Origin of the sequence: Pseudomonas pharyngis (assembly GCF_021602345.1) — a bacterium.
Lineage (GTDB): Bacteria > Pseudomonadota > Gammaproteobacteria > Pseudomonadales > Pseudomonadaceae > Aquipseudomonas > Aquipseudomonas pharyngis.
In genome coordinates this window covers 1-56452 of the sequence record NZ_BQID01000009.1, presented here as the reverse complement: position 1 = coordinate 56452, position 56452 = coordinate 1, and the positions used below count along the sequence as shown (strand labels likewise).

Below are 56452 nucleotides of genomic sequence, written 5' to 3'. Positions count from 1 at the left end.
TCCCTCAAGCACTTCCCGCGTCAGGCCCTGCACGCGCGGTTCCTCGAGCTGGATCATCCGACCACCGGTGAGCGCATGAGCTGGGAATCGCCGCTGCCGGAAGATCTGGTGTGGCTGCTGACCCTGCTCAAGCAGGATCGCGAGGCATTCGTCGGATGAACTGGCTGACGCCGGACTGGCCCGCGCCGGCCAGCGTCAAAGCCTGTGTCACCACCCGCGAGGGCGGCGTCAGCGAGGCGCCGTTCGACAGCCTCAATCTGGGCGATCATGTCGATGACCGCCCGGAGGCTGTTGCCGAAAACCGTCGGCGTCTGACCGAACACTTTTCTATAAAACCTGCCTGGCTGCAGCAAGTGCACGGGATTGCCGTGGCGCATGCGGATCCGTCCGTGGTGGCCACGGCGGATGCCAGCTGGACGGCAACGCCCGGTATCGCTTGTGCGGCGATGACTGCCGATTGCCTGCCGGCGCTGTTCTGCGACCGTGCCGGCACTCGCGTTGCTGCCGCTCACGCCGGTTGGCGTGGATTGGCGGCCGGCGTGCTGGAGGCTACCCTCGACAGTCTGGATGTGCCTGCCGAAGACATTCTGGTCTGGCTCGGCCCGGCCATCGGCCCGCAAGCCTTTGAAGTCGGCCCGGAAGTCCGGGAAGTCTTCATCAATCAATTGCCCGAAGCCGAGACAGCCTTTGTCCCGAGCCACAACGCCGGCAAGTTCATGGCTGACATCTATAAGCTGGCGCGGCTGCGTCTGGCGGTCCGCGGTGTCACCGCTGTTTATGGTGGTGGTTTCTGTACCGTGACCGATCCGCGCTTCTTTTCCTATCGCCGTGCGCCTCGCACTGGTCGCTTCGCCTCTTTAGTCTGGCTTACCCGCTAAACTCTCTGATCTGCATCAACTCCCTGACGCTTGAATCTTCCAGAATCGACCGCATCTATAGCGGTATCTGGCAGGTTTCTTTATTCAGGATGGTTTTTTAGGTCCGGCCTGCTCAAAAGGAAGGTGACCCATGCGTATAGACCGTTTAACCAGCAAATTGCAGTTGGCGTTGTCCGATGCCCAATCTTTGGCCGTCGGCCACGATCATCCAGCCATCGAGCCGGCGCATTTGATGCAAGCCATGCTTGAACAACAGGGTGGTTCGATCAAACCCCTGTTGATGCAGGTGGGCTTCGACGTCAACAGCTTGCGTAAAGAGCTGACCAAAGAGCTCGATCAATTACCGAAAATCCAGAACCCGACCGGCGACGTCAACATGTCGCAGGATCTGGCGCGTCTGCTCAACCAGGCCGACCGTCTGGCCCAGCAGAAGGGCGACCAGTTCATTTCCAGCGAGCTGGTGCTGCTCGCCGCGATGGACGAGAACAGCAAACTCGGCAAGTTGCTGCTCGGCCAGGGCGTGAGCAAAAAAGCGCTGGAAAATGCGATCAACAACCTGCGCGGTGGTGAGGCAGTCAACGACGCCAACCACGAAGAATCGCGTCAGGCGCTGGATAAATACACCGTCGACCTGACCAAGCGCGCCGAAGAAGGCAAGCTTGACCCGGTGATTGGCCGTGACGATGAAATCCGTCGCACCATTCAGGTCCTGCAACGCCGCACCAAGAACAACCCGGTACTGATCGGCGAACCTGGCGTGGGTAAAACCGCGATTGCCGAAGGGTTGGCCCAGCGCATCATCAACGGCGAAGTGCCGGACGGCCTGCGTGGCAAACGCCTGCTGTCCCTCGATATGGGTGCGCTGATTGCCGGCGCCAAGTATCGCGGTGAGTTCGAAGAGCGCCTGAAAGCGCTGCTCAACGAGCTGTCGAAGCAGGAAGGGCAGATCATTCTGTTCATCGACGAACTGCACACCATGGTCGGCGCCGGCAAGGGCGAAGGCTCGATGGACGCCGGCAACATGCTCAAACCGGCGCTAGCCCGTGGTGAACTGCATTGCGTCGGCGCGACCACGCTCAACGAGTACCGCCAATATATAGAGAAGGACGCGGCCCTCGAGCGGCGCTTCCAGAAAGTGCTGGTGGACGAACCGAGCGAAGAAGACACCATTGCGATCCTGCGTGGCCTCAAAGAGCGTTACGAGGTTCACCACAAGGTGGCGATCACCGACGGCGCGATCATCGCGGCAGCCAAGCTCAGCCATCGTTACATCACTGACCGACAGCTGCCGGACAAGGCGATCGACCTGATCGACGAAGCGGCCAGCCGCATCCGCATGGAGATCGACTCCAAGCCGGAAGTGTTGGATCGTCTTGAGCGGCGCCTGATTCAACTGAAGGTGGAATCCCAGGCACTGAAGAAAGAAAGCGACGACGCGGCGAAGAAACGTCTGGAGAAACTCCAGGAAGAAATCGATCGCCACGAGCGTGAGTACTCCGATCTGGAAGAAATCTGGAACTCGGAAAAAGCCGAGGTGCAGGGCTCTGCGCAGATTCAGCAGAAGATCGAACAGTCCCGTCAGGAGCTGGAAGCTGCGCGCCGTAAAGGCGACCTGAACCGCATGGCCGAGTTGCAGTACGGGGTGATCCCGGATCTGGAGCGCAGTCTGCAAATGGTCGACCAGCACGGCAAAAGCGAAAACCAGTTGCTGCGCAGCAAGGTGACCGAAGAGGAAATCGCCGAAGTCGTTTCGAAATGGACCGGCATTCCGGTGTCGAAAATGCTCGAAGGCGAGCGCGACAAGCTGATGAAGATGGAAAGCCTGTTGCATCAGCGCGTGATCGGTCAGGACGAAGCGGTGGTGGCGGTAGCCAATGCAGTGCGGCGTTCCCGGGCCGGGTTGTCCGACCCGAATCGTCCGAGCGGCTCGTTCATGTTCCTCGGCCCGACCGGTGTCGGTAAAACCGAGCTGTGCAAGGCGCTGGCCGAATTCCTCTTCGACACTGAAGAGGCGATGGTGCGGATCGACATGTCCGAGTTCATGGAGAAACATTCCGTGGCGCGGCTGATCGGTGCACCACCGGGCTACGTCGGCTATGAAGAGGGCGGTTACCTGACCGAAGCGGTACGGCGCAAGCCTTACTCGGTGATCCTGCTGGACGAAGTCGAGAAGGCGCACCCGGATGTGTTCAACATCTTGCTGCAAGTGCTGGAGGATGGCCGTCTGACCGACAGCCATGGCCGCACGGTGGACTTCCGCAATACCGTGATCGTCATGACCTCCAACCTCGGCTCGATGCAGATCCAGGAACTGGTCGGTGATCGTGAAGCGCAAAGGGCAGCGGTGATGGATGCGATTTCCACCCATTTCCGTCCGGAGTTCATCAACCGGGTCGACGAAGTGGTGATTTTCGAGCCATTGGCGCGGGATCAGATCGCGGGCATCACCGAGATCCAGCTGGGCCGTCTGCGCAGCCGTCTGGCCGAGCGCGAGCTGAAGCTGGAACTGAGCCCGGAAGCGATGGACAAGCTGATTGCCGTCGGCTACGACCCGGTCTATGGCGCACGGCCGCTGAAGCGGGCGATCCAGCGCTGGATCGAGAACCCGCTGGCACAGTTGATCCTGTCGGGGCGTTTCCTGCCAGGCGAGACCGCGACCGGCGTCGTGGAGAACGACGAGATCACGTTCAACTGACGCCCGACGGTGGTGTCGTCATCAAGGCCTCGCAATGCGAGGCCTTTTTTTTCGCCAGGCTGTTGAACTCAAAGGAAAAGGCTTGTAAAGTGCGCCCCGCAGTCAGTCACCAACAGGGTTTCAGCTCACTGGGCAGAAATCTGAAATAAGTTGCAAATCATTAACTTGAAAGCAATTTAGGGGGTTGACAGAGGTGTTCTAGGTTGTAGAATAGCGCGCCTCAGACACACGAACGCAGCGATGCGAAAACGATGTCGAGAAGCTGCAAGTTTCACCGTAGTAAATTGAAATATGTAGTTCCGTGATAGCTCAGTCGGTAGAGCAAATGACTGTTAATCATTGGGTCCCAGGTTCGAGTCCTGGTCACGGAGCCAATTTCAAACCGGGGTATAGCGCAGTCCGGTAGCGCGCCTGCTTTGGGAGCAGGATGTCAGGAGTTCGAATCCCCTTACCCCGACCATTTTTGGGTCGTTAGCTCAGTTGGTAGAGCAGTTGGCTTTTAACCAATTGGTCGTAGGTTCGAATCCCACACGACCCACCATTTTTGAAACCAGGTAACACTGGGATCGAATCTTAAGATCAGAGGCCAAAAGCGCTGATCGAAGAAGGCGATCTTTGAAAGATCGCCTTTTTTTTACCGGGGTATAGCGCAGTCCGGTAGCGCGCCTGCTTTGGGAGCAGGATGTCAGGAGTTCGAATCCCCTTACCCCGACCATATTAAAAATCCTCGTATCGAAAGATACGGGGATTTTTTTTGCCCTCCGGAAATGTTTCATTCAAGTCGTCATACAACTTGCCGATAGCCCGCTAACGAAAGGGGCCTGCCGAATCAAACGCCCCTGAATTCTGCCAATACAAGAAAAAGGGCGTTCGTCATGTTGCTTCGTCAGTTGAATATTGCTCCCCGCGCCGCTCTGGGCTTTGCCCTGATCGCGTTACTGGTGGCGTTGCTCGGGGTGTTCGCGCTGGGGCAGATGTCGAGCATCCGCGACAGTGAAGTGGCGGTGGAAACGCAGTGGTTGCCGAGCATTCGTGGCGGCGACGAAATTCGCGAGATCATGCTGCGCATCCGCACCATCTCCCTACGCATGGCTCTGGATCAGGATCCGGCCAACATCGCCACGTACCGCAGCCAGATGGACACCCGGGACAAAGAGTTGAGCGAAAAAATCGCCGCCTATGATCGACTGGTGACCACCCCGGAAGGTCAGCAGTTGTATGAACAGTTCAAGAAAACCTTTGCCGCCTACCGCACCGGGATCGCCCAGTCGTTCACCCTCGCCGAGCAGGGCAAGCGCGACGAGCTGACCAAACTGCTGCTGGTGGACATGAAAACCGTGGTCGACGGCTCCGGCAAACAACTCAACGACCTGGCGGATCTGTTCGCCCGCCAGGTCGCCGCCGAAAGCCAGAACTCTGCGGCCCACTACGAAACCTCGCGCACCATCGTGACCTTGTTCATCGCTCTGGCGGCGCTGGCGACGGTGGCCCTGGCCATGTTGCTCACCCGTAGCATCGTCCGCCCCCTGAGCGTCGCTGTCGATGCGGCCGAGCACGTCGCCAGAGGCGATCTGACCCGCCCGATCGAAACTCACGGCAACGATGAGGTCAGCCGGTTGCTCAAGGCGTTGGCAACCATGCAGCAGAATCTGCGCGAAACCCTGCAGGGCATCAGCGGCTCGGCCACGCAACTGGCGACCGCTTCCGACGAACTGAGCGCGGTCACCCACGACAGCACGCGAGGACTGCAACAGCAGAACAACGAAATCGAACAGGCCGCCACCGCCGTCAACGAGATGACTACGGCGGTTGAGGAAGTCGCCCGCAATGCGGTGTCGACGTCCGACGCCACCCGCCAGTCCAGCGAATCGGCGCAGTTGGGTCAGGAACGGGTCAGCGAAACTGCTGGGGCCATCAACGCCCTGGCCAGCGAAGTCGAGCACACCGGCGAACTGGTGCAATCGCTGGCCAACCAGTCGCAGGACATCGGCAAAGTGCTGGACGTGATTCGAGCGATCGCCGAGCAGACCAATCTGCTGGCGCTCAACGCCGCCATCGAAGCAGCGCGAGCCGGGGAGAGCGGGCGCGGGTTTGCGGTGGTTGCCGATGAGGTTCGCGCGCTGGCTTATCGCACGCAGCAATCGACCCAGGAAATCGAGCAAATGGTGCAGGGCATGCGCAACGGTTCGAGCCTGGCGCTGGAGTCGATGCAGGCCAGTGCCTCACGCGCCGCCACCACGTTGGTGCTGGCCGAGCGGGCCGGTGAAGCGTTGCAGACGATCACGGCGTCGGTACACGAAATCCACGAGCGCAATCTGGTGATCGCCAGCGCCGCCGAAGAGCAGGCGCAAGTGGCGCGGGAAGTGGATCGCAACCTGGTGAACATTCGCGACCTGTCGGTGCGCTCGGCGGCGGGTGCCGATCAAACCAATGCGTCGAGCCATGAACTGTCGCAACTGGCCAACGCCCTGCAAGGCATGGTGCGACGCTTCCAGCTGTAATCATGCAGGCGTGAAAAAGCCGCGCTTCTTGTCAGAAAAAGCGCGGCTTTGTTTTGTCGGGGAGGCTGAAAAAATCAGGCACCGTCCTGGTCTTTCAGGTGTTCGAACAGACCTTTCGGCATTTTCTTGCCGTTGGCTTCGAAATTGGCTTTGACGTTGTTGTACGCCTCTTGCTCGTCGATGAAGCCGTCGTGGTTGGTGTCGATCTTGTCGAAGTCGGACTTCGGTGCAACTTTCAGAAACTCGGCGCGGGAGACCTTGCCGTCGCCATCGGTGTCGGTCTTGGCCATCGACGCATCGCCGCATTTGCCTTCACCGCATTTGCCTTCCGGGGTTTTCACCGAGGTCTCGGCCGAAGCGACCATGTAGCCCTGGGCCAGCGGTTGCGCGGCAAACACCGAGCCGGACAGCATCATGCCGCCGGCCAGTACGGCACCGACCAGGCCAAGGGAGTTTTTGCCGATTTTCGAAGTACGGGACATTGCATTCTCCTTCGGTTGCACAGCGCAACCACACGTTAAGGGCGATCAAGCCGGAGCAGGTGTGCTCGGGTGTGGCCATTAAGCGGTGGCGGTGTATCGCGTCTGTGTCGAGGAGCGGGGCGTTTGTAAGCGAAGGTGGGGAAAGCGAGGGCAGATACAGTAGAAAACAAAACACCGTGAGGGCGAGCCCGCCCCCACGGTGTTTTTACATCAGTGCAGCTTCAGGCGTGGCTCGGTGCCGCGTCCGATCTTGCTGCCGAGCATCAGCATCGCCGTGCGGAACGGCCCATAAAGCGCCATCTGGTGCATGCGGTACAGCGACACGTAGAACATCCGCGCCAGCCAGCCCTCGAGCATCACGCTGCCGGTCAGGTTGCCCATCAGGTTACCCACCGCCGAGAAACGCGACAGCGAAATCAGCGAGCCGTAGTCGGTGTACTTGTACTCCGGCAGGGTTTTGCCTTCGATGCGCAGCTTCAGCGATTTGGCCAGCAGCGACGCCTGCTGGTGCGCAGCCTGGGCCCGTGGTGGAACGTTGCGATCCGAGCCCGGTTGCGGGCAGGCGGCGCAGTCACCGAAGGCGAAGATGTTCTCGTCGCGAGTGGTTTGCAGCGTCGGCAGCACTTGCAGCTGATTGATGCGGTTGGTTTCCAGGCCATCGATGTCCTTGAGGAAACCCGGTGCGCGGATCCCGGCGGCCCAGACTTTCAGACTGGCCTTGATCTCGTTGCCATCGGCGGTGATCAGGCTGTCAGCGGTGACCTGGCTGACCGAGGCGTTGGTCATCACGTTGACCCCGAGTTTCTCCAGGGTCTTGTGCACCGGCCCACTGATCCGCTCAGGCAGGGCTGGCAGCACCCGTGGCCCGGCTTCGATCAGGGTGATGTGCATGTTTTCCGGTTTGATCCGGTCCAGACCGTAAGCCGCCAGTTCATGGGCCGCGTTGTGCAGCTCGGCCGCCAGTTCGACGCCCGTGGCGCCCGCACCGACGATGGCCACGCTGATCTGCTGAACCACATCGGTCTGCCCGGCGTGGGCGCGCAGGTAGTGATTGAGCAGTTGCTGGTGGAAACGCTCGGCCTGCTTGCGGGTGTCGAGGAACAGGCAGTGCTGCGCGGCGCCCTGGGTGCCGAAATCGTTGGTGGTGCTGCCGACCGCGATCACCAGCGAGTCATAGGGCACTTCCCGCGCCGGGACCAGTTCAACGCCGTTTTCGTCGTAGGTGGCGGCCAGCTGGATCTTCTTCTGCTCACGATCGAGCCCGCTCATGCGTCCCAGCTGGAACTCGAAGTGGTTCCATTTGGCCTGGGCGACATAGTTGAGTTCGTCTTCGGAGGAGTTCAGCGATCCGGCGGCCACTTCGTGCAGCAGCGGTTTCCAGATGTGCGTGAGGTTCGCGTCGACCAGCATGATGCTGGCGGTGCCGCGTTTGCCCAGAGTCTTACCCAGACGGGTAGCCAACTCCAGACCGCCGGCGCCGCCGCCGACAATGACAATACGATGGGACATAGGGATAGCTCGCAAGGTTTTTAAAGGAAATCGGTACGGTTACCCAAGCGAGCGCGATGCAGCTCATAGCGTCAGGTAACTGATAAATCGGCTCAACAGGCCCAGACCAATGGTCACTGCCAGCACCAGCACCAGGAGCATCCACGGCCGGAAAGGCCGGCGCTCGACACGGTGTTGGGACAACTGCAGGTACTCTTCGACATGCTTCTGGTCTTCGGGTTTCAGGCGGCTGGTCATAAAGGCCTCGTCAGGTAGACGTTACTGAATGAGAACACGCTACAGCGGTTTTCAACCGGGATTGAAAGGAGCATAGCCACTGTCCGGGACCGGTTCGACCGACACGCCATCGTCGAGGCGAATGATCCCGCTTTGTAACACTCGCGCAGTGATTCCGCCATGCCCGCGCACAGCCTGGAACGTGCCCGGGCCAAGGTTGTTTTGCAGGCGCGCACACGGCTGGCACCAGCCCGTGGTTTCGAAAATCGCCTGACCAATGCGAAAGCGCCGCCCCTTGAGGCTGAACAGATTGATCCCGCTTATGACGAGATTGCGCCGCAGATCTTCAGGCCTGACCGGTTGCTCGTGGGGACGGCCCATCAATGCACTGATCACGGCCAGGTGTTCGAACTGAATCAGCGTGACCTGTCGGGCGTTACGTACTCCGGGGCGGGCATGATCCCCGGTCAGTCCCGCTTCAAGGCGTGCCTCTACGGCGTCGAGCTCGATCATCGGCCCACGAGATTCAGGACGCACGCCAATCCAGCGTACGCGGCCGCTCTGCGGGACCTCGGCGATCAATTGTTGAAGCGGCGTCACAGGCTGATCCCTACATCGAACACGATGCTGCGCCCCAGGTTGCCGCGCAGAAAATCCGGTGCATCGGGATGGGCGAACAGCACCCGGGCGAACGTAGGTCCGACCAGCGACAGCGAACGCCAGCCCTGACGCAGGTATTCGGTGGGCGGCGGAAAGTGGCTGTTGAGGTCGAGCACTTCGCGTTTGAGGCTGGCGAAGGCAATGATGTCCAGCTCACCCAGGTCCATGCCGCGTTCTTTGTAGTTGTGCGCTTTCTTGCGCAAGGTCGGCGCCAGTCTCAGCAGAAATTCATTGGCCGGAATTCGCCGCGGCTTGGCTTCACGCCGCACCAGTTGGCTGAGGGAAAACGCACTGCGCCGACGTTGCAGCTCATCACGCCATTCGTCGTTAAGCCGACGACCCTCGTCAAGGACGAAGAACACCTCGAAGTTGGCGTCGCGAAACAGCACGTCCGGCGGCTCACCGGCAGGGGCGAACTCGTCGGCGCGATAAGGAATATTCAGGCCTTGCAGCAGACGCTGGCAGACCCAACGCTCACGCTCCCATTTGCGGGCATTGGACAGAAAGGCGTTGGCTTGCTCGGCCGCGATGGTCAGCAGGCGTAAATAATCTGAGTCATCCATAGGCCCAAGCTTAGCGTTCAATTGCGACAAGCAGAAAGCTTTGCATCGGCAGATGTGCCGCCGTGCAGGTGTAGACTTCGCCGCAGGAGCGCCAATCAAAGGAGTCTGCGGTGCGAATGAAGGTGATGGGATCATGATCGGTGCAGAACTGCTGTCATCGAGCAGTCTGACCCTCGGCTGGCTGATTTACCTGCCGGCGCTGCTCTGGGCGATTGTCCGCGCACCGTGGGTCGAGCTGTTCAGCGACAACCGCCGTCAGCATTTGCTGTTCGGTACGGTGTTCGCGTTGTTTCTGCTGTGGCTGGTGCGCAGGGATTTCGACACCGGGGTGTCTTACCACTTCATCGGCATGACAGCGGTGACGCTGCTGCTGGACTGGCCACTGGCGATCGTCGGCGCACTGGTGGCCCAACTGGGGCTGGTGCTGCTGGGGCGACAGGATCTGGTGGCCGTCGGGGTCAATGGCACCTTGCTGATCCTGTTGCCAGTGCTGATCACCGAATGCGTGGCGATCCTGGTCGAGCGTGCCCAGCCGCGCAATCCGTTCGTGTACATCTTCTGTTCCGGTTTTTTCGCCGCGGCGCTGTCGGCGTTGTTCTGCCTGACGCTGAGCCTGACCTTGCTCTGGTACGACGGCCTCTTTGCCATGCCGGAATGGCTGGAGGATTTCATCGGTTACCTGTGGCTGCTGATATTTCCTGAAGCCTTCATCAACGGCATGGTGGTCAGCGCGTTGGTGGTGTTCTGCCCGGAATGGCTGGAGACCTTCAACCGCACCCGCTACCTTTCGGCGCCGTGGAAAGACGACGATCCCAAGTCTTGATCCACATCAAATCCACTCTGCGCGCGGCACTTCATGCTCGGCCAAATTCCTTCAGGAGCAGCGGCATGAGCGTGTACGAGTGGGCGAGGCAGGAAACCCGGCAGAGTCTGGAGATGGCGCAGGAGGTGGGGTTCGATCCGGGCCTGAGCCTGCGCGCCTTGCTCAGTGCGGTGGTGCAGCAGAGCAAGGCGGTGCGCAACGCCGAAGACCTGGCCGACGAGTTGCGCTTTCTGGCGGAAAACCTCGACGACGATCAGGACTACGGCTTCATGCGGCCCTGAACGGGATCAGTGACGCGGGTCGAAATCGCCGGAAAACAGTTCGTCCTCGGCATCCGGGGCCACCGGAATTTTGTGCTCTTCCGACGCCCAGGCGCCGAGGTCGATGAGTTTGCAGCGGTCCGAGCAGAACGGACGGTATTTGTTCTCCGTGGTGAATTCCACGGGCACGCCGCAAGTCGGGCAGTTGACGGTTGGGGTCTGGCTCATGATTGGCCTCCGGATAAAGTCAGGTAAAAGTGATGCAGGCGCTCGACCTCGCTGTGCAGCCAGGCGAGGTCGCGGTCGTTGACCACCACGTCGTCGGCACGGCTGACGCGGTCTTCGCGGCTGGACTGGGCCTTGAGGATCGCCTGGACCTGCTCTTCGCTGGTCTGGTCACGCTGCAAGGTGCGTTCGATCTGCAGTTGTTGCGGGGCGTCGATCACCAGGATTCGCTGGGTCATCGCGTATTGCCCGGATTCGATCAGCAGCGGCGAAACCAGAATCGCATAAGGCGATTTTGCCAGCGCCAGGTGATGGGCGATTTCTTCGGCGATCAGCGGATGCAGCAGCGCTTCGAGCCAGCGCCGTTGTTCCGGCACCTCAAAAATCAGTTTGCGCAGAGCCGCACGATCCAGCGTGCCGTCGGCCTGCAACACATCGGGGCCGAAGTGTTCAGCGATCTTCGCCAGCGCCGGGCGGCCCGGTTCGACCACCCAGCGCGCCGCGTGATCGGCGTCCACCACGTGGATACCAAGATCAATGAAGTGCTGGGCGGCGGCGCTTTTGCCGCTGCCGATGCCGCCGGTCAGGCCGAGAATCCAGGGTTTTTCCGCAGGGGTATTCATTTCAAACCGACAAACTGCCAATAGAAGCCGGTCATTTGACCACCCCAGAGCAAGGCAATCCAGCCGGCAATTGCCAGATAGGGGCCGAAGGGGATCGGCGTCGAGGTTTTCTGGTCGCGCAGCTTGAGCAAAATCACCCCGAGCACGGCGCCCACCAGCGAGGACAAGAGGATGGTCAGCGGCAGAATCTGCCAGCCGCCCCAGGCCCCGAGCAGCGCCAGCAGCTTGAAATCGCCGTGACCGATGCCGTCCTTGCCGGTGAGCAGTTTGAACAGCCAGAACACCGACCACAGGGCCATATAGCCCAGCACCGCGCCCCACAGGGCGTCGTGCAGCGGCACGAACAGCTCGAAGCTGTTGACGATCAGCCCCAGCCACAGCAGCGGCAGCACCAGCACGTCGGGCAGCAATTGATGTTCGGTGTCGATCAGGCTCATGGCCAACAGGCCCCAGGTCAGCACGATCAACAGGCACGCCGGCCAGCCGAAACCCAGGTGCCAGGCGATGAACGCCGAGAGCAGGCCGCAGGCCAGTTCGGTCAGCGGGTAACGCTTGCTGATCGGTGCGCTGCAACTTGAACAGCGCCCGCGCAGGCACACGTAACTCAACAGGGGAATGTTTTCCCACGCACGGATCCGGTGGCCACAGTGCGGGCATTGCGAGTGCGGCAGCATCAGGTTGTAGGTGGGCAATGGCGATTCACCGGGCAGGCCCAGTACATCGTGAGCCTGCTGGCGCCATTCGCGCTCGAGCATTTTCGGCAGGCGCCAGATCAACACGTTGAGGAAACTGCCCACCACCAGCCCAAGCAGCAGGGCGGCGACGACAAAGGCCAGCGGATACAGGCTGAGGAGTTCGTCGATAGGCATGTCAGATCGCTGAGCCGAGTTGGAAGATCGGCAGGTACATCGCCACCACCAGACCGCCCACGATCACCCCCAGCACCACCATGATGAACGGCTCCATCAGGCTGGTGAGGTTGTCGACCATGTTGTCCACTTCGTCCTCATAGAAACCTGCGACCTTGTCGAGCATCTCGTCCAGTGCGCCGGACTCTTCGCCGATGGCGGTCATCTGCACCGCCATGTTCGGAAAGATGCCGGTGGAACGCATCGAGAAATTCAGCTGCATGCCGGTAGAGACGTCCTGGCGGATGCGCAGCACGGCACGCTTGAACACCACGTTGCCGGTGGCACCGGCAACCGAGTCCAGCGCTTCCACCAGCGGCACACCGGCGGCGAAGGTAGTCGACAGGGTCCGGGCAAACCGCGCCACGGCGGACTTGTACATCAAAGTGCCCACCAGCGGCAGCTTGAGAAACCAGGCGTCGCGTCGATCGCGCAGGGCCTGGGATTTTTTCAGGGCATGGCGGGTGCCGAAAAACGCGGCCACCAGCGCACCGAGAATCGCCCACCACCATTGCTGCATGAATTCGGACAGGCTGATCACCATCAGCGTGAAGGCCGGCAGTTCGGCACCGAAGCCGGAGAACACCGACTGAAACTGCGGCACCACCTTGACCAGCAGAATCCCGGTGACCACCGCCGCCACCAGCACTACGGCCGACGGGTAGGTCATGGCCTTCTTGATCTTGGCCTTGAGGCTTTCGCTCTTTTCCTTGTAGGTCGCGACCCGTTCCAGCAGGGTGTCGAGGGCGCCGGACTGCTCGCCGGCATCCACCAGGTTGCAGTACAACTCGTCGAAATATTGCGGCTTCTTGCGCAGCGCGGCGGCGAAGCTGTTACCGGCGGCGACCTCCTGTTTCACCTCGTCCACCAGCTTGCGCATGGCCGGGTTTTCGAAGCCTTCGCCAATGATGTCGAACGACTGCAACAGCGGTACGCCGGCCTTCATCATGGTCGCCATCTGCCGGGTGAACAGGGCAATGTCCTGGGCCTTGATGCGCTTGCCGAAGCTCAGCAACGAGGCGGATTTCTTGCGCACCTTGCCGGGGTTGATGCCCTGCTTGCGCAACTGGGCCTTGACCAGCGCGGGGTTCTGGCCGCTCAGCTCGCCGGTTACCTTGCTGCCTTTACGGTCCGTGCCTTCCCAGGCGTAGACGCTGACTTTTGCTGCCTTGACCGCCATGTTCAGTCCTTGGTGACCCGGTTGATTTCTTCAAGGCTGGTAATGCCTTGCATGGCCTTGATCAGGCCCGAGGTACGCAGGTCATTGAAGCCGTCCCGGCGCATCTGGGTATCGATTTCCAGTGAGTTGCCCTCGGCCATGATCAGCCGTTGCAGATCGGGGGTGTTCTTTACCACTTCATAAATCCCCACGCGACCCTTGTACCCGCCGTTGCAGTGATCGCAACCGGCGGGCTCATAGATCGTGAAATGGCCGATGCGTTCCTCGGGGAAGCCTTCCTTGATCAGGGTCTCGCGTGGGATCTCGATGGGTTTCTTGCAGTGGCTGCAGAGTTTTCGCGCCAGACGCTGGGCAATGATCAGGCTCACCGAGGTCGCGATGTTGAAGCCGGGGATGCCCATGTTGTGCAGGCGGGTGAGGGTCTCTGCTGCGCTGTTGGTGTGCAGGGTGGACAGCACGAGGTGACCGGTCTGGGCGGCCTTGATCGCGATTTCGGCGGTTTCGAGGTCGCGGATTTCGCCGACCATGATCACGTCCGGGTCCTGACGCAGGAACGAGCGCAGGGCCTGGGCAAAGTCCAGCCCCTGACGGGGATTGACGTTGACCTGGTTGATGCCTTCCATGTTGATTTCCACCGGGTCTTCGGCCGTGGAGATATTGATGTCGACGGTATTGAGGATGTTCAGCCCGGTGTACAGCGACACGGTCTTGCCCGAGCCGGTTGGGCCGGTCACCAGAATCATGCCTTGCGGCTGTTTGAGGGCGGCCATGTACAGGTCTTTCTGCTCCGGCTCGTAGCCAAGGGCATCGATGCCGATCTGGGCGCTGGACGGGTCGAGGATCCGAATCACCACTTTCTCCCCCCAGAGGGTGGGCAGGGTGTTGACCCGGAAATCGATCGACTTGCTTTTCGACAGACGCATCTTGATCCGCCCGTCCTGGGGTTTGCGTCGCTCCGAAATGTCGAGGCTGGCCATCACCTTGAGGCGCGCGGCGATGCGCCCGGCCAGTTGAATCGGCGGCTTGGCTACCTCACGCAGAATGCCGTCGGTGCGCACCCGCACCCGGTAGTTCTTTTCGTAAGGCTCGAAGTGCAGGTCGGACGAGCCGCTCTTGATCGCGTCCAGGAGCATCTTGTGAACGAAGCGCACCACCGGGGCATCGTCGGCGTCGATTCCGCCGAGGGTGTCCTGCTTGCTGTCGTCGACCGATTCGATATCCAGACCGTCGAGGTCGACATCGGCCATCTCCTCCAGGCCGGTGGCGTGGGTGTCGAAGAATTTTTCGATCGCGTCGGTGAGCTTGTCGTCCTCGACCAGAATGGCTTCGGTGCTCAGCCCGGTGCTGAACTGAATGTCGTTGATCGCCTGATGATTGCTCGGGTCGGAAATCCCCACGAACAGTTTGTTGCCGCGTCGCCAGAGGGGCAGGGCGTGGTGCTGGCGCACCAGTTTTTCGCTGACCAGGCCTTTGGGCTGGGTTTCCTTGTCGAGGCAGTTGAGGTCGAGAAATGCCATGCCGAAATGCTCCGAGGCAATTTCCGCGACCTGCCAGCTCTTCACCAGTTTGTTCTGCACCAGGTAACTGACCAGCGACAGGCGATTGCGCTGCGCCTGTTGCCAGGCTTGCTGGGCACTCTTTTCCGTGAGCAATTCGGCCTGGACCAGTTGCTTGGCCAGACCGCTCAGAGCGATGTCATTCATGGGGTTTCCACGTGCTTGCCGTTCATGACTTATAGCCTAGTCAAGTGACAGCGCCATACACGTGGAGTGCGGGTGACAAAAAGTGTCAGATAGTGCGGTTACGGGTTGTAGGAATCGGCATGTCAGCCGGATGGCGCCCAGCGGGTATGGGTTGCCAGCGTTTGGCACGGGCTGTGCTGAGTCTTGAACAGATCATGAGATTTCGACTCATGCATGGAGCGTGTCTATGAATAAACAACAGGGTTTCACTCTGATCGAGCTGCTGATCGTTGTGGCGATCATCGGTATTCTCGCGACTGTGGCGCTGCCGCAGTACTCCAAATATCAGGCGCGGTCGAAGGTGACGGCGGGGTTGGCGGAGATCAGTGCGATGAAGGTGCCGTTCGAGGACACCATCAACCAAGGTACCGCTCCGGATATAACCAATGTGAATGGCGGTACAACCGCCACCTCCAACTGTACGTTGACGGTTACAGGCACCGCGGCGACTGGCGCTGGCACAATTACATGTACGCTGGTTAATGCACCAGGTCCGGTGCTGGGTAAAACCATTACGCTCACCCGCTCTGGCGCGGCAACGGGTGCCACGTCGGGTGTCTGGACATGTGCCTCGACGGTCAACAATGAATACGCGCCGAGAGGTTGCCCTGGCAGTGGCGCTTGATACATAAGCTGACAGCAGGAATGCCCCGCAATGCGGGGCATTTTTCATTGCGCGACACTTCACAAAAGCTTCAATAATTTCAGGCTGTTAGGAACTTTCCGGAAAGCCGCAACTTGCATGTAGATATTTCTCGACTCATGCAATTTGCATGATTCTGAAAAAATGCAACATTTATAAGTTATTGATTTATAAGGTTTTAATGCAATCTTGAAAGTTGGCACAGCGTTCGCAATATCTCCAGTAACCCTGCTGACAAGACAACCAGCAGACTTTCCAGAAAAACAGGAGTTACTCGTATGAAGAAGTTCGCTATCACTGCCGCTGCTGCTACCGCGCTGACCCTGACCATGGCTTCGGGTGCATTTGCTCAATCGACCCAGACCACTCAGGCTCCAATGACCCTGGCTGCCGGTGAAGTCACCAAGGCTAAAGAAGCTACTTCCGATACCTGGATCACCACCAAAGTCAAAAGCGACTTGGTAACCGAAAAAGGCATTCCTGGTACCGACATCAAAGTTGAAACCAACAAAGGCGTGGTTTCCCTGTCTTCTGACGTCGCAATCACCGAAGCTCAGAAAACCACCGCTGTGAACATCACCAAGAAAATCAAAGGCGTGCAAGCGGTCTCCGCTGACGGCCTGAAAGCCCAGTAAGGCAAGACTTCTCGCCTGGACCGGGAGAAGACGCGACAGGCGGGCCGAGCAATACGTCTGCCGCACTTTAGAGTTCATGCGACCGGCCACACGGAATGTGGCCATTACAGGCCCCGGCATTCATGTCGGGGCCTGTTCTATTCAGGGGCCGGAAAAGGCGGGGAAGGTCAATTGCCGCGTTTGCTGTTGATCTGCTTCAGGCGATTGCCTTCAAAGCGCAGGTATTGATACATGCCGTTGCTCGGGCCGTAGGTCCATTCCTCGACCTGAAACTCCTCGCGACGGTTGGCGCTGCGTTTGTAACCGAGCAGATCGCGACCGACCGGCTCGCCACATTTTTGCAGCACCTCGCTGGCGCGGTCGCCAAGGCTCACCAATTGGCTGCCGCAGCGCAGGGTATCGGACGCCGCAGCCTGACTGGCGAGAAACACCAACCCCAGTGCAGCCAGCCACTTGCGGTTCATCACTCGGCATCCAGATGCATTTGTGTCACTACCCGGCCGTCGCTTTCCGCTTCGCCGAGGTTGGCGTCGATGAAGTACACACGATCGTCGGCCAGTTGGCCCTTGTCTACCAGGTAATCCTTGATGCTGCTGGCACGGTCCTGACCGAGCTGGCGCAGCAGCACGTCGCTGGAGCTCCAGAACTTGATCACGTCGGCGCGCATTTTCGCGGTGCGTTCTTCCTTGCCCAAGTCCTTCCACTCGGCCGGTGGCTGGGTTTTCAGGCGGGTGCGATAGATGCCCTCGAGCAGTGGGCCTTTTTCGTTATCCGGGACCTGGATCAGCGAAGCCTGCGCCGGCACTTTGTCGCCACGGCGCTGGAGCATCTTGTAGTAGTTGTACTGGTATTCACGTTCCAGGCGCTGTTCGGCGAGCAATGGACCGTCGCTGCTTTTTGCCGCAGTGCCTTCGATTTCCAGGCGCAGGGCCGGACGTTCCTTCAGCGCTTGCGACAGCTTCACCAGCGCCGCTTCGGCGTCTTTGCTCAGGTCGCTGGAGCCCGGTGCAAAGGACACGGTGCCGAGGTCTTCCGACCCGCCACCGCTGACCAGACCGCCAATCAGCTTGAACGGTGCGGCGGCAGCCTTGACGATCAGGTTGCGCAGGGTCTGCCAGACAATCGGCATCACGCTGAATTGCGGGTTGTTCAGGTCGCCGGTGACCGGCAGTTCGATGGAAATCTTGCCGTCGACGTCCTTGAGCAGGGCGATCGCCAGTTTCAGCGGCAGGCTCACGGCATCCGGGCTGTCGACTTTCTCACCCAGTTGCAGTTGCTCGACCACCACTTTGTTCTCGGCCTTGAGCTGGCCTTTGGTGATCAGGTAATGCAGGTCGAGGTTGAGCCGGCCCTTGCGGATGCGGTAGCCGGCGAACTTGCCGGAGTAGGGCGTCAGGGTGGTCAATTCGACCCGTTTGAAACTGGTGGCGATGTCGAGGCTGGCCATCGGGTCGAACGGGTTGACCGCGCCTTTGATGGTCACCGGCGCATAGCGGTCGACCTTGCCCTTGATGTCGACGCTGGCCGGTTTCGCCTGACGGCTGTCGATGGTGCCGATCTGCCCGTTGAGCTGCTGCACGGCGGTGGCGAAGTTCGGGGTCAGGCTGAAGTCGGCGAAGTTGGCCGAGCCGTCGTTGATCGCGATGCCGCCGATGTGAATACCCAGCGGTTTGTCATTGCTCGCCGGTTTCGCCGCGGCGGTCTTCGCCCCGGAATCGGCCGGCTGCGGAATGAGCAGGTCGTCGATGTTGGTGGTGCGATCATCATTGATCATGAACCGCGCATACGGCTGGAACAGGTTGACCCTGTCGATCGACAGGCTGTCGCCGTGCTGATAGTTCAGGCCTTCGACCACCACTTGCTGCCACTTCAGGAAGTCGCGGGTTTTCAGGGTGTCGAGGGTGTGCAACTGATCGATCTGAGCACGACCGGTGACGCTGAGGGCCAGCGGGTCAGTGCTTTTCAGGTTCACTTTCAGGTCGCTGCCGAGCATGCCGCTGCGCAGTTCGAGGCGAATGAACGGGTTGATGTAGGACTGCGCGACCCGCAGGTCGATGTCCTGGGTTTTCACGTTGAGCTGTGCGGTGACCGGCGCCAAGTTGACCACGCCATCGGCGCTGATCTTGCCTTGCTTGCCCAGCCCGGTGTCGAGCCTGAGGTTGAAGGGCGAGCCGTTGAGGCTGTCGAAATTCTGCAGATCGACGTTCAGCGGCGTGACATCCAGCGTGACTTCCGGCTTCGCCGAACGGTCGGCCAGATGCACTTTGTAGTCACGCAGTTGCACGTCCTTGATCAACACTTGCCACGGTTTGCTCGGCGCAGTCGATTCGGGTTTCGGCGAGTCGGCTGCCGCCGGTGTGTTCGCAGGTTCGGCAACCGCTTTTGCGGCGGGTTTCGACGGCTGGCTGGCGAACAGTTTTTGCCAATCCAGTTGGCCGTCCGCTTCCAGGGCTGCCCAGGTTTCCAGTTTCTGACTGCGGATCTTGCCGACCACCACTTGCTGCTTGGCCAGGTCCACCGTGGTGTCGCTGACGTCGAGACGCTCGAGTTTCGCCAGCGGGCGTCCGTCCGGCGCCTTGATGGCGAACGGCGCGATATTGACCGCCACGTTGCTCAGCAGCAGTTCGGTTTCCTTGGACAGGTTGAGCTTGTAGTCGGTGCTCAGGCTGACGACCCCGTTTTCCAGCACCAGTGGCACGGCATCACGCACGTAGGGCCAGAAGGCTTTCATCTGGCCGTCGGTGATCTTGAGCGTGCCTTCGGAGGCGATCGGGATCAGGCTGAAGTTGCCTTTCCAGTCGATCTGCCCACCGGCCGGGCCGATCGCGACGAGGGTCATGTCGGCGTTGTCTTCGGGCAGGGTGCTGAGGTTTTTCAGCTCGAAGTCGAGCTTGTCGTACAGAAATTCGATCGGCTCGCTGGGCCGCGCATCCACGAAATGCAGATTGCCGCCGACGAGCTGGATCCGGTCGATGCGCAGCGGAAACGGTTTGGCGTCGGGATCGGCCGGGGTGGGCTCGCTGGCGGGTAGCTTGAACAGACCGAGGAGGTTGAGCTGACCGTCCTTGGCGAACAGGATCTCGGTCCTGGATTTTTCCAGTTCGATGTCGGACAGATGCAGGGCTTTGGTCCACAGGCTGTCGAGTTGCAGGTTGGCGTACAGACGTTCGAAGCCGACCTGTTCCTTGCCCGGCTCGCCGATCACCAGGCCCCACAGCGTGAGTTCAAGGCTGAACGGGTTGAGTTCGATACGTTGCAGATGCGCCGGCACCGTGGCGTAGTTGGCCAGTTGCTGATTCACCACCCTGAGCGCAATGCCCGGCAAAATCAGGAACCCCAGCAGGCTGTAGAGGGCCAGGGCAGTCAACAGGGCGCCAATCGCGCGAATCAATCCTTTGGGCATGTGCGGCTTCATCTGTCTGAATCGGAGTGCCTTGGAGTATGGCACGCGATTCCGGTTCCGAAGCAATTGCCCATGCTCAGGATTGTTCAGATATTTCCGTGGGAAATTTCCTTGGCAACGCTTAGAGCTGAAGGATCAGGGTCTTCAGCGGTGGCTGCTGATCCAGCGACGGGAAGTCGCGGCCCGGGGTCATCACGCTCCACTCACGCACCGGCCGCCCGGCTTTTTCCGCGCAGCGCAGCACCTGTTCGCGCCAATCGTCCATGCTGACTTTCGCCAGATTGTTGCAGCAGATCAGCACGCCATTTTCGGCGGTGGTCAGCAGGGCGGGTTTGAGCAGGCTTTGATAATCGCGCAGCAGGTCGACGGTGCCGAACGCGCTCTTGGCCCATGCGGGCGGGTCGAGCAGCACCAGATCGTACTGACGCTCCTCGAGGCGTTGATAGCTCGGCAGTTTCTGCCCGCGACGCTGGTTGATCGGCAGGCCGGCCAGTTGGCGGATGGCCGGGAAGTAGTCGGACTGGATGAATTCCATGGTCGGCAGGTGCGGGTTGAGCTGACCGTTCTCGCGGCCGACTGCCAGATTGCCCTCGGCGAAATCCAGGTTGCACACCTCGTGCGCACCGCCGGCCGCCGCGCTGAGACCGACCCCGCAGGTATAGGCGAACAGGTTGAGCACACTTTTGCCCTTGGCGTGATCCTTGACCCAGCCGCGGGTGTTGCGCAGGTCGAGGAACAGCAGCGGATCCTGCCCTGCGTGACGTCCGCGCACGCGATAGTTCAAGCCCCATTCGTGGCCGACCAGATCGGCCAGCGCGGCGTCGTCGGCGCGGTAGACGCTGTCTTCACGATCGATCCGTGAGTTGCCACGGGAGCGGTCGTTGTAGACCAGCAGGGTTTCCAGGCCAAGAGTCTGGTTGACCATGGCGTGCAGTTGCAGCAGGTCTTCACGCGCCAGGGTCTGGTGGAAGCTTTGCACCATCAGTTGCGGGCCGTAGCGGTCAATGGTCAGGCCGCCGGCGCCTTCTTGGCTTCCGTGGAACAGCCGATAGCAGTCGGTGCCCTGACTGTGCAGCTCGGCTAGCAGATCCTGGCGTTGATCGAGGGCGGCGCGCAGCGCCAGGTTCAAGGAAGACATGCGGGCGCCTTGCTGGAGGGAATCGGGGCGCGGGAGTTTAGCAGCAACTTGGCGGCAAGCGGCGAGCTTCAAACTTGAGGCTCGCCGCTTTCCGCTGCTCCTATTGGTTCAAGCGTTTATCGATCAAGCCCTGCACCACGCTCGGATCCGCCAGCGTCGAGGTGTCGCCGAGGCTGTCGAGCTCGTTGCAGGCGATCTTGCGCAGGATCCGCCGCATGATCTTGCCCGAGCGGGTCTTCGGCAGGGCCGGGGCCCACTGGATAAGGTCCGGTTTGGCGAAGCTGCCGATTTCCTTGCTGACGTGGGCCAGCAGTTCTTTCTTCAGTTCATCGCTGGGCTCGGTCCCGTTCATCGGAGTGACGAAGGCATAAATCCCCTGGCCTTTGACGTCGTGTGGATAGCCGACCACAGCGGCCTCGGCGATGCTGTCGTGCAGCACCAGCGCGCTCTCTACCTCGGCGGTGCCGATGCGATGGCCGGAGACATTGATCACGTCGTCGATGCGCCCGGTGATCCAGTAATCGCCGTCCTCGTCACGGCGGGCGCCGTCGCCGGTGAAGTAGTAACCGGGGTAGGGCTTGAAGTAGGTGTCGACCATGCGCTGCGGGTCGCCGTAAACGCTGCGGATCTGCGCCGGCCAGCTCGACTTGATCGCCAGCACGCCACTGCCGGCGCCCTGGATTTCCTTGCCGTGTTCATCGAGCAGCACCGGTTGTACGCCGAACATCGGTTGGGTGGCGCAGCCCGGTTTGATCCGCTGGGCGCTGACCAGCGGGCTGAGCATGATGCCGCCAGTTTCGGTCTGCCACCAGGTATCGACGATCGGGCAGCGCTGTTCGCCGACTACGTTGAAATACCATTCCCACGCTTCCGGGTTGATCGGCTCACCGACACTGCCGAGCAACCTGAGGCTTTGCCGCGACGTTTCCTGCAACGGCCCGGCGCCTTCACGCATCAACGCGCGCAGGGCAGTGGGGGCGGTGTAGAAGATGTTGACCTTGTGTTTGTCGATCACCTGCCAGAACCGCGAAGTGCTCGGGTAGCTCGGCACGCCTTCGAAGATCAGGGTGGTGGCGCCGTTGGCCAGCGGCCCGTACACGATATAGCTGTGGCCGGTGACCCAGCCGACGTCGGCGGTGCACCAGAACACTTCGCCGTCGCGGTAATCGAGCACGTACTTGAAGGTCATTGCCGCTTGCAGCAGGTACCCGCCGGTGGTGTGCAGCACGCCCTTGGGCTTGCCGGTGCTGCCGGAGGTGTAGAGGATGAACAGCGGATCCTCGGCGTCCATCGGTTCCGGCGGGCAATCGTCGCTGACGTCGCGCACGGCCTGGTGATACCAGAGGTCGCGGCCTTCGACCCAGTCGACGTTGTTCTGGGTGCGCTCGACCACCACGACGGTGCTGACATTCGGGCAACTCTGCAGGGCCTTGTCGACATTCTGTTTCAGTGGCACGAATTTGCCACCGCGCACGCCCTCGTCGGCGGTGATCACGGTGCGGCAGTCGGCGTCGAGAATGCGGTCACGCAATGAGTCCGGGGAGAAACCGCCAAACACCACCGAATGAATCGCACCGATCCGCGCGCAGGCAAGCATCGCGTAAGCGGCTTCGGGGATCATCGGCATGTAGATGCACACCCGGTCGCCTTTCTTCACGCCACGGCTTTTCAGCACGTTGGCCAGGCGGCAGACGTGGTGATGAAGTTTGCTGTAAGTGATTTGTGTCGATTCGGCAGGGTCGTCGCCTTCCCAGAGGATGGCGGTCTGATCGCCGCGCTTTTCCAGATGGCGGTCAATGCAGTTGTAGCTGACGTTCAGCTTGCCACCGGCAAACCAGGCGGCTTCGCCGGTCTTCAGGTCATAGCGCTGGACGGTTTGCCACGGCGTGCTCCAGTCGAGGAAGCGGGTGGCCTGTTCGGCCCAGAAGGTGCCGGGGTGTTCAATCGATTCGCGGTACAGGCGCTGGTAGTCGTCCTGACTCAACTGTGCAGCCCGGCGGACGGCATCGGCTTTGGGGAACGTGCTGATATCGAACATGACGGTTCCTTATTCTTGTTGTGCGACAAGGATAAAGATGCGCCGAGAGCGGGGAGGGTTCAATACCTGTAAACAAACACCCCCTCATGGCGAGGGGGTGTGTTCGGGGCTGGATCAGCCGCGGTGACGGCCGCGGAAGTAGTTGATCAGGCCTTGGGTGGACGCGTCTTCGGCGGCGGTTTCCTCGCTCCCGACCAGACGGTTATACACGCCCTTGCCCAGTTCCTTGCCCAGTTCCACGCCCCACTGGTCGAAGGCGTTGATGCCCCAGACCACGCTTTGCACGAAGACTTTGTGTTCGTACATCGCCACCAGTGCGCCGAGACGACGCGGGCTGATGCGCTCGACCACGATGGTGTTGCTCGGACGGTTGCCCGGGATCACCTTGTGCGGTGCGAGTTTCTGCACCTGGTCTTCGCTCATGCCCTTGTCGCGCAATTCCGCTTCGGCTTCCGGCAGGGTCTTGCCGAGCATCAGCGCCTGGCTCTGCGACAGGCAGTTGGCGTACAGCCACTGATGGTGGTCGGAGACCGGGTTGAAGCTGACGATCGGCACGATGAAGTCGGCCGGGATCAGTTGGGTGCCCTGGTGCAGCAGCTGGTGGTAGGCGTGCTGACCGTTGCAGCCGACGCCGCCCCAGATCACCGGGCCAGTGTCGGTCGACACCGCGGTGCCGTCCTGACGCACGCTCTTGCCGTTCGATTCCATGTCCAGCTGTTGCAAGTGCTTGGTGATGTTACGCAGGTAGTGGTCGTACGGCAGGATCGCGTGGCTTTGCGCGCCCCAGAAGTTGCCGTACCACACGCCGAGCAGGGCCAGCAGCACCGGCATGTTCTGTTCGAACGGCGCGCTCTGGAAATGCTGGTCCATGGTGTAGGCACCGGACAGCAGTTCCTTGAAGTTGGACATGCCGATGGCCAGCGCGATTGGCAGACCGATGGCCGACCACAGCGAGTAACGACCGCCGACCCAGTCCCACATCGGGAAGATGTTTTCTTCGCGGATACCGAAGGCCACGGCTGCCGCGTTGTTGCTCGATACGGCGATGAAGTGGCGATACAGCTCGGCTTCCGAACCACCCTGAGCCAGGTACCAGGCGCGTGCGGCCTGGGCGTTTTTCAGGGTTTCGAGGGTGTTGAACGATTTCGACGAAACGATGAACAGCGTGGTCTCGGCGCGCAGTTTTTGCGTCAGCTCGTGGAACTCGCTGCCGTCGATGTTCGCCAGGTAATGGCAACGCACGCCTTTCTGGGCGTAGGACAGCAGGGCTTCGGAAACCAGCTCGGGGCCGAGGAACGAGCCGCCGATGCCGATGTTCACCACGTCAGTGATCGGCTTCTCGGTGTAACCGCGCCACAGACCGTCGTGGATGCGGCCCACGAGATCGGTGATCTGGTTCAGCACCTTGTGTACTTCAGGCATCACGTTGACGCCGTTGACCGACAGCTTGTCGCCGACCGGGCGACGCAGGGCGGTGTGCAGCGCCGGGCGGCCTTCGGAGGAGTTGACGATTTCGCCGTCGAACAGCGCCTTGATCGCGCCCTTGAGATCGACTTCATTGGCCAGACCCACCAGCAGGTTGCGGGTCTCGGCGTTGATCAGATTCTTCGAATAGTCGAGAAACAGTCCGCAGCTGCTGAGAGTGAACTGATTGAAGCGCTGCGGATCGGCGTTGAAGGCTTCGCGCATGCTGAAATCCTGCATGGCTTGGCGGTGATCTTTCAACGCTTGCCAGGCAGGCAGAGCGGTAACGTCATGAGGAGTGCGGTAGTACGCCATCGCTGCGGTTTTCCTTTTTACTTGAACGGCCTTTTGAACTCTGAAAAGACCTCCCCGCCATGTTTGGGCGAGGGGGCAACTGCGTCGACACGATTACTTTGGCGCAGGGCGAATACAGTAAACCCAGCGCCGCGATCTGTCTTGGCTTTGTCTGACCTGTTTTCGGTACTTTTTTAACATTGATAACAGACGGGGCCGACAGACGGCGAGTAATGCGAGCAAGTCCCTGCTTTTGCGCGCAGTGGAACGGCGGGCAGTTTGCCCGATGGTCAGGTGCTCAGCAATACAGTCTGGAAGTGGGTACAGACGCTGTGGGAGCGGGGTTGCCTCCACAGCGTCTGCCGGTATTCAGGCGGGGGTATCGAGATTCAGATGCAGGTTGTCTATCAACCGGGTGGTGCCGAGGAAGGCCGCGACCAGAATCACCAGATCACGATCTTCCGCCGTTGCCGGACGCAGGGTCAGGGCGTGGCGAATTTCCAGGTAATCCGGACGCAGGCCGGCGGCTTCCAGTTGCTGGCGTTGCGCCTGGATCAGGGCAGGGAAGTCGCGCTCGCCCTGCTTGATCGACTCGGCAATGCTGCCCAGGGTGCGATAGACCACCGGCGCCACGGCGCGCTGTTCTTCATTGAGGAAACCGTTGCGCGAGGACAGCGCCAGACCGTCGGCGGCGCGTACGGTCGGCTCACCGATGATCTGGATCGGCATGTTCAGGTCGTGCACCAGCGCGCGGATCACCGCCAGTTGCTGGAAATCTTTCTGGCCGAAGATCGCCAGGTCCGGCTGGACCATGTTGAACAGCTTGCTGACCACCGTCGCCACGCCTTCGAAGTGCCCCGGACGGCTGGCGCCGCACAGGCCTTCGGAGAGTTGCGGCACGCTGACCCGGGTCTGACCGGCCATGCCGTCGGGATACATTTCTTCGACGGTCGGGGCGAACAGCAGATCGCATCCGGCTTCCAGCAGTTTTTCCTGATCCGCCGCCAGGGTGCGCGGGTACTTGTCGAGGTCTTCGCCGGCGCCGAACTGCAGCGGGTTGACGAAAATGCTCGCAACCACGAAGTCCTCGCGCTGGGTGGCCTTGGTGATCAGCGCGATGTGGCCGCTGTGCAGGTTGCCCATGGTCGGCACGAAGCCGATGCGCTTGCCTTCACTGCGGGCGCGCGCCACGGCGGCGCGCAGTTCACGTACGGTTTTGACGGTGTTCATGCAGAGAATCCGTGTTCGATCCCGGGGAAAGTGGTGGCTTTGACTTCACTGACGTAAGCCTTCAGCGCGGACTGGATGCTGTCCTGACCCTGCATGAAGTTCTTCACGAACTTCGGCACGCGGCCGCTGATCGACAGGCCGAGCATGTCGTGCAGTACCAGCACCTGACCGTCGGTGTCGCTGCCGGCGCCAATGCCGATCACCGGAATCTTCACGGCCTGGCTGATTTCAGCTGCCAGTTCGCTCGGCACGCATTCGAGCAGCAGCATGGCTGCACCGGCCTGCTCCAGCGAGATCGCGTCGGCGCGCATCTGGCGAGCCTGGTTTTCGTTGCGACCCTGCACTTTATAGCCACCGAGAATGTTCACGGCTTGCGGGGTCAGGCCCATGTGGGCGCAGACCGGCACACCGCGCTCGGCCAGCAGGCGGATCGAGTCCGCCAGCCACAAGGCGCCTTCGACCTTGACCATGTGCGCGCCGGCCTGCATCAGCAGGGCGCTGTTGGTCATGGTTTGTTCGAGGGTGGCGTTGGCCATGAACGGCAGGTCGGCCAGGATCAGGGCATCAGAGTTGCCGCGTTTGACGCTGGCAACGTGGTAGGCCATTTCTGCGGTGGTCACCGGCAGGGTGCTGTCGTGACCCTGCAGGACCATGCCGAGGGAGTCGCCCACCAGCAGCACTTCGACACCGGCCTCGTTGCAGGCGTGGGCGAAGGTCGCGTCATAGCAGGTCAGCATGGTGATCTTTTCACCTTTCTGCTTGAGGCTCTGGAGCGTGGTCAGGGTGATGGCTGGCATGTAAGAAATCCTCGTTCAGGCGCTTTGGAAACTACTGCGAGTAACGCGCGTGATTCGTCATCTATTCAGGCGCACGCTCTTTTGTCGTGCTTATAAGGCCTGGATTGCGCCCTTGTATGCCGGGTTGGCGGCAGCGGGACGCCTATAGTCGTGATGAGGCCTCAGGAAGTCAATTGCATGTGTTACCGCATTGTTACGAGGGGAGTGTTACCGGCGTTACTGATGCGATTCAGCGGGCCGGCGGGCCTGATCTGCGGTTTTTTTGTCCGACAAAAACCGGGATTTGGACAAGTCGATGTGGGAGCGGGCTTGCTCGCGAAGGCGTCGTGTCAGTCAGCATCTTATTGAGCTGATACACCGCATTCGCGAGCAAGCCCGCTCCCACAGGGGATAGATGTCAGGGGAGGGGAAGGCGTTCGAGGCCGACGAACGGGCAGGCTGCGAGAAGATCGGCAAGGGTGCGGCCATCGGCCAGACGCAGATCATCGGGAGCCAGTTCGGCCAGGGGATAGAGAACGAACGCGCGTTCCTGCATGTGGTAGTGCGGGACTTTCAGGCGCGGTTCATCGATCAGGCGATCACCGAACAGCAGAATGTCCAGATCCAGCGTGCGCGGGCCCCAGCGCTCCAGGCGTTCGCGGCCCTGATCGTTTTCGATGGCTTGCAAAGCATCGAGCAGATCCAGCGGGGCGAGCGCGCTGTCGAGCGCGGCAACCGCGTTGGTATAACGCGGTTGCCCCGGCAGCAGGGAGTCGCTTTGGTAGAAGGCAGACACGCCGACCAGTTCGGTATCGGGCAATTGCCCCAGCGCGTCGACCGCGCTGCGCAGTTGTTCGGCCGGGTCAGCCAGGTTGCTGCCCATGCCGATGTAGATACGTTCCATGCCTTATTCGCCCGTGGCGCTCGGTGCGCCGGCGCGTTTGCGCTTGGAACCGCTGCTGCGGCGACGCTTGCGCGGTGCACCACTGGCGTCATCACCCTTACCGCTGAGGTCACGGATCATGTCACGACGTTCACTGTCGTTGGCGTCCTGATAATCGGTCCACCATTCGCCCAGGCCATCGGTCTGCTCGCCGGCGCTTTCACGCAACAGCAGGAAGTCGTAGCCGGCGCGGAAGCGCGGATTGTCCAGCAGCAGGTCGGCGCGTTTGCCGCTGCGGCGTGGCAGGCGTTCCTGCATGTCCCAGATCTCGCGGATCGGCATGGTGAAGCGTTTTGGAATTGCAATGCGCTGGCACTGTTCGGCTATCAGTTCGTGAGCGCCTTCCTGCATCGCCGGAATCGGCGGCATGCCGCGCTCTTGCAGACGCAACACGCGGGCCGGCAGGGCAGGCCACAGCAGGGCGGCGAACAGGAACGCCGGGGTCACCGGTTTGTTCTGCTTGATCCGCAGGTCGGTGTTGGTCAGTGCTTCGCTGATCAACGTGTGGGTGTATTCCGGGTTGTGTTCCAGCGCATCGGCACTGGCCGGGAACAGCGGCGCGAACAGTTGCAGGTCGACCAGCATCTCGAAGGTGATGGCGCCATGACCGGAGAGGAACAGCTTGAGCACTTCCTCGAACAGACGGGCCGACGGGATCTCGCGCAGCATCGGCGCCAGTTCGCGGATCGGCTGGACGGTGTGCTTCTCGATACCGAAATTGAGCTTGGCAGCGAAACGCACGGCCCGCAGCATCCGCACCGGGTCTTCCTGGTAACGTTTCTTTGGGTCGCCGATCAGGCGGATCAGGTGGTTGCGGATGTCGTGTACGCCGTTGGCGTAGTCGAGGATGCGCTCGCTGACCGGATCGTAATACAGGGCGTTGATGGTGAAGTCGCGGCGTTGCGCGTCTTCTTCCAGGGTGCCGTAGACGTTGTCGCGCAGAATACGCCCGCTCTCGTTGCGCGAAGACTGATTGCTGTCTTCATCGTCTTCGTTTTGCGGGTGATTGGCGCGGAAGGTCGCGACTTCAATGATTTCGCGGCCGAAATGGATGTGTACCAGCTTGAAGCGGCGGCCGATGATCCGCGCATTGCGGAATTCGGCACGAACCTGCTCGGGGGTGGCGCTGGTGGCGACGTCGAAGTCTTTGGGCGTGATGCCCAGCAGCATGTCTCGCACGCAACCGCCAACCAGGTAGGCCTGGTAGCCGGCGCCCTGCAGACGTTCGACGATGTTGACCGCGTACCGGCTGAATTGGGCCTTTTGCAGCGAATGTTGGCCGCTGTTGAGGACTTCAGGCGTGCTACGGATGTGTTGCGTACGACGCAGGGGAGTTCGGAATGACTGGAACAGCTTCTTCAGCATGGGATGCACTGTTTGAAGGAATGTTCGGCCATACCAGAGAATGACCGCATGATGGGCCGGGATTCTAGCATTTAGTCGAGGGATGGTGTAGGACGCTGCCGTTTTGCGCTGCAAGCCGCAGGCTAGAGGGGTGTAGGGGGCGTGTGAAGGAGAGATTTGCCGTAAGGGAGAAACTACAAGGGGAGCCGAAGCTCCCCAAGAAGTAGTTGCGTGCTCTTTTTATTATTGATTCGGGCTTCTTGTTTTTGTTGAGTGCCCTCGTCATGAAGCTTTTCCTTCATGACCCTCCCAATCGGGAGCCAAGAGCAAACGGATTGCTTTGGTCGCTGTGTTGCAGTGATCTTGCGATCCAACCAGTACAGGCTCTGTCTTAAGACAGTTTTTGTTGTTCTCGGCCTGGTCGTGGGGCTAGCCCCAAATACAACGCCTCTCCAAAAGAATCAGTTAGCTGCGCCTCTCGCCGTCTTGTTTTTATTGTGCGTGAGTCGATTCGTCTTATTTTTATTGTCTTGTGCATTGCTTGTTATTGTTCTTGTACCAAACATATAGCAGGTGCCGTGCCAACTTTTGCGAACCCCAATAAAACAAGGGGTTAGGTCGATATAACCGTTTTCGCAGGGCGAAAAAAAGCCGGGATTTCGTTACCGATAACCCCGGCTTCTGTTACGTGAAAAGACTGAGGTAACAGTTTTTTCACTTCTTTAGCGGTTACCCGCACACTCGACAGGTAACGTTCAGCTCTCGCTGGCGACCCCGGTCTTGCGCCGCGGAATGCCCAAACGCTGACGGCGTTCCCACAGGCATTTGCGGCTGACGCCCAGTTTGCGCGCCAGTTCGGTCTCGGTCATGTGGTCCTGATGCTCGAGCACGAAATGCTGGAAATAGTCTTCCAGTGACAGGTCTTCCGTCGGTTCGTGGCTGCTGTTGCTGGCGTTACCGGACTGTTGAGCCGGCAGGCCGATGAATTCGTCGTCCTCCAGATCACCCAGTTCGATGTCGATGCCCAGCAGGTCGGCAGAAATTTCCGGGCTTTCGCTCAGAATAACCGCGCGCTCGACGGCGTTTTCCAACTCCCGCACGTTACCCGGCCAGGAATAGTGCCGGATCGCCTGTTCGGCATCGGCGGCAAATTTCAGGTCGGTGCGGTTGATGCGCGCGCTCTGACGAGCGAGGAACGCATTGGCGATTTCGTTGACGTCGGCGCCACGCTCGCGCAGGGCCGGCAGTTTCAACGCGATCACGTGGAGGCGGTAGTACAAGTCTTCACGGAACTGGCCGATTTTCGCCAGGCTCTTGAGGTCACGGTGGGTCGCCGCGATCAAGCGGACATCGACTTTTTGTGACTGGACCGAGCCCACCCGGCGAATTTCGCCTTCCTGCAACACGCGCAGCAGGCGAGCCTGAGCTTCGAGTGGCAATTCGCCGATTTCGTCGAGGAACAGCGTGCCGCCGTCCGCCGCTTCCACCAGACCGGCGCGACCGGCGCTGGCACCGGTGAACGCACCTTTCTCGTGGCCGAACAGTTCGGACTCGATCAGGCTTTCCGGAATGGCGGCGCAGTTAACCGAGATCATCGGCGCCTTGGCGCGTTTCGACAGGTTGTGCAGGGCGCGGGCCACCAGTTCTTTACCGGTGCCGGACTCACCCTGGATCAGCACGTTGGAATCGGTCGGCGCGACTTTACGGATCTTGCCGTAAAGATCCTGCATCGGCGGACACGAGCCGATGATGCCGATTTCGCCGTTGCTGTTGTCGATGGCGGATTTGCCGCTGCCATTGGCCGGTCTGGCAGCAGCTGCCTCGCCGGCGGCAGGCGCCGATTGGCGATCACGCAGGATCCGCGCGACAGCCTGAAGCATTTCATCGTGGTCGAAAGGCTTGGCAATGTAATCCACCGCGCCCATCTTCATCGAGTCGACCGCCGAGCGCAGGCTGGCGTAGCTGGTCATGATCAGCACAGGCGTGCCCTGGCCGAGCTTGATCAGCTCGGTGCCGGGAGCGCCCGGTAGTCGCAGGTCGCTGACGATCAGATCGAATGTGGGAATACTGAAGCGTTCTTGTGCTTCCTGCACTGAACCGGCTTCGCTGACCTGGTACTGGTTGCGTTCCAGCAGGCGGCGCAAGGCGGAGCGGATAATGGTTTCGTCTTCGACGATCAAAATGTGCGGCATTGATTCGATACTCTCGACGGTCTCAGTTCACAGCGGACGTCGCTTCGACATGACGCGGCAATGTCACCCGGATACGGGTGCCGCGCTGGCTCTGAACATCAGCCGGGCTGTCGATGGTGATTTGTCCATAATGCTCTTCAACGATGGAATAGACCAGTGCAAGGCCCAGACCGGTGCCTTCGCCAGGATCCTTGGTGGTGAAGAAGGGTTCGAACAATCGGTCCATGATGCTCGACGGAATACCGCTGCCTTCGTCTTCGACGATCAGATCGACCGTGTGTTCGCCGGCTTCGCTCTTGACCCGCACCGCACTGCCGGCAGGCGAGGCGTCACGGGCGTTGGAGAGCAGATTGATCAGCACCTGGGCGAGCCGCTGCGGATCGCCTTCGACCCAGTGATCGGGATCGCACAGGTTGTAGAACTGGACTTCGAAATTGCGCCGGTTGAGCGCCAGCAAACCGATGGCGTCCTGGGCGACTTCCGCCAGACAAACGGGCTCGTCACTGTGCTGATGGCTGCCGGCGTGGGCGAAGCTCATCAGCGACTGGACGATGCGCGACACGCGTTTGGTCTGCTCGAGGATCTGGCCGCTGATTTCCGTCAGCTCACCATCTTCTTCGCGCTCTTCCCGCAGGTTTTGCGCCAGGCACGCGATGCCGGTGATCGGGTTGCCGATTTCGTGGGCCACACCCGCCGCGAGTCGGCCGATGCTGGCCAGGCGCTCGGAGTGCACCAGTTTGTCTTCGAGCATTTGGGTTTCGGTCAGATCTTCCACCAGCAACACCAGGCCGCTGTTGCCCGGTGCCAGCGGCTCGTCGATCGCCGCTTTGTGCAGGTTCAGCCAACGGGTCTGGCCGTCGAGGGCCAAATGCTGTTTGTGCAAATGTTCATCCGGCAGATGGATGAAGCCTTGCAGCAGGTCTTTCCACGGATTGGCGATGGTGCTCAGGCGCGAGCCGACGACCCGTTGCGCGGCAATTCCGGTCAGTTCTTCCATGGCCTTGTTCCACATCAGGATCTCCTGATCCTTGGCCAGCGAGCAGACGCCCATCGGCAGTTCCTGCAGGGTCTGGCGGTGGTAGCGGCGCAGGGCATCGAGTTCGGCAGCCAGACCGGTGAGGCGCGAGTGATAATCCTCGAGGCGGCTTTCGATGAAGTGGATGTCTTCGGTGACGTAGTTTTCACCGCCAGCCTTGTACGGCAGAAAGGTTTCCACCATGTCCTGGGCGACGCTCGGGCCCATCAGGCCGGAGAGGTTGGCTTCGATCCGGTCACGCAGGCGGCGCAAGGCATAAGGGCGGCGTTCGTCGAATGGCAGATAAAGGTCGCGCAGGGCCTGTTCGACTTCTTTCTGCGCAGCCTTGGCGCCCAGCGGCTTGGCCAGTTGCGTGGCGAATTCTTGCGGCGAGGCGGCGTGCAATTCGCGGCGTTGCGGGCGACGTACGTTGTCCACCGCGCAGGCTTCGGCGGCGCTGGCCTCTTCAGGGCTGGCATTGGTGAACAGCGAAATCAGCGTGAACATCAGGACGTTGGCCGCCAGCGAGGCGATGGCCGCCATGTGCCAACTGGTGTCGTCCAATACGTAAATCATGTTCAGCAGCGGAATGTAGAAACCTTGCAGGTTGCCGACCAGCGGCAACAGCATGGTCACGACCCACACCACAATCCCCGCCAGCAGACCGGCGATAAAACCGCGGCGATTGGCGGTCGGCCAGTACAGCACCGAGAGCACACCCGGCAGGAATTGCAGGGTCGCAACGAAGGCAACGATGCCGAGGTTGGCCAGATCCTGCTCGGCGCCCAGCATCAGATAGAAGCAGAAGCCGGCCATGATGATCGCGACGATCAGTGCCCGGCGGGTCCATTTCAACCAGCGATAGATATTGCCCTCGGCCGGTGGCTGGTAGAGCGGCAGCACCAGATGGTTCAGGGCCATGCCCGACAGCGCCAGCGTGGTGACGATGATCAGGCCGCTGGCCGCCGACAATCCGCCGACATAGGCCAGCAACGCCAGCGACTTGCTGTTGGCGGCGATACCGATGCCGAGGGTGAAGTATTCCGGATTGGTGGTGGCGCCGAGTTTCAGGCCGGCCCAGAGAATCAGCGGCACGGCCAGGCTCATCAACAGTAGGAACAGCGGCAGGCCCCAGCTTGCGCTGACCAGCGAGCGCGGGTTGAGGTTTTCAGTGAAGGTCATGTGATACATGTGCGGCATCACGATCGCCGAGGCGAAAAACACCAGCAGCAACGTGCGCCACGGGCCTTCCTGCAACGGCGTGTGCAGGGCGGCGAGGGCGGTCTGGTTCTGCAACAGCCACAGTTCAAGTTGCTGCGGGCCGTCGAATACGCCGTATAGCGCGTAGAGGCCAACGCCGCCAAGGGCCACCAGTTTGATCACCGATTCGAAGGCAATCGCGAATACCAGTCCTTCGTGCTTTTCACGGGTGGCGATGTGACGGGAGCCGAAGAAGATCGTGAACAGAATGATCAGCGCACAGAACGCCAGGGCCACGCGATTCTGCACCGGTTCGCCGGTGAGGATGCCAATGGAGTCGGCCACCGCCTGAATCTGCAACGCCAGCAACGGCAAGACGCCGATCAGCATGAAAATCGTGGTCAGCGCACCGGCCCAGGTGCTGCGAAAGCGGAAGGCGAACAGGTCCGCCAGCGACGACAGTTGATAAGTGCGGGTGATCTTGAGGATCGGATACAGCAGCACTGGCGCCAGCAGAAACGCGCCGGACACCCCGAGATAACTGGACAGAAAGCCATAGCCGTACTGATAGGCCAGACCCACCGTGCCATAAAACGCCCACGCGCTGGCGTAGACCCCCAGCGACAGTGTGTAGGTCAACGGGTGGCGAATGATCGCCCGCGGGATCATGCCCCGTTCACTGATCCAGGCCACGCCGAACAGCGCGGCCAGGTAGGCGGCGCTGATCAGCAGCATCTGGGTCAGGCTAAAGCTCATCGGCATCTTTTTGGCTCTGCAGGATGAAGGTCACGACAATCAGGATCAGCCAGAGCAGATAAGGGCGATACCAGGCGCCCGTCGCGTCGATCCACCAATCCATGATGGCGGGAGAAAACAGGTAGATCCCCACGACCAGAAGCAGGACCAAGCGATAGATGTACATCCCGGCCTCTCTTTTTTATGCGCGTGCCCGAAAACGTGCGGCGATGGTAACGGATGGGCGCGCCACTGCAAGTGTCGTCACAGCAGTTGCGCTTCGGGCAGGGTCAGTGTGCGCGGGATTTTCAAGGCATCCCAGTGGGCGCTGCCCCAGTTCAACAGTTCATGCGGCGAGGCGTGGGCCAGTTCGGGCCCCGGGTTTTGCCCCAGTGCACGCAGGGCCCGCAGCAACAATGGCGCGGCCTGATCGGCTTCCAGCGGTGGCGAGCGATAGGACTTGCCGAGCTTGTTGCCGTCCGGCTGGGTAATCAGTGGCAAATGCAGATAGCGCGGTTGGCGCAGGCCCAGCAATTCCTGCAGATAGAGCTGACGCGGTGTGGAGTCGAGCAGATCGGCACCGCGCACGATGTCGGTGATGCCCTGCCACGCATCGTCCAGCACCACTGCCAGTTGGTAGGCGTAGAGACCGTCGCGGCGGCGGATTACGAAATCTCCCACGTCACGGCCCAGATGCTGGCGGTATTGGCCCTGCACCCGGTCGATGAAGTGGTATTCGAGCTCCGGCACGCGCAGGCGAATCGCCGCGTCTTCCTGACCATGGCCGGCATTGCGGCACAGTCCCGGATAAATGCCATGGTACGGCTCGAGCTGTTTGCGCGAACAGGTGCAGGCGTAGGCCAGGCCGTGATTGAACAGGCTGTCGAGCACTTGGGCGTAGGCTTCGTGCCGATCGCTCTGGCGGACCATTTCGCCGTCCCATTCGAAGCCATAGCTTTCCAGCGCCTTGAGAATCGCCGCTTGCGCGCCCGGCTCTTCACGGGGCGGATCGAGGTCTTCCATGCGCACCAGCCAGCGGCCGCCCACCGAGCGCGCGTCCAGATAAGAGGCCAGGGCGGCGACCAGCGAACCGAAATGCAGGTGCCCGCTGGGTGTCGGGGCGAAGCGGCCAATGTAGGCGGGGGAGGTGTTGGCAGTCATGAGGGCGATGTTACTTGAGAGTCAAAAAACGCCAGAAACAAAAACGGAGCGTTCGCACGCTCCGTTTTTCGTTCAGGCCGGGATTACTTGCCGACCTGCTTTTCCTTGATTTCCGCCAGGTTCTTGCAGTCGACGCACATGTCGGCAGTCGGACGGGCCTCGAGGCGCTTGACGCCGATCTCGATGCCGCAAGAGTCGCACCAGCCGTACTCTTCGTCTTCGATCAGTTGCAGGGTCTTGTCGATCTTCTTGATCAGTTTGCGCTCGCGGTCGCGGGCGCGCAGCTCGAGGGCGAACTCTTCTTCCTGGCTGGCACGGTCGGCCGGATCAGGAAAGTTGGCCGCTTCGTCTTTCATGTGATCAACAGTGCGGTCGACTTCCTGCATCAAGTCGAGTTTCCACTTGGTCAGGATCTTGGTGAAGTGCGCACGCATAGGCGCGCCCATGTACTCTTCGCCCTCTTTAGGGACGTAAGGTTCGAAACCGCTGAGTGTCTGACTTGCCTGTTGCTTTGCTTGGGTGGGCATGAAATGGACCGCCTCTACTCTTGTAATCCATTGCGCAGGATTGCTCCATCACCGACACCTGCCGGCCCTGCGGCTGCAAGCGGGCGAACTTACCAGATCAATTCGACCCGCGCTACTCCCGGATGTCGAGCGCGTGGCCGATGGGACTTGCAAATGTTTGCCAAGCCATGTCCGGCGGTGCTGCAAACCTGCTCAATCACTGATTTTAGTCAATCCTGGAGCGTACGCGCGGGTCGTTACAGTCCAGTGTTCTTGAGGCTGTGACCGCTGCGGGTTCTCGCTCGTTCCGGCAGATGGGTAGAATCGTTTCTTTTCCCTCGTTGAAGGAAGGCCAATGGCTCAGCCCTACAGTGCGCGCAGTCGTGCGATCGAACCGTTCCATGTCATGGCGTTGCTGGCGCGGGCCAATGAATTGCAGGCCGCCGGCCACGACGTGATCCACCTGGAAATCGGCGAACCGGACTTCACCACCGCCGAGCCGATCATTCGCGCCGGCCAGCAAGCCCTGACGGCGGGGAAAACCCGCTACACCGCGGCCCGTGGTATTCCCGAGCTGCGCGAGGCGATTTCCGGTTTCTATCAAACGCGCTACGGCCTGAACATCGATCCACGACGGATTCTCATTACGCCCGGCGGTTCCGGCGCGCTGCTGCTGGCCAGTGCGTTGCTGGTGGATCCGGGCAAACACTGGCTGCTGGCCGACCCCGGCTATCCTTGCAACCGACACTTTCTGCGGTTGGTCGAAGGCGCGGCACAGCTTGTACCGGTGGGCCCGGACGTTCGCTATCAACTGACGCCGGACCTGGTGGCACGCCACTGGGATCACGACAGCGTCGGTGCGCTGGTTGCCTCGCCAGCCAACCCGACCGGTACGATTCTGACCCGCGATGAACTGGCCGGGTTATCCGCAGCCATCAAGGCGCGTCACGGGCATCTGGTGGTGGACGAGATTTATCACGGCCTGACTTACGGCACCGACGCCGCCAGTGTGCTGGAAGTGGACGACAGCGCCTTTGTCCTCAACAGCTTCTCCAAATATTTCGGCATGACCGGGTGGCGCCTCGGCTGGCTGGTGGCGCCGGATGCCGCCGTCAGTGAGCTGGAAAAACTCGCGCAGAACCTCTACATCAGCGCGCCAAGCATGGCACAACACGCAGCGCTGGCCTGTTTTGAACCGGACACCATCGCGATTCTCGAAGAGCGTCGCGCCGAATTCGGCCGTCGTCGCGACTTCCTGCTGCCGGCATTGCGGGAGCTGGGCTTCAACATTGCCGTGGAGCCGGAAGGCGCGTTCTATTTGTATGCCGATATCAGCCAGTTCGGCGGCGATGCCTTCGCGTTCTGCCGGCATTTCCTCGAAACCGAACACGTGGCATTCACGCCGGGGCTGGATTTCGGCCGCTATCAGGCCGGTCATCACGTGCGCTTTGCCTACACGCAAAACCTCCCACGCCTACAGGAAGCGGTAGAGCGTATCGCCCGTGGCTTGAAGAGCTGGCAAGGCTGATGCGTTTTCATCCTCCGCTCGAAGAAGGCCGATTGATCCGCCGTTACAAGCGTTTTCTCGCCGATATCGAAACCGTTGGCGGCGAATTGCTGACCATTCACTGCCCGAACACCGGTTCAATGCTCAATTGCCAGGTCGAGGGCGGGCAGGTCTGGTTCAGCCGCTCCACAGATCCGAAACGCAAACTGCCCGGCACCTGGGAAGTCGGTGAAACCCCGCAGGGCCGGTTGTTTTGCGTCAACACCGGGCGCGCCAACGCTCTGGTCGAAGAAGCCTTGCAGGCCGGCGTCATCAGTGAGCTGAACGGTTTTACCGGGCTCAAGCGTGAAGTGGCGTACGGGCAGGAAAAGAGCCGGATCGATTTTCGCCTCGACTACCCGACGGGCTCGGCTTACGTTGAAGTGAAAAGCGTCACTCTGGGTTTCGATGGCACGGCGATTGCGGCATTTCCCGATGCAGTGACCCAGCGCGGCGCCAAGCATTTGCGTGAGCTGGCGCATCTGGCCCGGGACGGGATTCGCGCGGTGCAGTTGTACTGCGTCAATCTCACGGGTGTCGAAGCGGTGCGCCCGGCCGAGGAAATCGACTCGGCCTACGCCGCTGCGCTACGTGAGGCGGTGGCGTGCGGGGTCGAGGTCCTGGCGTACGGCGTGCGGTTGAGCCATGAAGAGATGGTGATCGACAGGCGCCTGGACGTGCTGCTCAACGGTTAAACGTCGATCCACAGCCCTTGCGCGTCTTCATGGCAAGGGATGGCCGTCAGCGATTGTCCGGCGCAGGGGCCGGCGACGCATTCTCCGTCTTCGATCAGAAACAGTGCGCCGTGGGTGGCGCACTGGATCAGGCTGTTGCTTGGGTCGAGAAACTGGTCGGGATGCCATTCCAGACCGACGCCCCGATGCGGGCAGCGATTGAGGTAGACGTAAGCCTGCCCCGCGCGGCGCACGGCAAACAGTTTTTTCCCGTCGATATCGAAACCGCGGCTGCCGCCCTCAGCCAGATCGGCACCCGCGCAAAGAAACTTCATGCCTATCCTCAAGTGTCGGCTCGTGTCCGGATATGTCCGAGCTTGACGTTCAAATGCAAACAATTATCAAATGGCCGCCTTCGCCCGTGGCGAGGTGATCGCTGCCGAGGATACTTGGCCTGCCGTTCCGATGCCCGGGAAAACCTTTCAAGGAAGCTGTCTATGCGCCTGAGTACCCGCGTTGCCGTGCTGTGTGTCGGACTTTGGGTCAGCCACCAGGCTGCAGCGGCCGAGTTGCCGCAACGTTGGGTCAGCGCCGGCGGTGCGTTGTCGGAGTGGGTCAGTGCGCTGGGCGGCGAGGCCAAACTGGTGGGCGTCGACACCACCAGCCAGCATCCGCAATCCCTCAAGTCCCTGCCGAGCATCGGCTACCAGCGCAGCCTGTCGGCCGAAGGCATTCTCAGCCTGCGCCCGGACATCCTGATCGGCACTGAAGAAATGGGCCCGCCGCCAGTGATCTCCCAGGTTCGCAGCGCCAAGGTGCAGGTGGAATTGTTCTCGGCTCAGCCGGATCTGCCGACACTGGAGAAAAACGTTACTCATCTGGGGCAGTTGCTGGGGGCCGAAAGCCAGGCCGCGCAATTGCTGCACAGTTATCAACAGCAACTCGATGCTCAGAAGGCACGTGTGGTTGCGGTGCAATCAAAGCACAAAGCACCGGGCGTGCTGTTGCTGCTCGGGCATGCCGGCGGCAAACCGCTGATCGCCGGCAAGGACACCGCCGCCGATTGGCTGCTGCAACAGGCGGGCGGGCATAACCTCGCGACCCACACCGGTTACAAGCCGTTTTCCGTGGAGTCACTGGCCAGTCTTGATCCTGAAGTGCTGGTGTTCGCTGACCGTGCGCTGACCGGCGAGGCGGCGAAAGCGGCGTTGTTCAAGGAAAACCCGATCCTCAATTCCAGCCGTGCCGCCAAGACCGGCCGTGTGCTGGAGCTGGATCCGACGCTGCTGGTGGGCGGACTCGGGCCGCGTTTGCCGGCCGCGCTGAAGACTCTGTCTGACGGTTTCTATCCGGCCTCGAGCGGCCAATGACCTCGCTGGTCAAACCCCGTGGCTTGTTCATCGGCCTGATCCTGCTGTGTCTGCTGGCGATCTGGCTGTCGCTGGCATTGGGGCCGGTCAGCCTGCCGTTGTTCGATACCTTGCGCGCTGCGCTGCGCATGATCGGTGTGCCGTTGGCGCCGGACGGGCTGGAGCAGGCTGAACTGATTCTCGGGCAGATTCGTCTGCCGCGTACGTTGCTCGGGCTGGCAGTCGGCGGCGTGCTTGCCCTGTCCGGTGTGGCGATGCAGGGGCTGTTTCGCAATCCGCTGGCCGATCCAGGGTTGGTTGGCGTCTCGAGCGGCGCGGCGCTGGGCGCGGCGGTGGCGATCGTCGGCGGCTCGTTTTTTGGCGGACTGCCAGAGTGGTTCGGGCCTTATCTGCTGTCGGTTTGCGCGTTTCTCGGTGGCCTTGGCGTAACTGCGCTGGTCTATCGACTCGGCCGCCGCAACGGGCAGACCAATGTGGCGACCATGTTGCTGGCGGGGATTGCCCTGACCGCGCTGGCCAGTTCGGCGGTGGGGCTGTTTACCTATCTGGCCGACGACGCGACATTGCGCACGTTGACGTTCTGGAACCTGGGCAGCCTTAACGGCGCGAGCTATGCGCGGTTGTGGCCGCTGCTGATCATCACTGCCGGTGTTGCACTTTGGCTTCCACGTCGGGCGACGGCACTCAATGCATTGTTGCTCGGCGAGTCGGAAGCCGGGCATCTGGGGATCGATGTCGAACGGCTCAAGCGCGAACTGGTGTTCTGCACGGCGCTCGGCGTCGGCGCGGCGGTGGCGGCGGCAGGGATGATCGGTTTCGTCGGGCTGGTGGTGCCGCATCTGGTGCGCTTGCTCGCCGGGCCGGATCACCGGGTGTTGTTGCCGGCATCGGTGCTGGCCGGCGCCAGTCTGTTGCTGCTGGCGGATCTGGTTGCGCGGCTGGCGCTGGCGCCGGCGGAGCTGCCGATCGGTATCGTCACCGCATTCATCGGCGCGCCGTTCTTCCTTTATCTGTTGCTGCGAGGGCGTGCCTGATGCTGCGTGCGCACAATCTGCACATCCGCCGTGGCCGCAAGACCGTTCTGGCCGACGTCAGCCTGCAACTCGAACCGGGCGAAGTGCTTGGCGTGCTGGGGCCGAATGGCGCTGGTAAAAGTACCTTGCTCGGCGCGTTGTGCGGCGAGTTGAGCGCGCACGAGGGGGAAGTGCTGCTGGACGGTGAGGCCTTGAGTCATTGGAGCGGCACTCAGCGCGCCCAGCGGCTGGCGGTGTTGCCGCAGGTGTCGACCCTGGATTTCGCCTTTCGTGTTGAGGAAGTGGTTGGCATGGGGCGTCTGCCTTATCAGAGCGGGCGGGTGCGCGACGACGAGATCGTCGCTGCCGCATTACGGGCGGCCGATGCCGGGCACCTGAGTGGCCGCAGTTATCTGGCGCTGTCCGGCGGCGAGCGTCAACGGGTGCATCTGGCGCGGGTGCTGGCGCAACTCTGGCCGGGGCAGGCGGGGCAGACTCTGCTGCTTGATGAGCCGACCTCGATGCTTGATCCGTTGCATCAACACACGACGCTGCAAGCGGTGCGCGAATTTGCCGATCGCGGCGCGGCGGTGCTGGTGATCCTGCATGATCTGAATCTGGCGGCGCGCTATTGTGATCGCATCCTGCTGCTGGAAGGCGGGCGCCCGGTTGCGCTGGGCACGCCGCAGCAGGTATTGCGTCCGGAATCGCTGAAGGCGGTGTTCGGTCTGGAAGTGCTGGTGCAGCCGCACCCGGAGCGCGGGCATCCGCTGATCATCGCCCGCTGATTTCGTCATCGAGGTGAGTGTATGCGCGGGATTTTGCTGTTGGCGGTGTTGTGGCTTGCAGGTTGCCAGCATGTTGCGGCGCCCCCGGTCGTGGGCGAGATCCGTGATTTGCGCAGCGGCGAGCATCTGACGGCGCAGCAATTACTGGCTCGGTTGAGCAGTCCATCGCAGGTGATTGTTGGTGAGCAGCATGACAACGCTGATCACCATGCCCTTCAATTGTGGCTGTTACAGAACCTGGAAAAGGCGCGGCCCCAGGGCAGTCTCCTGTTGGAAATGCTGACACCCGATCAACAGTCGCGGGTTGATGACGTACGACATGCGTCAACGCCACCGGCTGATCTTCCTGCTGCATTGGCCTGGCAGGAGGGTTGGGACTGGAATCTCTACGGACCGATTGTGCGGTTCGCCCTGACGCAATCCTGGCAGTTGCTGGCGGCGAACCTCTATAACATCGAAATCCGCGCGTTCTATCGCGATCCTCCGGTTCTGAGCGGTGAGCGCAGCAATGCCAAATCTGTGAAAGAGACGCTGTTGGAGCAGATCGGCGATTCTCACTGCGGCTTGCTGCCGTCATCACAAATGCCGGCGATGCTGGCCGTTCAGCAACAGCGGGATCGGCGCATGGCCTCGCGTTTGCTGGCAGCGCCTGCGCCTGCCTTGTTACTGGCGGGTGCGTATCACGCGCGCAAAGATGTCGGGGTGCCGCTGCATGTGCTGGATCTGGGCGCGCCGCAAGCGCCGACGGTGTTGATGCTGGCGGAGCAGGGCAGTGGGGTTACGGCGGCGATGGCTGATTATGTCTGGCTCACCCCAGCCACGCCGAAACCGGATTATTGCGCGCAGATGCGTAAGCAGTTCGGCAAGGAATGACTTTTCCACAGGCAAAAAAAGACCCGGTAAAAACCGGGTCAAATAACCGTGATTAGCCTGATGAGGAGATAATCTGAGAGTCCGAACCAAGGGCTTTTCAGAATATCGACTGATCTCGCGATCAGTTGTGATAATCATAGCGATTCTCATTAGCGAGTCAACTGCTGTTTTTTCATTTTTGTCGTTTTGTCCCGGCAATGGCGTAAACGCCCCGTGAACAGGGCTTCAGTTCTGGCTGTTAAATCCCGTGAGCTGCTTGTTGAGCTGGTCGATACGCCGCGCCATGCTTTCGATCAGGCTGTGGGCGATTTTCGGATTGGTGCGGGTCATGCTCAGAAACTGATCGCCGGGAATCAGCATCACCGTGCTCGCTTCCCGGGCAATGACCGTTGCGTTGCGCGGTTCGCCAGTGAATACAGCCATTGCGCCGAAGATCTCATCCTTGGGCACATCGCCTACCTTGTGCCCATTAACAAAGGCTTCGGCGTGTCCTTCGATAATCACGAATACATGGTCAGCGACATCGCCCTGGCGTATCAGAACGTCTCCGGCCTCGACACGCTTGAACCCATTGGTGCTGCGAAACTCACGTGGCTTGAACTCGGCAACGGCGTGGGCCAGCAGCGCCATTTGCCCCAGCAGGTAGCGCAGAAACTGCTCCGAGCGAGATGAATCGCTATACACATGCTGAAACAAATCACTTCGTCGATAGGGCAGCAACGTCAGCGGGTTATCCGTGCCCAAGGCGCAATCAGCCCATTCCGGCCCCTGCTGCAGGCCGATGAGGTCCCCCTCATGCCAATAGAACAGACCGCGACCGCTCACTCTGCCGGTGATGACACCTTGCGTGAGCAAGAACAATTGGTCGTCCGGCAAGCGTGTCAGCAAATCATCCGTGGCTTCCAGTTCCAGCGCCGGCCCGCACGGCGCCAGGCCTTCGAGCCATTGCGCAGGCAAGCTCTGCAAGTGGTTGATCAATGCATCGGCCTTGGCCGATTGTTCCCCGAGCAGGTACATGGCGGTCAGTGCCCGTCAGTTCTTGTGGCGAGAGGAAATGGCTTCCAGTTGCTTGTTCAGCGCATCCTTGCGTTCGGCGGGAATGTCGTTCCAGTGCACATCCATCAGTGCTCCTTCGATCGCGTACAACAACACCTTCGACGCCCGGAACCCGCGGGTACGCACGGCCCGGTAGGCATCCACCGCGCCCAGGCGACGCAAGTCGGAGGCGCTATGGATGCCCACGGCATGCAGCCATTGCGCCGACGTCTTGCCAAGATTCTTCAGGTGTTGCAGTTCATCATTCATCAAGCCTCCTTGCGACGGCCGAATGGTGCGTGGGCGAGCTTCTCAGGAGTGTAGCCATCAGTAGGAAAAGCGTGGTTGTTTGGTCGGCTTCGACGCAAACGCTTCTAAGAAACGTCAGTTTTTCGCTGATGAATCAGCACTGAGCAGGGCGAGGGAGAATTACCAATAGCACGCAGTCCAGCGCAAAGCGGGGGCGCTGGACGGTTCAGGTTTTTAAAAGCTTCAGCGAGTGCGATAACGCAGGCGCGTACCGAAATTCATCGACATCAGGATTTCGTCGGCACTCAGCTCCGGCGGGAAGTAGGCCCCGGAAATCTGCGCGTGGGCCAGGCTTGCGCCCTCCAGCGAAGCGTTGCGAAAGTCGATGCCGCGCAGGTCGGCGGAACGGAAGTAGGCGTCCCTGAAGTCCACGCCATCGGCGTTCAGTTCACGCAGGTCGAGACCACGAAAATCACCGCCGACCATGTCGATCGGGCCGTCTTTCGGCCGTTCATTGTTGAAACCTGTGATGTCGTCTTTGTGCAGCAAGGCATAAAGCGGGGTGTCGAGAAGTTTCGGCTGGCTCATGTCAAATCACCTGTTGGTTTTATGACGCCAGTATAGTGCCGCTATTTGACGGCCGTGAAGCGAGCGAGGGCTTCACGGCCGAAATAGTTTCTTACAGGCCTGGCAGGCGCTGGCGGATTTGCGCCACGACGGTGTCCAGGGTGCCGGATTCATTGGTCTGCACGCGTTTGCTGCGCAGGATTTCTTCCGGGGTCAGGGCTTCGCGGTTGGCTTGTTGCGCTTCGATCACGGCAAGGGTCGCGTCGGACGGATCCTTTTTGTCTGCCTGACGAATCGCCAGCCAGCTCTCGATCACTGCCTGCGGAGCATTGCAGTCGAGGATCAGGAATGGCGCGCCGGTGGCTTCGGCAACCTTGGCGGCGTTGTCGCGTTGTTCGCGCTTGAGGTAAGTGGCGTCGATCACCACCGGGAAACCGGCGTGCAGGATCACTTCGGCGATTTCATGCAGGCGAGCATAAGTCGCGGTGCTGGCATCGGCGCTGTAGATCCCGGCCTGAACATCATTGGCAACGGTTTGCTCGCCGAACAGGCGTTTGCGCTCGACATCGGAGCGCAGGCGGATCGCGCCCAGCGCTTCGACCAGACGCATGGCCACGTGGCTTTTACCGACCGCGGAAACGCCATGGGTGATCGCCATGAAGCGCGAAGGAATGGTGCTGTAGCTTTCCGCCAGGTTGGCGTAGTTGCGGTACTGGCGCAGGGTGGTGGCGCGCTGCACCGGAGTGGCATCGGCCGGCATGCTGAACAGTGCGACTTTCGCACGTACTAATGCGCGGTAAGCCTTGTAGAAGTTCAGCACTTCCAGGCCTTGATAGTCGCCGGTCAGTTCCAGGTACTGGCTGATGAAGCGACGGGCGAGGGATTTCAGGCCACGGTCTTCCAGGTCCATTGCCAGGAAACCGGTGTCGGCCCAGACGTCGGTGAAGCGGAACGGTTCGTTGAATTCGATGCAGTCGAAGATCACGACTTTGCCGTCGATCAGCGTGGCGTTGCCCAGGTGAATGTCACCGTGGCACTCGCGAGTGAAGCCGTCGGCCTTGCGCTGGGCGAACAGCGGCTTGAGGCGATCGAAGCTGCTTTCAGCCCACGCTTGCAGGGCGTCGAGTTGCAGCAGGTCATTCTTGTCGCTGAGGAAAGGCAGGATCTGTTCGAAGTTCTGACGCACCGGCGCCATCACGCTGTCAGGCGTGCCGGCATCGTGCTCGGTCGGGACTTTCGGCGCGTTGAGGTGGAAGCGGGCGATCTGCTCGGCCATCGCGTCGATGTGCGCGGTGGTCAGCTCGCCGTTGGCTTGCAGGGTGCTGAGCAGGCCGGTCTGCGGGAACTGGCGCATTTTCAGCACGTATTCGATGGCCGGGCCTTCGCCACCCAGTTGCGGGGCTTCGGCGCTGCCGGTCACTGGAATCACTTCCAAATACAAATCTTCGGTGAGGCGCTGGTTAAGGCGCAGCTCTTCACCGCAGAAGTGCTCGCGGGAGTCGAGGCTGGTGAAGTCGAGGAATCCGAAATTCACCGGTTTCTTCACTTTATAAGCGTAGGGACCGGTGAGCAGCACCCACGAGATATGGGTTTCGATGACCTGGAACCCTTCGACGGGATGCGGGTAGAGGGCCGGGTTTTGCAGGGCAGCGATCAGGGACTGGCTCACGGACGATCCTTCAGAGACTGGGGGAAATTCAAGGCGCTCATTATGGCCGCTCGCCAGCCCGACGCAAACCTCGGAGCGCTCCTGTTGAGTATGAATAAAGTGCGTATAATCCGCCGCCATGACTCGTACTCGATCCCCCCGTACCCCTAAAAAACCAGCTTCCCGGGGCCTGCGCCCATGGTTGGGCTGGGCCCTTAAACTCAGTCTGGTCGGCCTTGTGGTGCTGGCCGGCTTCGCCGTTTACCTCGATGCCGTGGTGCAGGAGAAGTTCTCCGGCAAGCGCTGGACCATCCCGGCCAAGGTGTATGCGCGCCCGCTTGAGCTGTTCGTCGGACAAAAGCTGAGCAAGGACGATTTCCTCACCGAACTCGATGCCCTGGGCTATCGCCGCGAAGCCGTGAGCAACGGTCCCGGCGCGGCGGCGGTCAATGGCAACACGGTTGATCTGAATACCCGTGGCTTCCAATTCTATGAAGGCCTCGAGAAACCGCAGCCAGTGCGCGTGCGGTTCTCCGGCGATTACGTGGCCGAACTCTCGGCGACCAACGGTTCGAAGCTCTCCGTGGTACGCCTGGAGCCGTTGATGATCGGCGGTATCTACCCGAAAAACCTTGAAGACCGGATTCTGATCAAACTCGATCAGGTGCCGCCGTACCTGCTGGAAACCCTGGTCGCCGTGGAAGACCGGGATTTCTACAGCCACTGGGGCGTATCGCCGAAATCGATTGCCCGCGCAGTCTGGGTCAACACCTCGGGCGGCAAGATGACTCAGGGCGGCAGTACGCTGACCCAGCAACTGGTCAAGAACTTCTACCTCACCAACGAACGCAGCCTGACCCGCAAGCTCACCGAAGCGATGATGGCGATGCTGCTCGAGCTGCATTACGACAAAAAGGAAATCCTCGAGGCTTACCTCAACGAAGTCTTTGTCGGTCAGGACGGTCAGCGAGCGGTGCACGGTTTCGGTCTGGCCAGCCAGTTTTTCTTTGCCCAGCCTTTGTCTGAGCTGAAGCTGCACCAGGTCGCGCTGTTGGTCGGGATGGTCAAAGGTCCGTCCTATTACAACCCGCGCCGCAATCCGGAGCGGGCGCTGGAGCGACGCAATCTGGTGCTCGATGTGCTTGAGCAGCAGGGGGTCGCCTCCGCCGAGCAGGTGGCTGCCGCGAAGAAAATGCCGCTGGGCGTAACCACGCGCGGCAAGCTGGCCGACAGTTCGTTTCCGGGCTTCATCGATCTGGTCAAACGCCAGTTGCGTGAAGACTACCGCGACGAAGACTTGACCGAAGAAGGCCTGCGGATTTTCACCAGCTTCGATCCGATCCTGCAGATGAAAGCCGAAGCGTCGGTCAACGACACCTTCAAGCGTCTGTCCGGTCGCAAGGGTTCCGACGACGTGGAAGCGGCGATGGTCGTCACCAATCCGGAAACCGGTGAAGTCCAGGCCATGATCGGCAGCCGTCAGGCGAGTTTTGCCGGTTTCAACCGCGCACTGGACGCGGTGCGGCCGATCGGCTCGCTGATCAAGCCGGCGGTTTACCTGACGGCGCTGGAGAAGCCGAGCCAGTACACGTTGACCAGTTGGCTGTCGGACGAGCCGCTTTCAATCAAGGGTGCGGATGGTCAGGTCTGGAAACCGCAGAACTATGACCGTCGCTCCCACGGTACGGTGTTCCTGTATCAGGGGCTGGCACATTCCTACAACCTGTCGACCTCGCGCCTCGGTCTGGCGGTTGGCGTTCCGAATGTCCTCAAGACGCTGGGTCGCCTGGGCGTGACCCGCGAGTTTCCGGCGTTCCCTTCGATGCTGCTCGGTGCGGGCGGCATGACCCCGATTGAAGTCGCGACCATGTATCAGACGCTGGCCAACGGTGGTTTCAATACGCCGATGCGCGGGATTCGCAGCGTGCTGACTGCCGACGGCGAACCGCTCAAGCGTTATCCGTTCCAGATCGAGCAGCGTTTCGATCCGGCCTCGATCTACCTGATCCAGAACGCCATGCAGCGGGTCATGCGTGAAGGCACCGGCAGTTCGGTTTATAACGTGTTGCCAAGAACCCTGACACTGGCGGGCAAGACCGGCACCAGTAACGATTCGCGCGACAGCTGGTTTGCCGGCTTCAGCCAGGATCTGCTGGCGGTGGTCTGGCTCGGCCGCGACGACAACGGCAAGACGCCGTTCACCGGGGCCACCGGTGCGTTGCAGGTCTGGACCAGTTTCATGCGCAAGGCCGATCCGCTGCCGCTGGACATGCCGCAGCCGGATAACGTGGTGCAGGCCTGGGTCGATTCGCGTACCGGCCAAGGCTCCGATGCCAACTGTCCGGGCGCCGTGCAGATGCCGTATATTCGCGGCAGCGAACCGCCACCCGGCGCCTCCTGTGCGGGCGAAAGCCCGGCATCGGGCGAGTCGGTGATGGATTGGGTCAAGGGCTGGATGAATTAAGCAAAGAGGGTTTCAAGTGAACAAGTGGTTGATTCCAGCGGTGACCGCCGTGGCTTTGCTCAGCGGCTGCTCCACCGTACAGCGTGGTTCGATCCCGGTCGTGGATTCCGGCACCGCCGTGTCCAACAGCGAGCGCATTTCGGCCAATGGCGGTTTCCGTCAAACGACGGTGAAACGTCCTGCACAGGCCCAGACCCAGGCGATCCCGCAAGGCGATACCGGTGTGGTAGTGATGGTGCCGGGCGGCGCAGCGGCTTCGGCGCCGATCAGCACTTCGCCGATCGTTCCGGGCCCGGCGTCCGGCGGCATCACGCCGGGGCCGTACAACCCGTCGGCGGTCGAGTCGGCGCCGATCAGCTCCGGCAGCTACAGCATGCCTTCGACGCCGAGCGGCATTCCTTCGGCCAGCAGCGGCGGTGGTCTGTCTGCCGATGAACAACTGGATGGCCCGGTTCTCGCCCTGTTGACTACTGCGCAACAGCAGCAGGCCGGTGGCGACCTCAACGGCGCGTCCTCCAGCCTGGAGCGTGCGCAGCGTGTAGCACCGCGCGAGCCGCAAGTACTTTACCGTCTGGCGCAGGTGCGCATGGCCCAGGGCGATGCGCCGCAAGCCGAGCAGACCGCTCGTCGCGCACTGACCATGGCCAATGGTCGTCCGGACTTGCAGGCCAGTCTGTGGGAATTGATCGCTCAGGCGCGTGAGAAACAAGGTGATTCCGCCGGCGCCACTCTGGCCCGTCAGAAGGCCAAGGTTTCGCTGTGATGGACAGTCGTTTCTCCAAAGTCGCCGATCAACTGCTGTTGATCGAGCGCGAACTGCGCGCCCAGGGCTGGTGGGATGACGTCCAGCCCTCGGTCGAAGCCCTGAGCAGCGTCGAGCCGTTTTCGGTCGACACGCTTGATTTCGAGCAGTGGCTGCAATGGATCTTCCTGCCGCGGATGAAGATGATCCTCGAACAGGATCTGCCGTTGCCCAATGCTTCGGGCATTCAGGAAATGGCCGAGATGGTTTTTGCCCAACGCAACCTGCAGGGCAAGGATCGGCAGCTTCAGGTGTTGCTCAAAGAGTTCGACCTGCTGATCACCGCTTCACGCTGAGCCGGGAGCTGCCAGTCGTCACTGGCAGTTTTCCGCTATCTGTTTCTTTGCCTCGTCAGTACGTTGCTGTCGCTGGTCGTCGCTCAGCCGCCGCAGTTCTCCCTCCACCTCCTCCCTCAAGCGCGGATTGTTCTGCAGTTGCGCGAGATTCGTGCGCGCCTGTTCGCAAAATGCCTTGAGTTGATTCTGTTGTTCGGCCACTTGCTTCTTGACCTTGTCATCGATGGCTTTCTGATCGCCCAGCGCACCGCTGCCAGGTAATGCGGCAGGTATTGGTGCGGGAGAGGAGGGCGTCTTAACGGCGGTGGACGACTGCCCTTGTGGTGGCTGTTGATCGAAATGGGTGACGCCTTGGGCGTCGACCCATTTGTAGATCTGAGCGGCCATGCACCATGGGCTGGCGCTGATTAACAGAATTAGGAGAAGCGTTCGCATGCTGATTCCTTGGCAAAACTGCGCAATTGAAGCTAACAGAGTAGCGGTTTCCAGGTTTTTTCTTGCGTTCTCATGTGCTTACCCACAATTAAGCACATAGACGGCTTGACTTGCAGAGGGCGAAACAGAAGAATCCAAAGTCCGCTGTACAGGGACTGCCAGAAGCAGACCCTCTCGGCAGATCATGAGGCGCATATCCGCGTCGACCTGTTACACCCGCAACGCGTTACCTCGCGCTGGGTGGGAAAGGCCCGCAACACTTGGGACGATCCCAATACTTGCTCAGTCAGTGCTGACGTAGTCGGCGACCACCGTCGCTCATGCTCTGCCGAGAAGTAAACCTATTAAGACCCGTTCGCCTTTTTGTGGACGGTATTCTGGCGTTTTAGAGGTGAACAACGTGGAGCTTTTATCTGGCGGTGAGATGCTCGTCCGCTTTTTGCGTGACGAAGGCGTCAAATATATCTACGGGTACCCGGGTGGTGCTCTCCTTCATGTTTACGATGCCCTGTTCAAAGAACCGGAAGTGACCCACATCCTGGTTCGTCACGAACAAGCGGCTACCCATATGGCTGACGGCTACGCCCGTGCCACCGGTAAAGCCGGCGTGGTATTGGTGACTTCCGGTCCAGGCGCCACAAACGCCATCACCGGTATCGCCACTGCCTATATGGATTCGATTCCAATGGTGATCATTTCCGGTCAGGTGCCAAGCACCATGGTCGGTACCGACGCGTTCCAGGAAACCGACATGATCGGTATCTCCCGGCCGATCGTGAAGCACAGCTTCATGATCAAGCACGCCTCGGAAATCCCGGAAGTCATGAAGAAGGCCTTCTACCTGGCGCAATCCGGTCGTCCGGGCCCGGTCGTGGTCGATATCCCGAAAGACATGACCAACCCGGCCGAGAAGTTCGAATACATCTTCCCGAAGAAAGCCAAACTGCGTTCCTACAGCCCGGCCGTTCGCGGTCACTCCGGGCAAATCCGCAAGGCGGCAGAAATGCTCCTGGCGGCCAAGCGTCCCGTGCTGTACTCCGGCGGTGGCGTGATTCTCGGCAACGGCTCCGCGCCGCTGACCGAACTGGCGCAAATGCTCAACCTGCCGGTTACCAATACCTTGATGGGCCTGGGTGCCTATCCTGGCACTGACCGTCAGTTCATCGGCATGCTCGGCATGCACGGCAGCTACACCGCGAACCTTGCGATGCACCATGCCGACGTGATCCTGGCGGTCGGTGCGCGTTTCGACGATCGCGTGATCAACGGCGCGCCGAAGTTCTGCCCGAACGCCAAGATCATTCACATCGACATCGACCCGGCTTCGATTTCCAAGACCATCAAGGCCGACGTGCCAATCGTTGGTCCGGTGGAGAGCGTCCTGACCGAAATGGTCGCGATCCTCAAGGAAATCGGCGAAACCCCGAACAAGGAAGCGGTCGCCAGCTGGTGGAAGCAGGTTGACGAGTGGCGCGGTGATCGTGGCCTGTTCCCTTACGACAAGGGCGACGGCAGCAAGATCAAGCCACAGACCGTGATCGAAACCCTGTGCGAAGTGACCAAGGGCGATGCCTTTGTGACCTCCGACGTGGGCCAGCACCAGATGTTTGCTGCGCAGTACTACAAGTTCAACAAGCCGAACCGCTGGATCAACTCCGGTGGTCTGGGCACGATGGGCTTCGGTCTGCCGGCCGCGATGGGTATCGCTTTGAGCTTCCCAGATACCGATGTTGCGTGCGTCACCGGTGAAGGCAGCATCCAGATGAACATCCAGGAGCTGTCGACCTGCCTGCAATATGGTTTGCCGGTCAAGATCGTCATCTTGAACAACGGTGTTCTGGGCATGGTTCGTCAGTGGCAGGACATGAGTTACGGCAGCCGTCACTCGCACTCCTACATGGAATCCTTGCCTGACTTCGTCAAGCTGGCTGAAGCCTATGGCCACGTCGGCGTGCGCATCACCGAATCGAAAGATTTGAAGTCGAAGATGGAAGAAGCGTTCGCCCTGAAGGATCGCCTGGTCGTGATCGATATTTCGGTCGACACCAGCGAGCACGTCTATCCGATGCAGATCAAAGACGGCTCGATGCGCGATATGTGGCTGAGCAAGACGGAGCGTACCTAATCATGCGGCACATTATTTCCTTGCTTCTGGAAAACGAACCCGGTGCTTTGTCTCGCGTAGTCGGCCTGTTCTCGCAGCGCAACTACAACATCGAAAGCCTGACCGTGGCGCCAACCGAAGACCCGACCCTGTCGCGTCTGACGCTGACCACCGTCGGTCACGATGAAATCATCGAGCAGATCACCAAAAACCTGAACAAGCTGATCGAAGTGGTCAAGCTGGTGGACCTGTCGGAAAGCGCTCACATCGAGCGCGAACTGATGCTGGTCAAGGTCAAGGCCACTGGCGCCCAGCGCGCCGAGATCAAACGCACCACCGATATTTACCGTGGACAGATCGTCGACGTCAGCGCCAGCGTGTATACCGTTCAACTGACCGGTACCAGCGACAAGCTCGACAGCTTCATTCAGTCCATCGGCACCGCATCGATTCTGGAGACCGTCCGCAGTGGCGTCACCGGTATTGCCCGCGGCGACAAAGTACTCAGCATCTAAACCAAATTAGCGAATGGCCTGAACGGCCTGGATATAAAGGGGAAATTCATGAAAGTTTTCTACGATAAAGACTGCGACCTGTCGATCATCCAGGGCAAGAAAGTTGCCATCATCGGTTACGGCTCCCAGGGCCACGCCCAGGCGTGCAACCTGAAAGATTCCGGTGTCGACGTTACCGTCGGTCTGCGTAAAGGTTCGGCTACCGTTGCCAAGGCTGAAGCCCACGGCCTGAAAGTGACCGACGTGGCTGCCGCTGTTGCCGGTGCCGACCTGGTCATGATCCTGACCCCGGACGAGTTCCAGTCCCAGCTGTACAAGAACGAAATCGAGCCGAACATCAAGAAAGGCGCCACCCTGGCCTTCTCCCACGGCTTCGCGATTCACTACAACCAGGTTGTTCCGCGTGCCGACCTCGACGTGATCATGATCGCGCCGAAAGCACCGGGCCACACCGTACGTTCCGAGTTCGTGAAAGGCGGCGGTATCCCTGACCTGATCGCGATCTACCAGGACGCCTCGGGCAACGCCAAGAACGTTGCACTGTCCTACGCTGCCGGCGTTGGTGGCGGTCGTACCGGCATCATCGAAACTACCTTCAAGGACGAGACCGAAACCGACCTGTTCGGCGAACAAGCTGTTCTGTGCGGCGGTACCGTTGAACTGGTAAAAGCCGGTTTCGAAACTCTGGTTGAAGCTGGCTACGCGCCGGAAATGGCCTACTTCGAGTGCCTGCACGAACTGAAGCTGATCGTTGACCTCATGTACGAAGGCGGTATCGCCAACATGAACTACTCGATCTCCAACAACGCTGAGTACGGCGAGTACGTGACCGGTCCGGAAGTGATCAACGCCGAATCCCGTCAGGCCATGCGCAACGCCCTGAAACGTATTCAGGACGGCGAATACGCCAAAATGTTCATCAGCGAAGGCGCAACCGGCTACCCTTCGATGACCGCCAAGCGTCGTAACAACGCCGCTCACGGTATCGAAATCATCGGCGAGCAACTGCGCTCCATGATGCCGTGGATCGGTGCCAACAAGATCGTCGACAAAGCCAAAAACTAAGTCGTCGAACCTTGTATGAAAAAACGCGGCCTCGGCCGCGTTTTTTCGTATGGGCCGGCGGTTCTGGTATAAAGCTGCATCGTTTGTGGCCGAACCGTCGTCCCAGACACCTGTCGAAAATGTCCAATCCGTTGCAAGGTACTGTCCATGAGCGAACGTCCCGAAGAGCCGAACCAGGCTTCAGACGCCGAAAGCCTTCTGCCCATCGATGAGCACATCGAAGAAGGGCATGACGCAGAAGGCCGTAAAGTCCGGCATCGTGGTATCTATCTTCTGCCGAATCTGTTCACCACTGCGAATCTGTTCGCGGGGTTCTATTCCATCATCAACTCGATGAGTGCCCAGGCTGCCTTGAGTGCCGGGGACGCGGCGAATGCGAGCAAGTATTTCGCCTTTGCCGCCATCGCGATTTTCGTCGCCATGGTGCTCGACGGCCTTGATGGTCGCGTGGCACGCATGACCAATACCCAAAGTGCGTTCGGTGCCGAGTACGACTCGTTGTCGGACATGGTTGCCTTCGGTGTCGCGCCGGCGCTTCTGGCTTTCGGCTGGGCACTGGGTGACATGGGCAAGGTCGGCTGGATGGTTGCCTTCATCTATGTGGCGGGTGCGGCGTTGCGTCTGGCGCGTTTCAACACTCAGGTGGGGACCGCCGACAAGCGCTACTTCATCGGTCTTGCCAGCCCGGCTGCTGCCGGCGTTGTTGCGGGGATTGTCTGGGCGTTCAGCGATTACGGGATTCAGGGTTCGAAGATGTCGTTCCTGGTCGCGCTGATGGTTGCGGCCGCCGGCATGCTGATGGTCAGCAATATCAAATACAACAGCTTCAAGGAGCTGGATCTGAAGGGGCGCGTGCCTTTCGTGGCGATTCTGGCGGTGGTGCTGGTGTTTGCCGTGGTGTTCAGTGATCCGCCTCGCATTCTGCTGCTGGTGTTCCTCGCCTATGCCGCGTCGGGCCCGGTGCAGTATCTGTTGCATCTTCGTCGTCACAAACACGCCGAGTGATGTAATTTCCCTCATACTCCGCAGTCTATGGTGCATCTGTCCTCCAAAGCTGCGGAGTTGCCATGCTGATCAAAGTCCCCAAAGCGTCCGACTGCCATGAGTCGGACGTCACGCCTGAATCCATTTATCTCTCTCGCCGTCAATTGCTCGGAGCAACCGCGGCCGGTTTGGCCATGAGCACTTTGCCGCGCTGGGCCAGTGCCGAAGAGGCTGCCCGCTATGCCGATGTCGAAGCCGGAAAGGCGCCCGCCTGGTTTGCCGAGAAACTGTCCTCTGTCAAATGGGGGGCGGTGAGCGTCAAGGATGAGGCGATCACACCTTTCAAAGACGCGACCCATTACAACAACTTCTATGAATTCGGTACCGACAAGGGCGACCCGGCGGCCAATGCGGGTTCGTTGAAAACCGAACCGTGGAGTGTTGTCGTGGACGGGGAGGTGGGCAAGCCGGGGCGTTATGCTCTGGAAGACCTTATGAAGCCTTACCAGTTGGAAGAGCGCATCTATCGCCTTCGTTGTGTTGAGGCGTGGTCGATGGTGATTCCCTGGATTGGTTTCCCCATCTCGGCGCTGTTGAAGCAGGTAGAACCTACTTCCAATGCCAAATACATTCGCTTCGAAACCTTGCAGGATCCGAAGAGCATGCCCGGACAGCGTTCGGGATTTGCCCTGATCGACTGGCCCTATGTTGAAGGTTTGCGCCTGGATGAGGCGATGAATCCCTTGGCGATTCTTGCGGTAGGTATGTATGGCCGCGAATTGCCCAATCAGAACGGTGCGCCTTTGCGTCTGGTGGTGCCCTGGAAGTACGGATTCAAGAGCGTCAAATCCATCGTGCGGATCAGTCTGGTCAGCGAGCAGCCAAAGACGACCTGGCAGAGCATTGCGGCGGATGAGTACGGGTTTTATGCGAATGTGAACCCTACGGTCGACCATCCACGTTGGACCCAGGCGCGGGAGAGGCGGTTGCCCAACAGCCTGTTCAAGCCGAATGTGCGTGATACGCAGATGTTCAACGGCTATGCGGACGAGGTCGCTTCTTTATATACAGGGCTCGATCTGCGGAAGAACTACTGATGCGATATCCGATCTGGCGCGTAGGTGTTTTCCTGGCTGCGGCAATATGGCCGCTGTTCTGGTTCTATCAGGCCTTTGCGGATCTGCTTGGGCCTGATCCCGGGAAAGTCCTGGTTGATCGACTGGGCCTCGGGACATTGGTGTTGCTGTTGATCACCTTGAGTATGACGCCGTTGCAGAAGCTTACGGGGTGGGCCGGGTGGATTGCTGTGCGCAGGCAGCTGGGGCTTTGGTGTTTTGCCTATGTGGTTCTGCATCTTTGCAGCTATATGGCGTTCATTCTCGGTTTTGACTGGTCGCAACTGGGCGTCGAACTGCGCAAGCGTCCTTACATTATTGTGGGTGCTTTGGGTTTTCTGGGATTGTTGGCATTGGCGGTTACCTCCAACCGATACAGCCAGCGCCGTTTAGGTACCCGCTGGAAGAAGCTGCACCGGTTGGTGTATGTGATTCTCGGGTTGGGATTGCTGCATATGTTATGGATCGTACGTGCCGATCTCAAAGAGTGGGCGATCTATGCCTTTATAGGTGTTTTCCTTCTAGCGCTGCGCATTCCTCCCTTGACCCGTCGGATCCCGCGTTTGATGGGTAAGAAGCAGGTTTTTCAAGAAAAGCGAAATTAAGTGTTGACGGCGAATTCCAGAGGTCTATAATTCGCCCCACTTCCGGCGCAGTCGAAACGGAAAACTCCTTGAGATTCAATGAGTTAAGTAGGTTTCGAGAGCGGGTCGCTTCAGTTCATCGAAGCCTGGAAAGAGTTGGAAATGCCGGTTTTTCTGGTGCTTTCAACGGTTCGATCTTCTCGGTCGAAAGCGGAGAAAAGAGGTGTTGACAGCAGCGTGTAACGCTGTAGAATTCGCCTCCCGCTAACGAGAGATCGGAAGCGCAAGTGGTTGAAGTTGTTGAAGAAATCTTCGAAAACTTCTGAAAATAATCACTTGACAG

53 protein-coding genes, 4 tRNA genes and 1 pseudogene (1 of these 58 cut by a window edge) are annotated in these 56452 nt (G+C 60.4%); 27 read left to right on the top strand and 31 right to left on the bottom strand.

Annotated elements, in window-relative coordinates; genetic code table 11:
- The 8 genes from rluD to L6D74_RS18925 form a co-directional block, all read left to right on the top strand.
- Positions 1–159 carry the 3' portion of a 23S rRNA pseudouridine(1911/1915/1917) synthase RluD gene (rluD, locus tag L6D74_RS18960; RefSeq protein ID WP_011335991.1) on the top strand. Its footprint begins 804 nt before the window's first position, so 159 of the gene's 963 nt are visible here — the last part of the coding sequence; its start codon lies beyond the left edge, outside the window; its stop codon occupies positions 157–159.
- Positions 156–878, top strand: coding sequence for a peptidoglycan editing factor PgeF (pgeF, locus tag L6D74_RS18955; RefSeq protein WP_039771678.1), 723 nt, complete (start codon positions 156–158; stop codon positions 876–878). Before rluD ends, pgeF begins: the two co-directional genes overlap by 4 nt.
- A 130-nt stretch (positions 879–1008) precedes the next feature.
- The gene (gene clpB / locus L6D74_RS18950; RefSeq protein ID WP_064382092.1) at positions 1009–3573 is read left to right on the top strand and encodes an ATP-dependent chaperone ClpB; all 2565 of its coding nucleotides are present in this window, start codon (positions 1009–1011) and stop codon (positions 3571–3573) included.
- Between the two features lie 298 nt (positions 3574–3871).
- A tRNA-Asn gene (locus tag L6D74_RS18945) sits at positions 3872–3947 on the top strand.
- 9 nt (positions 3948–3956) lie between these two features.
- Positions 3957–4033, top strand: a tRNA-Pro gene (locus L6D74_RS18940).
- A gap of 5 nt (positions 4034–4038) precedes the next feature.
- Positions 4039–4114 (top strand) — tRNA-Lys (locus L6D74_RS18935).
- A 97-nt stretch (positions 4115–4211) separates the two neighbouring features.
- Positions 4212–4288 (top strand) — tRNA-Pro (locus L6D74_RS18930).
- A gap of 160 nt (positions 4289–4448) precedes the next feature.
- Positions 4449–6074 carry a methyl-accepting chemotaxis protein gene (locus tag L6D74_RS18925; RefSeq protein WP_236190033.1) on the top strand — a complete coding sequence of 542 codons (1626 nt, stop codon included), beginning with the start codon at positions 4449–4451 and terminating at the stop codon, positions 6072–6074.
- Positions 6075–6148: 74 nt separating this feature from the next.
- On the opposite strand, the gene L6D74_RS18920 is transcribed toward L6D74_RS18925, so the two are convergent.
- The 5 genes from L6D74_RS18920 to L6D74_RS18900 form a co-directional block, all read right to left on the bottom strand.
- Positions 6149–6556: an HvfA family oxazolone/thioamide-modified RiPP metallophore gene (locus L6D74_RS18920; protein ID WP_064599501.1), complete on the bottom strand. Its 408-nt coding sequence runs from the start codon at positions 6554–6556 to the stop codon at positions 6149–6151.
- 210 nt (positions 6557–6766) lie between these two features.
- A complete protein-coding gene (locus L6D74_RS18915; RefSeq protein WP_064599500.1) occupies positions 6767–8065 on the bottom strand; it encodes an NAD(P)/FAD-dependent oxidoreductase in 1299 nt (432 codons plus the stop codon).
- Positions 8066–8128: 63 nt separating this feature from the next.
- On the bottom strand, positions 8129–8302 hold the full coding sequence (locus L6D74_RS18910) for a DUF3094 family protein (protein ID WP_042561123.1): 174 nt from the start codon (positions 8300–8302) through the stop codon (positions 8129–8131).
- A 51-nt stretch (positions 8303–8353) separates the two neighbouring features.
- Positions 8354–8881 carry an MOSC domain-containing protein gene (locus tag L6D74_RS18905; RefSeq protein ID WP_236190032.1) on the bottom strand — a complete coding sequence of 176 codons (528 nt, stop codon included), beginning with the start codon at positions 8879–8881 and terminating at the stop codon, positions 8354–8356.
- Entirely contained in the window at positions 8878–9504 is a 627-nt protein-coding gene (locus L6D74_RS18900) for a DUF1780 domain-containing protein (protein ID WP_007959580.1), read from the bottom strand. Before L6D74_RS18900 ends, L6D74_RS18905 begins: the two co-directional genes overlap by 4 nt.
- Before the next feature lie 133 nt (positions 9505–9637).
- Between L6D74_RS18900 and L6D74_RS18895 the strand changes: the two genes are divergently transcribed.
- Both L6D74_RS18895 and L6D74_RS18890 read left to right on the top strand, forming a co-directional pair.
- Positions 9638–10327, top strand: coding sequence for an energy-coupling factor ABC transporter permease (locus tag L6D74_RS18895; protein ID WP_236190031.1), 690 nt, complete (start codon positions 9638–9640; stop codon positions 10325–10327).
- 65 nt (positions 10328–10392) lie between these two features.
- Complete coding sequence (locus L6D74_RS18890) at positions 10393–10608, top strand: hypothetical protein (RefSeq protein WP_007959584.1); 216 nt, start codon at positions 10393–10395, stop codon at positions 10606–10608.
- A gap of 6 nt (positions 10609–10614) precedes the next feature.
- Here L6D74_RS18890 and yacG read toward each other — a convergent pair whose 3' ends face one another.
- From yacG to pilB, 5 genes are read right to left on the bottom strand one after another with little or no spacing between them, the layout of a single operon-like run.
- Entirely contained in the window at positions 10615–10815 is a 201-nt protein-coding gene (gene yacG, locus L6D74_RS18885) for a DNA gyrase inhibitor YacG (RefSeq protein WP_236190030.1), read from the bottom strand.
- Positions 10812–11435, bottom strand: coding sequence for a dephospho-CoA kinase (gene coaE / locus L6D74_RS18880; protein ID WP_085612629.1), 624 nt, complete (start codon positions 11433–11435; stop codon positions 10812–10814). Before coaE ends, yacG begins: the two co-directional genes overlap by 4 nt.
- Positions 11432–12304, bottom strand: a complete 873-nt coding sequence (locus L6D74_RS18875) for a prepilin peptidase (protein WP_236190029.1) — start codon at positions 12302–12304, stop codon at positions 11432–11434. Before L6D74_RS18875 ends, coaE begins: the two co-directional genes overlap by 4 nt.
- Position 12305: 1 nt before the next feature.
- Positions 12306–13523: a type II secretion system F family protein gene (locus L6D74_RS18870; protein WP_064599489.1), complete on the bottom strand. Its 1218-nt coding sequence runs from the start codon at positions 13521–13523 to the stop codon at positions 12306–12308.
- A 2-nt stretch (positions 13524–13525) separates the two neighbouring features.
- Positions 13526–15226, bottom strand: coding sequence for a type IV-A pilus assembly ATPase PilB (gene pilB / locus L6D74_RS18865; protein WP_236190028.1), 1701 nt, complete (start codon positions 15224–15226; stop codon positions 13526–13528).
- 226 nt (positions 15227–15452) lie between these two features.
- On the opposite strand from pilB, the gene L6D74_RS18860 reads away from it, so the two are divergent.
- Both L6D74_RS18860 and L6D74_RS18855 read left to right on the top strand, forming a co-directional pair.
- On the top strand, positions 15453–15890 hold the full coding sequence (locus L6D74_RS18860) for a pilin (RefSeq protein ID WP_236190027.1): 438 nt from the start codon (positions 15453–15455) through the stop codon (positions 15888–15890).
- 296 nt (positions 15891–16186) lie between these two features.
- Positions 16187–16543, top strand: a complete 357-nt coding sequence (locus L6D74_RS18855) for a BON domain-containing protein (RefSeq protein WP_210710590.1) — start codon at positions 16187–16189, stop codon at positions 16541–16543.
- 167 nt (positions 16544–16710) lie between these two features.
- Here L6D74_RS18855 and L6D74_RS18850 read toward each other — a convergent pair whose 3' ends face one another.
- The 14 genes from L6D74_RS18850 to dksA all read right to left on the bottom strand — a co-directional run bounded on the left by L6D74_RS18850 (position 16711) and on the right by dksA (position 36003).
- Complete coding sequence (locus tag L6D74_RS18850; RefSeq protein WP_039771652.1) at positions 16711–17007, bottom strand: DUF2845 domain-containing protein; 297 nt, start codon at positions 17005–17007, stop codon at positions 16711–16713.
- Positions 17007–19958: a DUF748 domain-containing protein gene (locus tag L6D74_RS18845; protein ID WP_236190026.1), complete on the bottom strand. Its 2952-nt coding sequence runs from the start codon at positions 19956–19958 to the stop codon at positions 17007–17009. Before L6D74_RS18845 ends, L6D74_RS18850 begins: the two co-directional genes overlap by 1 nt.
- Before the next feature lie 109 nt (positions 19959–20067).
- Positions 20068–21084 carry a class I SAM-dependent rRNA methyltransferase gene (locus L6D74_RS18840; protein ID WP_236190025.1) on the bottom strand — a complete coding sequence of 339 codons (1017 nt, stop codon included), beginning with the start codon at positions 21082–21084 and terminating at the stop codon, positions 20068–20070.
- 100 nt (positions 21085–21184) lie between these two features.
- A complete protein-coding gene (gene acs / locus L6D74_RS18835) occupies positions 21185–23122 on the bottom strand; it encodes an acetate--CoA ligase (protein ID WP_236190024.1) in 1938 nt (645 codons plus the stop codon).
- Positions 23123–23236: 114 nt separating this feature from the next.
- Positions 23237–24901 carry a glucose-6-phosphate isomerase gene (gene pgi / locus L6D74_RS18830; RefSeq protein ID WP_039771644.1) on the bottom strand — a complete coding sequence of 555 codons (1665 nt, stop codon included), beginning with the start codon at positions 24899–24901 and terminating at the stop codon, positions 23237–23239.
- A 348-nt stretch (positions 24902–25249) separates the two neighbouring features.
- Positions 25250–26110 (bottom strand): pantoate--beta-alanine ligase, encoded by an 861-nt coding sequence (gene panC, locus L6D74_RS18825; RefSeq protein WP_236190023.1) that lies wholly within the window; start codon positions 26108–26110, stop codon positions 25250–25252.
- On the bottom strand, positions 26107–26907 hold the full coding sequence (gene panB, locus L6D74_RS18820) for a 3-methyl-2-oxobutanoate hydroxymethyltransferase (RefSeq protein ID WP_039771642.1): 801 nt from the start codon (positions 26905–26907) through the stop codon (positions 26107–26109). The genes panC and panB overlap by 4 nt, the downstream gene beginning before the upstream one ends.
- A gap of 397 nt (positions 26908–27304) precedes the next feature.
- The gene (folK, locus tag L6D74_RS18815) at positions 27305–27790 is read right to left on the bottom strand and encodes a 2-amino-4-hydroxy-6-hydroxymethyldihydropteridine diphosphokinase (protein WP_085648756.1); all 486 of its coding nucleotides are present in this window, start codon (positions 27788–27790) and stop codon (positions 27305–27307) included.
- A 3-nt stretch (positions 27791–27793) separates the two neighbouring features.
- Positions 27794–29194 (bottom strand): polynucleotide adenylyltransferase PcnB, encoded by a 1401-nt coding sequence (locus L6D74_RS18810; protein WP_064599472.1) that lies wholly within the window; start codon positions 29192–29194, stop codon positions 27794–27796.
- 734 nt (positions 29195–29928) lie between these two features.
- Entirely contained in the window at positions 29929–31365 is a 1437-nt protein-coding gene (locus L6D74_RS18805; protein ID WP_236190022.1) for a sigma-54-dependent transcriptional regulator, read from the bottom strand.
- A gap of 22 nt (positions 31366–31387) precedes the next feature.
- Complete coding sequence (locus L6D74_RS18800) at positions 31388–34342, bottom strand: sensor histidine kinase (RefSeq protein ID WP_166742304.1); 2955 nt, start codon at positions 34340–34342, stop codon at positions 31388–31390.
- A complete protein-coding gene (locus L6D74_RS18795; RefSeq protein WP_003176118.1) occupies positions 34326–34502 on the bottom strand; it encodes a hypothetical protein in 177 nt (58 codons plus the stop codon). Before L6D74_RS18795 ends, L6D74_RS18800 begins: the two co-directional genes overlap by 17 nt.
- A gap of 77 nt (positions 34503–34579) precedes the next feature.
- Complete coding sequence (gene gluQRS / locus L6D74_RS18790; protein ID WP_236190021.1) at positions 34580–35476, bottom strand: tRNA glutamyl-Q(34) synthetase GluQRS; 897 nt, start codon at positions 35474–35476, stop codon at positions 34580–34582.
- A gap of 83 nt (positions 35477–35559) precedes the next feature.
- Positions 35560–36003: an RNA polymerase-binding protein DksA gene (gene dksA, locus L6D74_RS18785; RefSeq protein ID WP_039771633.1), complete on the bottom strand. Its 444-nt coding sequence runs from the start codon at positions 36001–36003 to the stop codon at positions 35560–35562.
- 334 nt (positions 36004–36337) lie between these two features.
- Here dksA and L6D74_RS18780 point away from each other — a divergent pair, with 334 nt between their 5' ends.
- Positions 36338–37510, top strand: a complete 1173-nt coding sequence (locus L6D74_RS18780) for a pyridoxal phosphate-dependent aminotransferase (protein WP_074691458.1) — start codon at positions 36338–36340, stop codon at positions 37508–37510.
- The gene (gene sfsA, locus L6D74_RS18775) at positions 37510–38223 is read left to right on the top strand and encodes a DNA/RNA nuclease SfsA (RefSeq protein ID WP_085648760.1); all 714 of its coding nucleotides are present in this window, start codon (positions 37510–37512) and stop codon (positions 38221–38223) included. Before L6D74_RS18780 ends, sfsA begins: the two co-directional genes overlap by 1 nt.
- Here sfsA and L6D74_RS18770 read toward each other — a convergent pair.
- Positions 38220–38537: a Rieske (2Fe-2S) protein gene (locus L6D74_RS18770; RefSeq protein ID WP_236190020.1), complete on the bottom strand. Its 318-nt coding sequence runs from the start codon at positions 38535–38537 to the stop codon at positions 38220–38222. The genes sfsA and L6D74_RS18770 overlap by 4 nt on opposite strands.
- 162 nt (positions 38538–38699) lie before the next feature.
- On the opposite strand from L6D74_RS18770, the gene L6D74_RS18765 reads away from it, so the two are divergent.
- Genes L6D74_RS18765 through L6D74_RS18750 form a run of 4 tightly spaced genes read left to right on the top strand, consistent with a single transcriptional unit; the run spans position 38700 to position 42246 of the window.
- Positions 38700–39572 carry a heme/hemin ABC transporter substrate-binding protein gene (locus tag L6D74_RS18765; RefSeq protein WP_236190019.1) on the top strand — a complete coding sequence of 291 codons (873 nt, stop codon included), beginning with the start codon at positions 38700–38702 and terminating at the stop codon, positions 39570–39572.
- Between the two features lie 50 nt (positions 39573–39622).
- Positions 39623–40606 carry a FecCD family ABC transporter permease gene (locus L6D74_RS18760; RefSeq protein WP_172829550.1) on the top strand — a complete coding sequence of 328 codons (984 nt, stop codon included), beginning with the start codon at positions 39623–39625 and terminating at the stop codon, positions 40604–40606.
- The gene (locus L6D74_RS18755) at positions 40606–41373 is read left to right on the top strand and encodes a heme ABC transporter ATP-binding protein (protein ID WP_236190017.1); all 768 of its coding nucleotides are present in this window, start codon (positions 40606–40608) and stop codon (positions 41371–41373) included. The genes L6D74_RS18760 and L6D74_RS18755 overlap by 1 nt, the downstream gene beginning before the upstream one ends.
- A gap of 21 nt (positions 41374–41394) precedes the next feature.
- Positions 41395–42246, top strand: coding sequence for a ChaN family lipoprotein (locus tag L6D74_RS18750; RefSeq protein ID WP_236190015.1), 852 nt, complete (start codon positions 41395–41397; stop codon positions 42244–42246).
- Positions 42247–42471: 225 nt separating this feature from the next.
- Here the strand turns inward: L6D74_RS18750 and L6D74_RS18745 are convergent, their stop codons facing one another.
- The 4 genes from L6D74_RS18745 to L6D74_RS18730 all read right to left on the bottom strand — a co-directional run bounded on the left by L6D74_RS18745 (position 42472) and on the right by L6D74_RS18730 (position 45766).
- Positions 42472–43263 carry a Crp/Fnr family transcriptional regulator gene (locus L6D74_RS18745; RefSeq protein ID WP_236190013.1) on the bottom strand — a complete coding sequence of 264 codons (792 nt, stop codon included), beginning with the start codon at positions 43261–43263 and terminating at the stop codon, positions 42472–42474.
- Between the two features lie 15 nt (positions 43264–43278).
- Complete coding sequence (locus L6D74_RS18740; protein WP_003228231.1) at positions 43279–43551, bottom strand: TfoX/Sxy family protein; 273 nt, start codon at positions 43549–43551, stop codon at positions 43279–43281.
- 222 nt (positions 43552–43773) lie between these two features.
- Positions 43774–44118, bottom strand: a complete 345-nt coding sequence (locus tag L6D74_RS18735) for a pentapeptide repeat-containing protein (protein ID WP_007959639.1) — start codon at positions 44116–44118, stop codon at positions 43774–43776.
- Between the two features lie 91 nt (positions 44119–44209).
- Positions 44210–45766, bottom strand: a complete 1557-nt coding sequence (locus L6D74_RS18730; protein WP_236190012.1) for a bifunctional aminoglycoside phosphotransferase/ATP-binding protein — start codon at positions 45764–45766, stop codon at positions 44210–44212.
- A 118-nt stretch (positions 45767–45884) separates the two neighbouring features.
- On the opposite strand from L6D74_RS18730, the gene mrcB reads away from it, so the two are divergent.
- The 3 genes from mrcB to L6D74_RS18715 are packed head-to-tail and all read left to right on the top strand — an operon-like array spanning position 45885 to position 49307.
- Positions 45885–48209 carry a penicillin-binding protein 1B gene (mrcB, locus tag L6D74_RS18725; protein ID WP_011335956.1) on the top strand — a complete coding sequence of 775 codons (2325 nt, stop codon included), beginning with the start codon at positions 45885–45887 and terminating at the stop codon, positions 48207–48209.
- 16 nt (positions 48210–48225) lie between these two features.
- Positions 48226–48972 carry a tetratricopeptide repeat protein gene (locus L6D74_RS18720; RefSeq protein WP_064599445.1) on the top strand — a complete coding sequence of 249 codons (747 nt, stop codon included), beginning with the start codon at positions 48226–48228 and terminating at the stop codon, positions 48970–48972.
- Complete coding sequence (locus tag L6D74_RS18715; RefSeq protein ID WP_064599443.1) at positions 48972–49307, top strand: YqcC family protein; 336 nt, start codon at positions 48972–48974, stop codon at positions 49305–49307. Before L6D74_RS18720 ends, L6D74_RS18715 begins: the two co-directional genes overlap by 1 nt.
- Before the next feature lie 18 nt (positions 49308–49325).
- Here L6D74_RS18715 and L6D74_RS18710 read toward each other — a convergent pair whose 3' ends face one another.
- Entirely contained in the window at positions 49326–49742 is a 417-nt protein-coding gene (locus tag L6D74_RS18710) for a DUF4124 domain-containing protein (RefSeq protein ID WP_236190011.1), read from the bottom strand.
- A gap of 400 nt (positions 49743–50142) precedes the next feature.
- Here L6D74_RS18710 and L6D74_RS18705 point away from each other — a divergent pair, with 400 nt between their 5' ends.
- The 6 genes from L6D74_RS18705 to msrQ all read left to right on the top strand — a co-directional run bounded on the left by L6D74_RS18705 (position 50143) and on the right by msrQ (position 56130).
- Positions 50143–51867: an acetolactate synthase 3 large subunit gene (locus L6D74_RS18705; protein ID WP_064600949.1), complete on the top strand. Its 1725-nt coding sequence runs from the start codon at positions 50143–50145 to the stop codon at positions 51865–51867.
- Positions 51868–51869: 2 nt separating this feature from the next.
- Positions 51870–52361: an acetolactate synthase small subunit gene (gene ilvN / locus L6D74_RS18700; protein ID WP_003205610.1), complete on the top strand. Its 492-nt coding sequence runs from the start codon at positions 51870–51872 to the stop codon at positions 52359–52361.
- 48 nt (positions 52362–52409) lie between these two features.
- Complete coding sequence (gene ilvC / locus L6D74_RS18695; RefSeq protein WP_007959661.1) at positions 52410–53426, top strand: ketol-acid reductoisomerase; 1017 nt, start codon at positions 52410–52412, stop codon at positions 53424–53426.
- Positions 53427–53573: 147 nt separating this feature from the next.
- On the top strand, positions 53574–54431 hold the full coding sequence (gene pssA, locus L6D74_RS18690; RefSeq protein WP_039771608.1) for a CDP-diacylglycerol--serine O-phosphatidyltransferase: 858 nt from the start codon (positions 53574–53576) through the stop codon (positions 54429–54431).
- A gap of 62 nt (positions 54432–54493) precedes the next feature.
- Positions 54494–55507, top strand: a complete 1014-nt coding sequence (gene msrP / locus L6D74_RS18685) for a protein-methionine-sulfoxide reductase catalytic subunit MsrP (protein ID WP_236190010.1) — start codon at positions 54494–54496, stop codon at positions 55505–55507.
- On the top strand, positions 55507–56130 hold the full coding sequence (msrQ, locus tag L6D74_RS18680; RefSeq protein ID WP_064599436.1) for a protein-methionine-sulfoxide reductase heme-binding subunit MsrQ: 624 nt from the start codon (positions 55507–55509) through the stop codon (positions 56128–56130). Before msrP ends, msrQ begins: the two co-directional genes overlap by 1 nt.
- Positions 56131–56245: 115 nt before the next feature.
- Here the strand turns inward: msrQ and L6D74_RS18675 are convergent.
- Positions 56246–56452 (bottom strand): annotated as a pseudogene (locus tag L6D74_RS18675) (hypothetical protein); the annotation flags it as partial.

Coding starts and splice junctions, on each gene's coding strand:
- msrQ (WP_064599436.1), top strand. CDS start 55,507: ATGCGATATCCGATCTGGCGCGTAGGTGTTTTCCTGGCTGCGGCAATA.
- L6D74_RS18710 (WP_236190011.1), bottom strand. CDS start 49,742: ATGCGAACGCTTCTCCTAATTCTGTTAATCAGCGCCAGCCCATGGTGC.
- L6D74_RS18855 (WP_210710590.1), top strand. CDS start 16,187: ATGAAGAAGTTCGCTATCACTGCCGCTGCTGCTACCGCGCTGACCCTG.
- L6D74_RS18890 (WP_007959584.1), top strand. CDS start 10,393: ATGAGCGTGTACGAGTGGGCGAGGCAGGAAACCCGGCAGAGTCTGGAG.
- panB (WP_039771642.1), bottom strand. CDS start 26,907: ATGCCAGCCATCACCCTGACCACGCTCCAGAGCCTCAAGCAGAAAGGT.
- mrcB (WP_011335956.1), top strand. CDS start 45,885: ATGACTCGTACTCGATCCCCCCGTACCCCTAAAAAACCAGCTTCCCGG.
- ilvN (WP_003205610.1), top strand. CDS start 51,870: ATGCGGCACATTATTTCCTTGCTTCTGGAAAACGAACCCGGTGCTTTG.
- L6D74_RS18740 (WP_003228231.1), bottom strand. CDS start 43,551: ATGAATGATGAACTGCAACACCTGAAGAATCTTGGCAAGACGTCGGCG.
- L6D74_RS18840 (WP_236190025.1), bottom strand. CDS start 21,084: ATGTCTTCCTTGAACCTGGCGCTGCGCGCCGCCCTCGATCAACGCCAG.
- pssA (WP_039771608.1), top strand. CDS start 53,574: ATGAGCGAACGTCCCGAAGAGCCGAACCAGGCTTCAGACGCCGAAAGC.
- L6D74_RS18810 (WP_064599472.1), bottom strand. CDS start 29,194: ATGCTGAAGAAGCTGTTCCAGTCATTCCGAACTCCCCTGCGTCGTACG.
- folK (WP_085648756.1), bottom strand. CDS start 27,790: ATGGAACGTATCTACATCGGCATGGGCAGCAACCTGGCTGACCCGGCC.
- clpB (WP_064382092.1), top strand. CDS start 1,009: ATGCGTATAGACCGTTTAACCAGCAAATTGCAGTTGGCGTTGTCCGAT.
- L6D74_RS18915 (WP_064599500.1), bottom strand. CDS start 8,065: ATGTCCCATCGTATTGTCATTGTCGGCGGCGGCGCCGGCGGTCTGGAG.
- L6D74_RS18900 (WP_007959580.1), bottom strand. CDS start 9,504: ATGGATGACTCAGATTATTTACGCCTGCTGACCATCGCGGCCGAGCAA.
- L6D74_RS18895 (WP_236190031.1), top strand. CDS start 9,638: ATGATCGGTGCAGAACTGCTGTCATCGAGCAGTCTGACCCTCGGCTGG.
- pgeF (WP_039771678.1), top strand. CDS start 156: ATGAACTGGCTGACGCCGGACTGGCCCGCGCCGGCCAGCGTCAAAGCC.
- L6D74_RS18875 (WP_236190029.1), bottom strand. CDS start 12,304: ATGCCTATCGACGAACTCCTCAGCCTGTATCCGCTGGCCTTTGTCGTC.
- msrP (WP_236190010.1), top strand. CDS start 54,494: ATGCTGATCAAAGTCCCCAAAGCGTCCGACTGCCATGAGTCGGACGTC.
- L6D74_RS18750 (WP_236190015.1), top strand. CDS start 41,395: ATGCGCGGGATTTTGCTGTTGGCGGTGTTGTGGCTTGCAGGTTGCCAG.
- L6D74_RS18735 (WP_007959639.1), bottom strand. CDS start 44,118: ATGAGCCAGCCGAAACTTCTCGACACCCCGCTTTATGCCTTGCTGCAC.
- L6D74_RS18770 (WP_236190020.1), bottom strand. CDS start 38,537: ATGAAGTTTCTTTGCGCGGGTGCCGATCTGGCTGAGGGCGGCAGCCGC.
- pgi (WP_039771644.1), bottom strand. CDS start 24,901: ATGGCGTACTACCGCACTCCTCATGACGTTACCGCTCTGCCTGCCTGG.
- L6D74_RS18920 (WP_064599501.1), bottom strand. CDS start 6,556: ATGTCCCGTACTTCGAAAATCGGCAAAAACTCCCTTGGCCTGGTCGGT.
- L6D74_RS18745 (WP_236190013.1), bottom strand. CDS start 43,263: ATGTACCTGCTCGGGGAACAATCGGCCAAGGCCGATGCATTGATCAAC.
- dksA (WP_039771633.1), bottom strand. CDS start 36,003: ATGCCCACCCAAGCAAAGCAACAGGCAAGTCAGACACTCAGCGGTTTC.
- L6D74_RS18755 (WP_236190017.1), top strand. CDS start 40,606: ATGCTGCGTGCGCACAATCTGCACATCCGCCGTGGCCGCAAGACCGTT.
- sfsA (WP_085648760.1), top strand. CDS start 37,510: ATGCGTTTTCATCCTCCGCTCGAAGAAGGCCGATTGATCCGCCGTTAC.
- acs (WP_236190024.1), bottom strand. CDS start 23,122: ATGTTCGATATCAGCACGTTCCCCAAAGCCGATGCCGTCCGCCGGGCT.
- gluQRS (WP_236190021.1), bottom strand. CDS start 35,476: ATGACTGCCAACACCTCCCCCGCCTACATTGGCCGCTTCGCCCCGACA.
- L6D74_RS18845 (WP_236190026.1), bottom strand. CDS start 19,958: ATGAAGCCGCACATGCCCAAAGGATTGATTCGCGCGATTGGCGCCCTG.
- pilB (WP_236190028.1), bottom strand. CDS start 15,226: ATGAATGACATCGCTCTGAGCGGTCTGGCCAAGCAACTGGTCCAGGCC.
- L6D74_RS18780 (WP_074691458.1), top strand. CDS start 36,338: ATGGCTCAGCCCTACAGTGCGCGCAGTCGTGCGATCGAACCGTTCCAT.
- panC (WP_236190023.1), bottom strand. CDS start 26,110: ATGAACACCGTCAAAACCGTACGTGAACTGCGCGCCGCCGTGGCGCGC.
- yacG (WP_236190030.1), bottom strand. CDS start 10,815: ATGAGCCAGACCCCAACCGTCAACTGCCCGACTTGCGGCGTGCCCGTG.
- L6D74_RS18800 (WP_166742304.1), bottom strand. CDS start 34,342: ATGCCGATGAGCTTTAGCCTGACCCAGATGCTGCTGATCAGCGCCGCC.
- L6D74_RS18925 (WP_236190033.1), top strand. CDS start 4,449: ATGTTGCTTCGTCAGTTGAATATTGCTCCCCGCGCCGCTCTGGGCTTT.
- L6D74_RS18850 (WP_039771652.1), bottom strand. CDS start 17,007: ATGAACCGCAAGTGGCTGGCTGCACTGGGGTTGGTGTTTCTCGCCAGT.
- L6D74_RS18805 (WP_236190022.1), bottom strand. CDS start 31,365: ATGCCGCACATTTTGATCGTCGAAGACGAAACCATTATCCGCTCCGCC.
- L6D74_RS18910 (WP_042561123.1), bottom strand. CDS start 8,302: ATGACCAGCCGCCTGAAACCCGAAGACCAGAAGCATGTCGAAGAGTAC.
- L6D74_RS18860 (WP_236190027.1), top strand. CDS start 15,453: ATGAATAAACAACAGGGTTTCACTCTGATCGAGCTGCTGATCGTTGTG.
- coaE (WP_085612629.1), bottom strand. CDS start 11,435: ATGAATACCCCTGCGGAAAAACCCTGGATTCTCGGCCTGACCGGCGGC.
- L6D74_RS18715 (WP_064599443.1), top strand. CDS start 48,972: ATGGACAGTCGTTTCTCCAAAGTCGCCGATCAACTGCTGTTGATCGAG.
- L6D74_RS18795 (WP_003176118.1), bottom strand. CDS start 34,502: ATGTACATCTATCGCTTGGTCCTGCTTCTGGTCGTGGGGATCTACCTG.
- ilvC (WP_007959661.1), top strand. CDS start 52,410: ATGAAAGTTTTCTACGATAAAGACTGCGACCTGTCGATCATCCAGGGC.
- L6D74_RS18870 (WP_064599489.1), bottom strand. CDS start 13,523: ATGGCGGTCAAGGCAGCAAAAGTCAGCGTCTACGCCTGGGAAGGCACG.
- L6D74_RS18765 (WP_236190019.1), top strand. CDS start 38,700: ATGCGCCTGAGTACCCGCGTTGCCGTGCTGTGTGTCGGACTTTGGGTC.